Raw genomic sequence first — 56,928 nt, forward strand, 5'->3', positions numbered from 1 at the left:
CGAGACTGTCCGCGATTTAGTGAAACGACTGTCCGGGATTTACCGGAATCGCTGTCCCGTTAATCCGAAATCCGCAGTCAAATCAAAGGAGGAGGTCGATGTGGTCATGAAACAGGCCGAAGACGCCGGCGCGACCATTACCGATCGCCCACACGACCGCTTCTGGGGCGGCTATTCCGGCTACTTCCAGGATCCCGACGGCCACCTTTGGGAGATCGCCTGGAACCCGCAATGGACTGTCGCGGATTAAAAGGCTCGGGTGGCGCCCGCTACGATCAACTAAGCGGCCGGCGGTGTTAGAAAATACAACGGCCCGTCGCAAGACGGGGTCGTTTTCATTTGTGCGATCATCACGAAGCAAATCTGCTGGTAGCTTCCGCTGCCACGCTCCTTCGAAGATGCGGAGGGGCGATCCTCAGTCGCGGGGTCGTGCGGCTTGTGTCGGCTTAGTTGAAAAGGCTTGAAACGCTTTGCTCTCTCGCCGTGCGGGCTAGCGCTTCGCCTATCAACGGCGCGATGGTGATGCGTCTGATGTTTGGGGTCTCACGTTGCTCTTCGGTTTCGTGAATGGAGTCGGTCACGACCAATTCCTTGAGCTGGCTGGCACCAATGCGTTCGCAGGCACCTTCGGAAAGAACGCCATGGGTGATATAGGTCGAAACGTCCTTGGCGCCAGACATCAACAACGCTTCAGCCGCGTTGATCAACGTGCCGCCGCTATCTACGATGTCGTCGACCAGAAGACATCTCTTCCCGGAAACATCGCCAATAATGTTCATCACTTCGGACACGTCAGCACGGGGTCGCCGTTTGTCGACGATCGCAAGATCGGTACCAATGCGCTTGGCGATGGCACGAGCGCGCGCCACGCCGCCCACATCAGGCGAAACGACCATTAAGTTCTCGATGTCGTAGTGCTGCTCAATGTCACGGGTCATCACGGGTGCTGAATAAAGATTATCGGTGGGGATATCGAAAAACCCCTGTATCTGGTCAGTGTGGAGATCGACCGTTATCACGCGGTTGACGCCTGCAGCGGCGATCATGTTGGCTACCAACTTCGCCGAGATCGGTGTACGGCCAGTGGCACGGCGATCCTGACGGGCATAGCCGAAGTAAGGGATAACGGCGGTGATACGGCGAGCGGATGAACGGCGCAGTGTATCGGCCAGGAGAAGCAACTCCATAAGATTGCCGTCGGCGGGGGCACTTGTCGACTGGAGAACATAGACGTCCTCCCCGCGTACATTTTCATGAAGTTGAACGTGGATTTCCTGGTCGGCGAAGCGCTTGACCGTACAATCTGTGAAGGAAAGATCTAAGTGGTTGGCAATGGCTTCGGCAAGGGCGCGGTTGGAGTTACCGGTCACCAGCTTCATTAGCGCGATCCTGTTCAAGGAGCCTTCGGGAGCAGAAGTTTGAGCTTGGGCACATTTAGAGACTTGTGCGTGAAATCACAACCAAGCGCTGTGCATTCTTGCGAGATGATCGGCCTCCGTTGGACCGCGGCCTTGGCCGGCTTGCCGATTGCGGACGACGAACCTATTTACGCCGTCGTCTCCAAACCAGCCGGAGTCAATCCGCCAGCATAGAGCCCTGCAGGAGCTTGATCTCTCAACGCCAATAGACACAGCGCCGACAAAGACCATGCAACCGATTGAAATCTGCGCCTGGCGTCCCGAATGGCCAACTCAGTTCGCCGTCAAGGCAAAGCTCATCCGAAGCGTGTTGGACGCGCACGCTATGCGCATCGACCACATTGGCTCGACGGCGATCCGAGGTCTGGCGGCAAAGCCGATCATCGACATTCAAATTTCGGTGGCCGATCTGCAATCCGTCGAAGTCCTGAGGGAGAGGATGACGGCCATTGGATACGTGTGGCGACCATCGAATGCTGACCTGACCAAGCGCTATTTCCGAGAGGCGCCAGGCAACGAGCGTACGCATGTTCATGTGCGCGGGCGCGGAAGCTGGAGCGAGCAATGGTCCTTGCTGTTCCGGGATTACATGCGTGCCCACGCCCATGAGCACGCGCCCTATGCAGAACTCAAGCGCGCCTTGGCGGCGCGATACCAGAATGATCGAGTGGCCTTACACCGAGGCCAAGTCCGAACACCTCTGGACAATTATCCATCCTGCAGATCGCTGGGCGGCCCAAACCGGCTGGCAGCCGGGCCCGTCCGACGCTTGACCGCACGCGCCACAGCGAGCGCGAGCACTCTGCGGCCAGTGCCAGGTCGGCCGGCCCCCTGCAGGGCCTGCATCCCGTCGCGGCCGGACTTCCAAAACAAAAGGCCCCGGACGAACCGGGGCCTTTTCTTTGGATCTTAATCAGAGCCGGCTTAAGCCGGCAGACGATCAATGTTCCTTGTTGGCGTAGACCGACTTCTTCGTGAGGTAGATGAGGCCGGTGAAGATCAGCAGGAACACCATGACCATGAAGCCGGTGCGCTTGCGGTCTTCGAGGTGCGGCTCGGCCGCCCACATCAGGAACGACGCAACGTCCTTGGCGTACTGGTCGACCGTCTGCGGCGTGCCGTCATCGTAGGTGACCTGATCGTTGGAGATCGGCTGCGCCATCGCCAGAGCGGCAGCGTTCGCGAAGTACGGGTTGTAATGCGTGCCTTCGGCGACTTCGACGCCCTGCGGCGGCTCCTGGTAGCCGGTCAAAAGCGCATGGATGTAGTCCGGGCCGCCTTCCTGGTAGGGCCAGAACATGTCGAAGACGAACTGCGGGAAGCCGCGTTCGATACCGCGTGCCTTGGCGATCAGCGAGAAGTCCGGCGGAGCTGCACCGTTGTTGGATGCCGCAGCCGCTTCCTTGTTCGCGTAAGGCGACGGGAAGTGGTCGGACGGCAGAGCCTTGCGGGTGAACATTTCACCATCGGCATTGGGGCCGTCCTGAACTTCGTAGTTGGCCGCAAACGCCTTCACCTGTGCTTCCGAGTAGCCGAGGCCTTCGAGCGTACGGAAGGGCACCAGGTTCATCGAATGGCAGGCCGAACAGACTTCGGCATAGACCTTCAGGCCGCGCTGAAGCTGGCCCTTGTCATAGTGACCGAAGGGGCCGGCAAAGCTCCATTCCTGCTGTTCCGGCTTGTGGATCGGATAGTGAGGCGTACCGCCGCCGTGCTCCTCGCCGCCCTTCGCCTCTTCGGCGATAGCTGCACCGAGACCGAGACCAGCGACGACAGCGAGTGACAGAATGCCTGTAACAAGCTTTTTCATTGTTGTGGGTTCCTTATCAATCGCTGTTCTGATCAGGCGCGCGCGGCGGCCGGCTGCGCCTTGGCATTCTGCTTTTCCAGCACCGCTTCGGTGATGGAGTTCGGAATGCGCTTCGGCGTTTCGATCAGACCGAGAACCGGCATGACGACGAAGAAGAAGCCGAAGTAGTAGAGCGTGCCGATCTGCGACATCACGACGTAGAGGCCTTCTGCAGGGCGCGAGCCGAGCCAGCCGAGCATGATGGCGTTGACGACGAAGATCCAGAAGAACAGCTTGTACCACGGACGGTAGACGGCCGAACGGACCTTGGACGTATCGAGCCAGGGCAGGAAGAACAGGACGATGATCGAGCCGAACATCACCAGAACGCCGCCGAGCTTGGAGTCGATCGGGCCGATGTTGAAGGTGATGGCGCGCAGCATCGCGTAGAACGGCAGGTAGTACCATTCCGGAACGATGTGAGCGGGCGTCTTCAGCGCGTCAGCCGGGATGTAGTTGTCCGGGTGGCCGAGGAAGTTCGGCATGTAGAAGACGAACCAGGCATAGACGAGCAGGAAGACGGAGACGCCGAGCGCATCCTTCAGCGTCGCATAGGGCGTGAAGGCAACGGTATCGGTCTTGGACTTCACTTCAACGCCGGTCGGGTTGGTCTGGCCGACGACGTGCAGCGCCCAGATGTGCAGCACGACAACGCCGGCGATCATGAAGGGCAGCAGGTAGTGCAGCGAGAAGAAGCGGTTCAGCGTCGGTTGGTCAACGGCAAAGCCGCCAAGCAGGAACTGCTGGATCCACTCACCCACCAGCGGGAAGGCGGTGAAGAAGCCGGTGATAACGGTCGCGCCCCAGAAGGACATCTGACCCCAGGGCAGAACGTAGCCCATGAAGCCGGTCGCCATCATCAGCAGGTAGATGACCACGCCGAGGATCCAGAGGATTTCGCGCGGAGCCTTGTAGGAACCGTAGTAGAGACCACGGGCGATGTGCAGGTAAACGGCGATGAAGAAGAAGGATGCGCCGTTGGCGTGCATGTAGCGCAGCAGCCAACCCTGGTTGACGTCGCGCATGATCTTTTCGACCGAGTTGAACGCAACGGTCGTTTCGGCGGCATAGTGCATCGCCAGAACGATACCGGTGAGGATCTGGACGACCAGCATCACCGAAAGCATGGCACCGAAGGTGTATGCGTAGTTCAGGTTCCGCGGAACCGGATAGGTGATGAAGCTGTCGTGAATCATACGCGGCAACGGCAGACGGGAATCAACCCATTTCTCAATGCCAGTCGTCGGCGTGTAGGTTGAATGTTCAGCACTCATTATCAGTAGTCCCCTCAACCGATCTTGATAACTGTGTCGGAAACGAACGTGAAGGTCGGCACGTGAAGGTTCTCCGGCGCCGGACCCTTACGGATGCGGCCGGCCGTATCGTAGTGCGAACCGTGGCAGGGACAGAACCAGCCACCGAAGTCACCGGCCTGACCAAGCGGCACGCAGCCGAGATGGGTGCAGGAACCGATCATGACGATCCAGTTTTCCTTGCCTTCGCCGGCAGAGCGATCGACGTCGCTTGCCGATGCGTCGGCCGGAAGGTTGGCATTGCGCGCAACCGGATCCTTCAGGTCGTCGAGCTTGACGGCCTTTGCCTCTTCGACTTCCTTCTCAGTACGGTTGCGGATGAAGATCGGCTTGCCGCGCCATTTCGCCGTCAGCGACATGCCGGGCTGCAGGCTCGAAACATCAACCTCGATCGAGGCGAGCGCGAGCGTCGATGCATCCGGACGCATCTGGTCGATGAACGGCCAAGCGACAGCACCGGCGCCGACGACGCCTGCCATACCGGTAGCCAGATAAAGGAAATCGCGGCGAGTGGGCTCGCCCAAGGCCTCGCTTGAAGTGTCGTGTTCGCTCACGGCTAAACCATCCTCTCACGCAATGTTGCGGAAACCGCATCCGCCCCCGGCGAAATTCCTGCCCCTTGCGGTTTGATCCAGGTCAAGGAACCACGCCCTATTCATAGTGCTAACGCCCCCGCCGTTTTGCGCCTGCAAACACGACATCGGCACCAGAATCCGAAAAAATTCTGCGCACCCACGGCACACAGATTCCCCGTCAATCCGGCGCGTTCTATGCTTGATCGCAAATTATGTCCAGCCTTGACAAGGGCATGTGGGCAGATTGTCGCGGGGAAAAGCCCGGCCAATCGGCACAAGGACTTGACGGTCGCCAGTTAGGCTGAATTCGGGCCGGCCGAGCGGGCGTTGAAGCGGTCTTGAACCGCCCTACTCCGCCGCTTCCTCGCGGGCGAGAAATCCGCCCGACTGACGCGACCAGAGCCCGGCGTAAAGCCCGCCGCGGGCGACGAGCTCCGCATGGGTTCCCTCTTCGACGATCCGTCCCTTGTCCATCACCACGAGCCGGTCGAGCGCCGCGATCGTCGACAGCCGGTGCGCGATCGCCAGCACTGTCTTGCCTTGCATCAGGCGGTCGAGATTGGACTGGATCGCCGCTTCGACCTCAGAATCGAGCGCCGAGGTCGCCTCGTCGAGCACGAGGATCGGCGCATCCTTCAGCATCACCCGGGCAATGGCGATGCGCTGGCGCTGACCGCCCGAAAGCTTGACGCCGCGCTCGCCGACATGGGCATCGAAGCTCTTGCGGCCGCGCTGGTCCTGCAGGCCGAGGATGAAGTCGTAGGCTTCGGCCTTGCGCGCGGCGGCAATCAGTTGCTCCTCGCTCGCATCCGGCCGGCCGAAGAGGATGTTATCGCGGATCGAGCGGTGCAGCAGCGAGGTATCCTGGCTGACCATGCCCACCTGGGCGCGTAGCGACTCCTGCGTGACGGACGCGATGTCCTGCCCGTCGATACGGATCCGGCCGCCCTCGAGGTCATAGAAGCGCAGCAGCAGATTGACGAGCGTCGACTTGCCGGCGCCGGAACGGCCGACGATACCCACCTTCTCACCCGGGCGAACGATCAGCGAAAAATCGTCGATGACGCGCTCGCCCTTGCCGTAATGGAAACGGACGTGTTCGAAGCGGATTTCCGGGTGGCTGACGGCGAGCTCTGCGGCATCGGGCCGGTCGACGAGACCGATCGGCTGCGACACGAGTTCGGCCGAGTTCTGGATCGTGCCGATGTTACGCATGATCGAATTGAACTGGGTCATCATGCGGCCGAGCAGCATGTTGAGCCTGAGCACCAGCGCCAGCGTGAAGGCGACGGCGCCGGAACTGATCGCGCCGCCGAGCCAGAGATGGATCGCATAGATGGCGATGGCCGTGATCATCATGCCGGACAGCAGCGCCAGCGAAGCGCGCACCGCCGTCAGAAGCCGCGTGAACGGAATGACCGCGTGCTGGAACCGATCGAAGCCGGAGCGGATATAGCGATCGTTCTCGTCGTCGCGACCGAAGAGCTTCAGCGTCTGGATATTGGAATAGGCATCGACCATGCGGCCATTCAGCATCGAGGCCATTTCGGCCGTGTCGCGGGCATGCTTGCGGATGCGCGGTACGAAGTAGCGGGCGAGCGCCAGGAAGACGACGATCCAGAAGGCGACCATCGCCGCCAGGCGCCAGTCGAGTTGCGCCACCAGCGCCATGGTCGAGGCGGTGTAGATGACGATGAACCAGACGACCTGCAGCAGCGAGACGATCAGATCGCTCGTCGCCTGGGCGCCAGCCCAGACCTTGGTGACGATGCGGCCGGAAAAGTCATTCTGGAAGAAGGTCAGCGACTGGCGAGCCACATGCACATAGGACTGCCAGCGCACCAGATTGAGAAAGCCGGTGATGATCGATTGTTCTTCGACGAGCGCCGCCAGCGACACCGCAATAAAGCGGAACACCATCACCGTCAGCAGCATGAACAAAAGTTCGGGCCCGTTCGCGGCGATGAGACCGTTCCAGCCGGCTTCCGGCTTCACCGTGTCGAGAACGTCGACCAGTCGCCCGACGAAATAGAACAGCCCGGCTTCGAGCATGGCGACGAGACCGCCGAGCACGGCCATCGCGATGAACGGTCCCTTCGCCTGTCTGGCGTAGAACCAGGCGAAACCCCAGAGCGATTTGGGCGGCTGCAGGCGCTCGCGCGGCGCGAACGGCTTGATCCAGTTCTCGAAGAGGCGGACGATGGCGCTGAGCATGGTTCCGATATAGGCGGTTCGGCGGGAACAGCAATCGGTTTCGGCCCGACTGCGGGTTACAAATGCGTAACGTCAAAGAGAGCGGCCCGCCGCTCTCTCGAACGGCGGGCCGACAGCATCTTACTCCGCCGCCTCTTCCTTCTCGACGTCGTCGGCGATGAAACCGCCGGATTGGCGCGACCAGAGGTCGGCATAAAGGCCGCCCTTGGCGACGAGTTCGCCGTGCGAGCCCGTCTCGACGATCCGGCCCGCTTCGAGGATCACCAGCCGGTCCATCTCCGTCAGCGTCGACAGGCGGTGAGCGATCGCGATCACCGTCTTGCCGGACATCAGCGCGAAGAGATTTTCCTGGATCGCCGCTTCGACCTCGGAATCGAGCGCCGAGGTCGCCTCGTCGAGGATCAGGATCGGCGCGTCCTTGAGGAAAACGCGCGCGATCGCGACGCGCTGGCGCTGGCCGCCCGAGAGCTTCACGCCGCGTTCGCCGACCTGGGCATCCAGCGCCTTCCGGCCCTGGTTGTCCTCGAGCCCCTGGATGAAGTCCCAGGCGTTCGCCTTCTTCGCCGCGGTAATGATCGCCTCGTCGTCCGCCTCCGGATGTCCATAGGCGATATTATCGCGAATGGAGCGGTGCAGCAGCGAGGTGTCCTGCGTGACGACGCCGATCTGGGCGCGCAGGCTGTCCTGCGTGACGGTGGAGATATCCTTGCCGTCGATCCGGATTGCGCCGTCCTCAAGATCGTAGAAGCGCAACAGCAGGTTCATCAGCGTCGTCTTGCCGGCGCCTGAGCGACCAACGAGACCGATCTTCTCGCCCGGTTTGATGTCGAGCGACAGGTGATCGATGACGCCCTTGGCCTTGCCGTAGTGGAAGCGGATGTTGTCGAAGGCAATCGCCCCCTTGTCCGCCTTCAGCGCCTTGGCATCCGGTTCATCGACGATATCGTGCGCCTTTGTCATCATGCCGATGCCGTCATAGACCGTGCCGATGTTCTCGAAGAGCGCCGAGACTTCCCACATGATCCACTGCGACATGCCGTTGATGCGCATCGCCAGACCGACCGCAATCGCGATCGCGCCGACCGAGATCGCACTCGTCAGCCAGAGATGGATGCCAAGCGTGGCGATGGCAAAGAGTGCGATGCTGTTGTTGGCATAAACGAGGATATGGAACAGCGTCACCTTGCGCATCTGGCGATGTACGGTGTCGAGGAAACCGTCCATGCCGTCACGCGCATAGCCTTCCTCGCGGCCGGCATGCGAGAACAGCTTGACCGTGCCGATATTGGTGTAGCTGTCGACGATCCGGCCCGTCATCATCGAGCGCGCATCGGCCTGCTCCTTGGAGATCTTCTGCAGGCGCGGCACGAAATAGCTGACGATGCAGATGTAGATCGCGAGCCAGATGGTGAGCGGGATAACGAGGCGCCAGTCGGCGGTCGCCACGACCGCGAGCATGGTGACGAAGTAGCTGACGACATAGACGAAGACGTCGAGGATCTTCATCACCGTTTCGCGCACCGCAAGCGACGTCTGCATCACCTTCGTCGCCACGCGTCCAGCGAACTCGTTGGCAAAGAAGGTCATGCTCTGGCGCAGCAGGTAGCGGTGCATCTGCCAGCGGGCGATCATCGGATAGTTGCCGAGCAGCACCTGGTGCATGATCAGCGAGTCGATCGCCACCAGGCCAGGCAGGCCGATGAGGACGAGCGCGCCCATCCAGAAGAGCCTGCCGCCCTCGGCCTCCAGGAATGTGTCGCGGTTGGCGCTCGACAGCCAGTCGACCATGTTGCCGAGGAACTGGAACAGCGCCACTTCGCCGACGGCGATCAGCATGGTGCAGACCGACATGATGAGCAGCCACGGCACGGCCGGCTTGGAATAATGCCAGCAGAAGCCGAAAAGGCTTTTCGGCGGGAGCGTCGGCTCCTCCGCCGGATAGGGATTGAGGCGGGATTCAAACCAGCCGAACATTGCATTGCTCCTTCAGAGTATTTTGAAGGAAAGCGGGGTTTCCCCGCATTCTTATGATGAAAAGGTCAGTCCGGAAATGCAGCCCGAAAGAGGGCTTCGTCTTCCGGAGTCCCGGAAGCGCGTCGATCTCTTTTAAAAGATAGGTCGCGGAACCGGTCAGGCCAAACGGTGGCCCACTACTCCAGGAAGGCGTGTCAACATCAATACATTCATGTTTGCCTCCGTCGGTTCGCGTTGAAGAGGCCTGATCTCTACCCTTATTCGCGCCGGCATGCCAGATTGTCGCAGGCTGTTTCTTGCACATTTTTTCACCGTTCGGATATCTGTTGCCGTTTCGGCACAGATTAGCGCCGGCAATATCAGCGACCGCAAAAGCACGCAGCGCCGAGCCTTTGGCAGCGGAGAACACGGATGACTGCTTCATCGGATACGCCTCCTGATCTTCAAGGTGTCGGTTTCGTCCTTCGCCGCCCCCGCGACGGTGATGTGGATGCGCGGCTGAGGCTCGGCCGCCATCCGGAAATCTACCGAATGTTCGGTGCGGGCCGGTCCTTTCCCGGCCTCTTCAGTCATGGAGAGGCAGCCGCCTGGGTTGCGCGGATTGCCGGACACCCGGCGGCCTGGATCATCGATCAGCACGGCCTCACCGGCGAAGTGAGGCTCGACAATCTCAATCACGTCGATCGGCGTGCGAGCTTCGCCATCGGCATTTTCGATCCGGAACGCCTCGGCAAGGGGCTTGGCACGGCGGTCACCAAGCGGGTATTGGCCTATGCCTTCGATGAACTTGCCCTTCATCGGGTGTCGCTCAGGGTTCTCGCCTTCAATGAGCGGGCGATTGCCGCCTATCTCAAGTCCGGCTTCTCCATCGAGGGCCGCGAACGTGAGTCGGCTCTGATCGACGGCGAGTGGCATGACGACATCATGATGGGCATCCTGGCCGCGGAGTTTGACGCGCGTCGTGACGCCCCCGGAAACGAGTGACCTGACGTGAGCAATCTGCGCATCGCCCTCTACCAGCCCGACATTCCTGGCAATACCGGCACGATCCTGCGTCTTGCCGCCTGCCTCGGGCTTTGCGTCGACGTGATCGAACCGGCTGGCTTCGACCTCTCCGACCGCAACCTGAAGCGCGCCGGCATGGACTATATCGCCTCGGTGGCACTCACCCGCCATATCAACTGGGAGCACTTCGAAGAGTGGCGCGCGGCGAGCGGGCGAAGGCTTGTGCTTGCCTCCACCAAGGCTGCCCTGCCCTATACCCGCTACGAGTTCCGTCCCGACGACATCCTGCTCTTCGGACGGGAGAGCGCCGGCGTGCCCGACCATGTGCACGACCGTGCCGACGGCCGCATCCTCATTCCAATGGCGGAGGGCCAGCGCTCGCTGAACATCGCGATCTCCGCCGCGATGATCGCCGGCGAAGCGATCCGGCAGGTTTCTCCAGCCTGACAGTGTAAACATTGCTACCTCCTTGGCTGTCGATCGAGGGGCGCCGAAAGCGGAACCGGCCACCGTCAGTGGTCGGCGCGTTACGCCGCCACCTCGTTGTAGGGTGCGCTCTTGCGCGCCTGTTTCAGTACACGCGCCCACCAGGTCAGCCGGTCGATCATCACGAACAGCGGCGCACGCAATTCCTCAGGCTTGTAGAGGTTGCCGGCAGCGTCGAACTTCGACCACGCCTTGGGGAGAGTGATCCCATCGCGCAGCGTCACCGTATGCAACTCCCCGAAAACCTGGCGCAATTGCTCGACGGCGCGAATGCCGCCCGAGGCGCCGCCATAGGAGACGAAGGAGACAGGCTTTGCGTGCCAGGGCTCGTAGACCGAATCGATCAGTTCCTTGAGCGCCGCCGGGTAACCGTGATTGTATTCGGGCGTGACGATGATGAAGGCGTCGGCCTCGGCGATCTTGCGCTCGAGCCACTCGCCCGGATTGACCGCAGCGCCCAGCCCACGTGACGTCCTCAGCCGCGCCGGATCGATGACCGTCAGGGTGAACACATCAGAAGCCGAAAGTTCCCGGATCAGCCAGTTGGCGACCGTATCGCAGAAGCGACCCTGGCGCGCACTGCCATAGATCACGGCAAGGGTCATTTTCTCAGTCATGGGATCAAGCTCCTGTTGTCGACGTTATGGAGCCAATGCTATAGAACCTCAACAATAGTTGAGGTCAATAGCCATCATGACAATTGTGAAAAGCAGCGAATTGCGCCGCGAACTGACGGTCGGCGAAGTGGCGGAGCGAAGCGGCGTCGCCGTCTCCACCCTGCACTTCTACGAGGCCAAGGGGCTGATCCGCAGCAACCGCACCCGCGGCAACCAGCGCCGCTATCCGCGCAGCGTGCTGCGACGGGTCGCCGTCATCAAGGTGGCCCAGCGCACCGGCATCCCTCTGTCGGAGATCCAGGACGCTTTGTCGGTATTGCCGGACGATCGTCCGTTAACCGTCGAAGATTGGGGCAGATTGTCCGAAAAATGGCGCGAACAGCTGAACGAACGCATCGCCAACCTGATGGCTTTGCGCGATCACCTGACGGGCTGCATCGGCTGCGGCTGCCTGTCACTGCGTGAGTGTCCGCTGCGCAACCCGCACGACGTGCTGTCGATGGAAGGTGCCGGGCCGCGGTTGATGGATGACGATGGTCACCCGTGAAGCACACTAGGCTGAAGGTGGCGCAGGCATGGCACCTTGCGGCGACTGCTGGCTCCTGCCCCGTCTATCAAGGTGACCGATGGGCTTTGAAAAGCGGAAGGGTGATCCGGTCAATCCGCACTCGGCAGGCGGCGCATGGTGAATTCGATCTCGTCGCCATCGAGCTGCCGCCAACTCTCGACCTCGGTCCAGTAGGCGGCCTTCGGCCAGGTATCGAACCATTCCCGTGCCTTCGCCCGGGCGGCACTGCGATCGAGCCGAAAGGTTTCCCGCACGAAAAGGCCATCGCCTCGTGTCGGTTTGTCCCGGCGATGCCGGGCGATCTGCCGCCGCAATCCATCGAGCGGCGGGCCTGCAGGTATTCTTGCCATGGGCTATACCTCTGATAACTAAGATAGTGACGGCGCTTGAGCTTTGCCAGAGAATTGTTCTGCGGCAGGCTCGCGCTGCCCATCAGCGCTCTGGTGCGACAGACCGCCCCGAGGTGCTGGACCGGCGTTGCCATCGGCGCGAAAGTGTGAACTGTGGCGACTTCAATCGAATCGGCGGCATTTCATCGGGAAACCCGCCAACAGGACGCAATTTTCCATGGAACGACCGCAGCTCCCCCCGGGCCTCCCCGGAGATATCGAAGTGAAGAAGGCCGAGGCGCGTGCGTGGTTCGAAGGGCTGCGCGACACCATCTGCGCTGCCTTTGAAGGTATCGAGGATGAACTGACCGGTCCCCTCTCCGATCGCGCGCCCGGGCGTTTCGTCGCCAAGGATTGGAGCCGGGACGATGGCAAGGGCGGCGGTGGCCGCATGTCGATGATGGAAGGCCGCGTCTTCGAAAAGGTGGGCGTCCACACCTCGACCGTCTTTGGTGAATTCTCGCCTGAATTCCGCAGCCAGATTCCGGGCGCCGCCGAGGATCCGCGCTTCTGGGCCTCCGGCATTTCGTTGATTGCCCACCCCGTGAACCCCAACGTGCCGGCCGTGCATATGAACACCCGCATGGTGGTGACGACGAGCAACTGGTTCGGCGGCGGCGCCGATCTGACGCCGGTGCTCGATCGTCGTCGCGTCATGACCGATGCGGACACGCAGCTCTTCCATCGCGCTATGGAAATCACCTGCAGCCGCCATGCGGTCGCCGACCACACCAAGTTCAAGACGTGGTGCGATGACTACTTCTTCCTGCCGCACCGCAACGAGCCGCGTGGCACCGGCGGCATCTTCTACGACTGGCTGCGCTCGTCGGAGGAACAGGGTGGCTGGGATGCGGACTTCGCCTTCACCCGCGACGTGGGCAAGGCCTTTGCCCTCGTCTACCCGAAGATCGTCCGCACCAACTTCAACATGCCCTGGACCGAGGAAGACCGGGATGAGCAGCTCGTGCGGCGCGGTCGCTACGTCGAGTTCAACCTGCTCTATGACCGCGGCACGATCTTCGGCCTGAAGACCGGCGGCAACGTGGAGTCGATCCTGTCGTCGCTGCCCCCGGTGGTGCGCTGGCCCTAAGACAAGCACAGAGAGCGTTTCGCCAGGCAAGAACGCTCTCGCCACCTCAACTGCAGATCCGCACCTTCTTAGGGATGACCCGGCCATAGGCGCCGTAGGTCTTGACGGTTTTGACGACGCAGCTCTGCCTGTAGCCATAGCTGTAGTTCCCGGCCTGCGCCGGTATGCCGAAGGCAAGTGCCATCGCTATCGCCAGAGCCATGGCGAAAAAAGAGCCGCGCATCGATATGTCCCCTGCATGCTGATCGTGACCGCGACAGATCCCGTCGCTTGAGGAGACACATGGCACGACTGAGGATTTCCCGCTGTTTCGAATGAAACAGGCGAACAAAGCGTGGCATCCAACGTTTCCTCTGCGTTGAGCGAGGTGGATGCCATGATTTTCAAGAAGCGAACATTCTACGGCGACGAGCCGGAGCGGCAGGCCGCGGATCACCCGGCCGAGCTCGAGCGCCGCGTTGCCCATTTTCTGGCGGTAGCCCCCGGCCTCGATGCCGCCGATCTCACGGTGACTGCCAAGGGCAACACGATCATCCTTGCCGGCTTCGTCGCGACCGCGGCCGAAGTTGCCCGCGCCGAAGAGGCAGCAAGGCACATGCAAGGCGTCGCGGAAGTGGTCAACCGGATCGAAATAGCCGGCGCAAAATAGAAGGCGTCAGATAGAGCCCAGCGTCCAGCTGACGATCTCGGCGGAAACGCTGGCAAAGGCCTGGTCCATCGCCTTGATGAAGGCCGGGTTGCCCGCACCCTTCACGCTGGCCGTGGCGCGAAACGCCTTTTGCACCCGCACCGTGCCATTGCGGTCGTTGAGGATTTTCGCGAAGATTTCGACAACGGCCGTATCTGCACCTTCCGTCGAGATCTCGAAGGCGCGGATTTCGGTGATGAGCTGGTAGTCGATCGCAAGGCCCTGGCCCGGCTTGCCGACGCCGCCGATCTTGCCGGTGTCTTCGAAGGCCTGCACGAGCTTCGATTGCACCAGCTTCGGCAGGCGGTCGCTCCATTGTGCCTTGGAGAGAAATTGCAGCTCGGAACCGGACAGGCGGATGACGACCTGGTCGCTGTCGAGCGCCTTCAGCGCCGTCGGCTCGGGCACCAGGATTTGTTTGCCGGTCGATGCCCGTCCTTCAACGAGAGGTGTAGCCGAAAGGCTGTACGTGTCGTTGACGGCTTTCGTACCGCAGCCGGCAAGTCCGGCTGCCAGCACGAAAATCAGGGCGGAGCGCCATGCTCCTGCTACTCGCACACCCACCAGCCCCGGAAAACTCATACTACCAATACCCTTGTCCCACACACCTTGGCGCGCCCTTGATCGAAAGCACACCGCTTGGCCCCACACCGGTCCTGCCGCCCCGAATCAGCGCCGGGTACGGCCATCATATTGCTTCACCGTCTCGCCGCCAAAGAGAAGACGCTGCGGGTTCTTGTCGAATGTGGAGATGGTGTTCTCCAGGCTCTGGACCGTACGCCGCGTATCGGTGACGAGTGCTTCGACGTCGCGCAGGCCCGAGCCCGAGAAGCGCTTGAGGTTGTCGGCGATCGGGCCGATCTGCGCATTGAGATTGTCGGCCATCTTGCGGAATGACGCGAGCGTCGCGCGGGCGTCAGCCGAAAGCGAAGGCGCATCCGCATCACCAAGGAAACCATCGACCTTGACGAGAATGCTGTCGACCCGGTTGGCAGAGGCGTTCAACTTGCTTGCCAACTGGGTGACATCGGTGATGGTACGGTCGATATCCTGCTGCCGCGCCGTGATCTTTTCGGCAAATGCGGAAATGTTGGCGACCGTCTTTCGGGCGTCTGCGGTCGCTGCTGTGATGTCGTTGACGACGAGCTCGACCTTCTCCTTGTCCACCGAGGCCACCAGCGTATCGACCCGCTCCAGCGTCTTCTGGGCGTTCTTGCCGAACTGGTCATAGGTCTCGACCGTTCGACGCAGCGCAGCAAGCGTCTCCGTCACTCCGCCCGAAGCCGCCTTCAGGTCGTTGCTGATCTGCTCGACGTTCGAAACGATGTGGTCGATCTTCTTCGGATCCACCGACTTCACCAGGGTCTCGGCAGCCTCGAGGGTCGAATCGAGTTTCTTGGAGGCTGCGCTGACCGAACCGGAAAGCTCCGTCACGCTTCTGAGGAAATCGTCAATCGCGCCGGAATTGTTGGCAAGCGCCGTCGAGAACGTCTCCGCATTGCCGATTGTTTTCGTCAGCGGGCCGCGCACATCGGTCACAAAACCCTGGATGTCGGTGATGGCGTCGTTGGCCCGGTCCATGATCTGGTCGGCAGTCGCCAGCAGGCTGGTAACGCTCGACTGATCCGCAAGGATGCGCGCCTGTGTGCCATTTTCGATCGCGGATCTCAGGATGTTCTCGTCGCCCTTGCGGCCGCCGCTGAGCTCGATATAGGCGGCGCCCGTCAGGCCCTGCACTTCCAGCGTCGCCTTGGTCGATTTCAGTACCGGCGCATCGATCGAAACCTCGGTGACGGCAATCGAATAGCGCGGGTCATTGGCGTCGATCGCAAGATTGCGCACCGTGCCGACGGGGATACCGTTGAAGCGCACCGGCGAACCGACGGAAAGACCGTTGGCGGAACCCGGAATATTGACCACCAGCTCGACCATCTCGCCGCTGCGGCCGTATTGCGACATCCAGTAGACGAAGCCGAATGCGGCCGCGATCACGAACACCGTGAAGAAACCGACAATGGCGTAGTTCGCTTTCGTTTCCATTCGTACCGACTACCTTCGTGGCCGCTTCACCGGCTCTTGCTCCGATCTCGACACGTGAGCGTCAAAACCGCCTTCTCGAAATCATTGATCGTTCCGCACGATCGAACGTGCCCGCTTGCCCCTGAAATAGGACTGCACCCAGGGGTCGTCGCAGGCCAGCATGTCCTCCACGGTCCCCTCGACCAGAACCTTCTTCTTGCCGAGAACCGCGATGCGGTCACAGACGGAAAACAGGCTGTCGAGGTCGTGAGTCACCATATACACGGTCAATCCCAGCGTGTCGCGCAGCTTGGCAATCAACTCGTCGAACTCGGCAGCCCCGATCGGATCGAGGCCCGAGGTCGGCTCGTCCAGGAAGACCAGGTCGGGATCGAGCGCCAGTGCGCGTGCGAGAGCCGCGCGCTTGATCATGCCACCCGAAAGCTCCGACGGGTATTTTTCCGCCGCTTCCGGCTCCAGGCCGACCAGCTCGATCTTCACCCGCGCCAGTTCGTCCATCAGGCTCTGCGGCAGGTCGAGATATTCCCGCATCGGCACCTGGATGTTCTCGCGCACCGTCAGCGCCGAAAAGAGCGCGCCATGCTGGAAGAGAACGCCGAGGCGCATGTCGAGCGCGATGCGCTCGGCTTCGGTGATCTTGTCGTAGTCGGCGCCCAAGATCTCGATCTTGCCGGAACGCTTCGCCAGCAACCTCAGCACAGTGCGCATCAGCACCGACTTGCCCGTGCCGGAAGCGCCGACGAAACCAAGGATCTCGCCGCGGTAGATTTCGAGGTTCAGCTTGTCGAGCACGATGTTGGAGCCGAAGCCCACCGTCAGGTCACGAACGGAAAGAACGGACTCCCGCCGGTTCGCCTCGGTCGCCTGGTACGCATCGTGCCGTTTTTCCAATGGGTTCACGCTGTTCTCCGCCTCAAAAATCGATTGACGCGTAAAACATGGCGAAGAGCCCGTCGATCAGGATCACCACGAAGATCGACTTGACCACCGAGGACGTCACGTGACGGCCAAGCGATTCCGCGCTGCCGCCGACCTTCAACCCCTCGACGGCCGCCACCACCCCGATGATCAGCGCCATGAACGGCGCCTTGATCATGCCGGCCGCGACGGACGAAAAATCGACCGCTTCCTGCAGACGGGCAAGGAAGGTAGGAATCGTAATGCCGGAATAGCCCCAGGCAACCAGGGCTGCACCGGTCAAGGCCGCGAAGTTCGCAATGATCGTCAGCAGCGGCAGAGCAACGGTGAGCGCGACGAGGCGCGGAAAGACGAGAACGCCGATCGGGCTCAGTCCCATTACCTTCAGTGCGTCGACTTCCTCGCGCATCTTCATCGAACCGATTTCGGCGGTAATGGCACTGCCGGAACGGCCGGCGATCATGATCGCCGTCAGGAGAACGCCGATTTCGCGCAATTGCAGGATGCCGACGAGATCGACAACGAAGACTTCCGCGCCGAAGTAACGGAGCTGGAACGCGCCCTGCTGCGCAATGATCGCACCGATCAGGAACGACATCAGCATGATGATCGGCACTGCCATCACGCCCATCCGGTCGATCTGGTGAACGATCGCCGCCGGCGAGACACCGCTGTGCCGCCCAAGCTTCAGCTGGGCGCCGCGCACCGCAGAGCCAAGAATATACATGGCAGCGACGATATCTTCCCAGGTCGCGATCATGACCTCGCCGACCGGCGCGAATATGCGCTGGAACAGCGGCACCCGCTCCTTGCCTTCATCGGGCGAACGCAGTTCTGCCGGCAAGGCGTCGATCAGCTCGACATAGCGCTGCCCGCCGTCGGCGAAGTGAACGTCATCTCTGGACGGCCCGACGACACGGGTCACGAAGCGGCGGATGATCCAGGCCCCGGCCGTATCCATCGCGGTCACGCCGGAGAGGTCGAACTGAGCGGCGCTGTCACCCTTGCGCGCGAGCTGGTCCAGCTTCGCCGCCATCGCCTCGGCTGTTTCATGCCGCCAGACGCCGGTGAAGACATAGCTTCGCTCGCCACCACTTTCGGCCAGCGCGACATCAGCGGTCATCTTGCGGGCAGGTTGCGACACGTGGCTTCTGTTTTCCCGAATTTCGACTGCATAATTCCCTGGATCGGGGTCGGTCTCAGGACAAATTTATGCAGCGGGCCTAAAGTGTTACAGCGAACTTTGCGCATCTCAACGCGCGCCGCCGTAAAGATTCGTAAATCCTTACACCGTCATAACCGCTCGTATCGTTGCTGTCACCCGAACCTTCGACCGGTGGCGATACCAGCCCTTCAGAATGCAGGCCGGAGACGTTTTCATGTCACTTTCTCTCGATGCAGCGGTGGAACATTTCCCGATCGCAGGCACCTTTACGATCTCGCGCGGCTCCAAGACGACGGCGAGCGTCGTTACTTGCCGAATCAGTGACGGCACCCACACCGGTTCCGGCGAGTGCGTGCCCTACGGCCGCTACGGTGAAACGATCGATTCAGTGTTGGCCGAGATCGCTTCCATTCGCCCGCGCATCGAGGCTGGCCTGACCCGTGTCGAACTGCAGCGCCAGATGAAACCAGGCGCCGCACGAAATGCCGTCGATTGCGCATTGTGGGACCTGGAGGCCAAACAGAAAAACAAGCCTGTTCATGCGCTTGCGGGCATAGCCTCACCCGACGCACTGACCACCGCCTACACGTTATCGCTCGCCGAGCCAGACACCATGCGCGAACAGGCGGCGAAATATGCCCACCGCGCACTCCTCAAGATCAAGGTCGGCACACCGGACGATGCCGCGCGTATCCGCGCCGTGCGGGCGGGCGCGCCCGAGAGCCGCATCATCCTCGATGCCAATGAGGGTTGGACGCCCGAAACCCTCGCCTATCATTTCGCAATCTGCGCCGAGGAACGGATCGACCTGATCGAACAGCCGCTGCCCGCCGGGCGCGACGAGGCGCTGGCGACGATCGCCCGCCCCGTGCCGATCTGCGCGGATGAAAGCGTGCACGCGACCGAGGACCTTGCCGCGCTCGTCGGCCGTTATGACGCGGTCAATATCAAGCTCGACAAGACCGGCGGCCTCACCGAGGCGTTGCGCATGCGTGATGACGCCGTATCCCTCGGCCTCAAGATCATGGTCGGCTGCATGGTCGGCAGTTCGCTAGCGATGGCCCCGGCGATCCTGGTTGCCCAGGGCGCCGATTTCGTCGATCTCGACGGGCCGCTGCTGCTCGCCGAAGACCGCACACCGGGCCTGCGCTACGAGGCTTCGCTCGTCTTCCCGCCGGAGCCGCGTCTCTGGGGCTGAAGATACCAGGCGGCAATCGCGAAGCAGCAGCCGGCAAAGGCGACGACCGACATCGAATAGAAGCCGTTCACGCCGTACCAGGCGTAGAAGTAGCCTGATAGGAACGTCAAGATCGCGGTGAAGATGCCGGTATAGAAGAAGTAGAGCCCCTGGGCGGACGCTTCCTGGGATTCCACCACCCGCTCGACCAACTTGTGCTGCATGCCGGTGTGCATGATCGCATAGGTGAAGGCGTGGAAGCACTGGAGCACGAAGTAGCCGCTGAAACCGAGATCCATCGGGAAGATGATCCAGCGCACCACGGCGAGCGAACAGCCCGACAGGATCATCACCCAGACGCTGAAACGGCGGCTGATCGCCTTGGCGAAGATGAACATCGTCACTTCGGCGGCCACGCCCGCGCTCCAGAGCAGGCCGATCTCGGTGCCGCTGTAGCCGATGTGCTGCCAGTAGATCGCCGAGAAGGCGAAAAGCATCGCGTGGCTGGCATTGACCAGCGTCACCCCGATCAGGAGCAGCTGCAGGTCGAGCTGCTTGAGCGACTTCGGCGGCGGCTCGGTGAGCGCGGTGATCGGCGACGGCCGGCGCGGCTTGCCGACGCGCGGCGCCGCATAGGCCATGGCAATCGTCAGGCCGAAACCGATCGCCATCGCCGGCAGCACCATGTCGCTGCCGAATATGCCGACCATCCAGCCACCGAGCATGGTTGCGCCGATGAAGGCGACCGAGCCCCAGAGCCGCATGTGGGCGTAGTCGAAGCCCCAGCGGCGGACGCCAGAAAGCGCGATCGCCTCGACGATCGGCACATAGGGCGAATAGACCGCCGATTGCAGCGTGTAGATGACCAGCACCGGCCAGAAGTCGCGGAAATAGAACAACACCAGAGCGGTTGCGAGCGACAGGAAGCCAGACCAGATCAGCACGATCGTCCGCTCGCCGAGGCGGTCGGCGATGACGCCGGCGATCGGCGCGGTGATGACGCGCACGAACATCGGCAGCGCCAGCACGACGCCGATCTCGAAGTCGCTCATCGAGAGCGTGCTGAGCCACATCGGAAAATACGGCATCGCGAAGCCGTTCACGATCAACGGCGCGCAAAAGAGCAAGGCTATGCGAAGCGCGAAATGGCGCGGCGGAGGGCCCACGGATGCGGGCGCTGAGGAGGGAATCATCGGCTGACCTGATGGCTGTGCTCAATCTCTAGCACAGCCCTGGCATGCCTCGCCATAACCTAGTTTTCGCGACAGAGCCGGTCTGTCGCCCTGGAGGTTCAGGCTGCGCGCTGGGTCAGCAATTGGGCAAGCAGCTTGTCGGCTTCACCAGAGGCGTCGCCCTCAAGGGCGCCACCGCGCATCTGATGCCAGGTGATGAGTTCCATCGTGCCATCGTGATGCTCGGCAATCGCCGTGCAGCTTTCCACCCAGTCACCGGTATTGATGTAGCGGATATCGCCGATGTCCTCGATGACGGCATGGTGGATGTGGCCGCAGATCACCCCTTGAGCGTCGTGGCGACGGGCTTCCTCGGCAACCACCTTCTGGAACTCGCCGATGAAGTTGACGGCATGCTTCACCTGGAGCTTGGCCCAGGAGGAGAACGACCAATAGGGCATGCCGAGGCGCCGGCGAATGGCGGCCAGGCCGATATTGATGGCGATCGCCGTGTCATAGGCCCAGTCGCCGAGATAGGCGAGCACACGGGCATTGCGCACCACCACGTCGAATTCGTCGCCATGCAGCACCAGATAGTTGCGGCCGTCCGCACCCTCATGCATGTAGCGCTGCGCCACCTCGATGCCGCCGAAGTGCACGCCGGGAAAATCGCGCAGGAACTCGTCGTGATTGCCGGGGATATAGACGATGCGGGTGCCCTTGCGGGCCTTGCGCAGAAGCTTCTGGACGACGTCGTTGCAGTTCTGCGGCCAGTACCAGCTGCGCTTCAGCCTCCAGCCGTCGACGATGTCGCCGACCAGCACAATCGTCTCCGCTTCGTGATGCCGCAGGAAATCGAGCAGGAAGTCCGTCTTGGCGGCCTTCGACCCGAGATGGACGTCGGAGATGAACAACGTCCTGAGCTTTCGTACGGACTTGTCTTGCTGCGCCGTCATGCCAGCCTCGTCTTTAATTACGCTTCCTGCCCCCGTGAAAACCAGACTCGTGTTTCAGGAAGATGACATGAGCGCCTTGCCGCCGGTCTGGCTGCTGAAATCAGCACGGCAAAACTGTACCTCGCTCCGAATTCATGCCAAAAGGCACGACCACGAATGAGGAATGTGAGAGCATGAACACGGGCGACAAGACGAAATCCCACATCGGTCCGGCCAGCGGCGACATCGACCAGCAGGCCCTTTTCTTCCACCGTTACCCGCGCCCGGGAAAGCTCGAAATCCAGCCCACCAAGCCGCTCGGCAACCAGCGCGATCTGGCACTCGCCTATTCGCCCGGCGTGGCCGCGCCATGCATCGCCATCCGCGACAACCCGGAAACGGCCGCCGACTACACGGCGCGCGCCAACCTGGTCGCCGTCATCTCCAACGGCACGGCCGTGCTCGGTCTCGGCAATATCGGGCCGCTCGCCTCCAAGCCGGTGATGGAAGGCAAGGCCGTCCTTTTCAAGAAGTTCGCCGGCATCGACGTCTTCGACATCGAGATCGACGCCTCGAGCATCGAGCGCATGGTCGACGTGATCTCGGCGCTGGAGCCGACCTTCGGCGGCATCAACCTTGAAGACATCAAGGCACCGGAATGTTTCGAGGTTGAGCGCCAGCTGCGTGAAAAGATGCAGATCCCGGTCTTCCATGACGACCAGCACGGAACGGCGATCATCGTTGCCGCCGCCATCCTCAACGGCCTGGAACTCGCCGGCAAGGATATCGCCAAGGCGAAGATCGTGACGTCGGGCGCCGGTGCGGCGGCACTCGCCTGCCTCAATCTGCTCGTCATCCTCGGCGCCAAGCGCGAGAACATCTGGGTCCACGACCTCGAGGGCCTCGTCTACAAGGGCCGCGAAGTGCTGATGGACGAGTGGAAGTCCATCTACGCCCAGGAGAGCGACAACCGCGTGCTCGCCGACAGCATCGGCGGCGCAGACGTCTTCCTCGGCCTTTCCGCTGCCGGCGTCCTGAAGCCGGAACTGCTGGTGCAGATGGCCGAAAAGCCGCTGATCATGGCGCTTGCCAACCCGACGCCGGAAATCATGCCGGAAGAGGCCCGTGCCGCCCGCCCGGATGCGATGATCTGCACCGGCCGCTCGGACTTCCCGAACCAGGTCAACAACGTTCTGTGCTTCCCGCACATCTTCCGCGGCGCGCTCGATTGCGGCGCAAGCACGATCAACGAAGAAATGAAGATGGCGGCGGTCCGCGCCATTGCCGGTCTTGCCCGCGAGGAGCCGTCCGACGTTGCCGCCCGCGCCTATTCCGGCGAAACCCCGGTCTTCGGCCCCGACTACCTGATCCCCTCGCCCTTCGATCAGCGTCTCATCCTGCGCATCGCGCCGGCCGTCGCCAAGGCGGCCGAGGAAAGCGGCGTCGCCACCCGTCCTATCCAGGATTATGACGCCTATCTCGACAAGCTGAACCGCTTCGTATTCCGCTCGGGCTTCATCATGAAGCCGGTGTTTGCCGCCGCGAAGAACGCCCAGAAAAACCGCGTGATCTTTGCCGAGGGCGAAGACGAGCGCGTGCTGCGCGCCGCCCAGGTGCTGCTGGAAGAAAGCACGGCCCGGCCGATCCTGATCGGGCGTCCGCAAATTATCGAGACGCGCCTGCGCCGTTATGGCCTGCGCATCCGTCCGGATGTCGATTTCGAAGTGGTGAACCCCGAAGGCGATCCGCGCTACCGCGACTATGTCGAGGATTACTTCGCCCTTGTCGGACGCCTCGGCGTCATCCCGGAAGCGGCCCGTACGATCGTGCGCACCAATACGACGGTGATCGGTGCGCTTGCAGTCAAGCGCGGCGAAGCCGATGCGCTGATCTGCGGCGTCGAAGGCCGGTACTCCAGGCACATGCGCGACGTTTCGCAGATCATCGGCAAGCGTGAAGGCGTGCTCGACTTCTCGGCGCTCAGCCTGCTGATCTCGCAGCGCGGCGCGACCTTCTTCACCGACACCTATGTCAGCTACTGCCCGAGCGCCGAGGAGATCGCGCAGACAACCGTCATGGCCGCGCAGGAAATCCGCCGCTTCGGCATCACCCCGCGTGCAGCGCTCGTCTCGCATTCGAACTTCGGTTCGCGCGATTCGGAAAGCGCCACCAAGATGCGCAAGGCGCTTCAGCTCGTGCGCGAACTCGCACCCGATCTCGAAGTCGACGGCGAAATGCACGGCGATGCGGCGATCTCGGAAGCGCTGCGCCAACGCGTCATGCCGGACAGCAGCCTGCCGGGCGAAGCCAACCTCCTGGTCTTCCCCAATCTCGATGCCGCCAACATCACGCTCGGCGTCGTCAAGACCATGACCGACAGCCTGCATGTCGGTCCGATCCTGCTGGGTTCGGCGCTTCCCGCGCACATCCTTTCGCCTTCGGTCACATCGCGGGGTGTCGTCAACATGGCGGCCCTCGCGGTCGTCGAAGCCAGCCATCCGGGCTGACATGATACCGCGGAGATCGCCTTCGATCTTCGCAGATATCAGGCGCCAGACCGGCGCCCCCAATGCCATATCCAGACGTCGCGCAATTGTTGAGCGCGACGCTCTATCGCCCGAGAATCACAGCGGAATCATCCTCTGCTGCCCGCTCGCGCGATCCGGTCGCAAGAACCGGCAATCGAAAATTGCAAAATTGGCATCACACACCAAACGGGTAAGTTTGCGCTGGACAAAAGGTGAACCTCTAACCATGCTGTGGCTTCGGACGAGATTCGGTGTTGTGGCATGACTGAGCAGCAGGCTGTCCTCGACATGCTGGAAATCCTGGAAGGCGGGGGCTGTGTCGAGCCCGCTCATTTCTTTACGCTGATGCGCCGCACGTTCCGCATTGCCCATCTCCTGTACCTCGAAGCCGAGCCCTATGCGGACGAGCTCAAGATCTGCCGCCTGCATCACACCTTCGGCGCCTATGCCGCCGAGATCTACCGTTCGCGCGGCCTTCACCGAATCGATCCGATCCTGAAGCTCGCGCTTGGCGGCGTGCGCCCGGTGGAATGGACGATGGCGCGACATCGGTTCCCGGAATGCGAGCCTTTGTTCCAGGCCGCGCAGGAAATCGGCATTTCCACCGAGGGCGTTGCCTTGCCGCTGCCATCGCCCGCAGGTCGGACGGCGCTGCTGGCAATCAACGTCAACATGCCGGCCGACGAATGGACGGCCTATCGGCGCCAACATCTGCGCGATTTCCAGCTCGCCGCGAATCTCTTCCATGCGGCCATGCTGGAACATGGCGCAATGGCCGGCGGCCTTTCGGCGCGTGACATGCGCCTCACCGGTCGCGAAACCGAGGTTTTGACCTGGGCCGCCGCCGGCAAGAGCTATTGGGAAATCGCCACTATCCTCGGCATTTCCGAACGCACCGTGCGCTTCTTCATGACCAATGCGAGGCGCAAGCTGAATGTCGTCTCCAACACGCAAGCCGTCGCCCAAGCCGTCCGCCATGCACTGATCCCCACCGTTTGACGCAGCTCGCGCCAAGGCCCTCCCAAAACCCCTCGAAATCTAGTGGGAAATATCGCTGATTTAAACTGTCACTACCGACAGTTACGCGACCGCCGCCAGCCTGACAGCATCCGCCCATCCCAAGACAAGGATGGAGAAAAAGATGATCAGGATCCTGAACGGAAAGACCCGAGCACAGCACCCGCGGGCCGTCGACGACATGTTCCGGCTGCGCAAGCGGGTCTTCCACGATTTCCTGAAATGGGACGTTCAGACGGACGGCGCATGGGAAATCGACAACTACGACACGGCGAACCCGCTCTACGTGCTGTCCTACGCTCCCGACGGCCGGCTGCGTGGCTCGCTGAGGCTGCTGCCGACGCTCGGTCCCAACATGCTGGACGATACCTTCCCGATCCTGCTCGGCGACAATCCGGAAATCCGCAGCGCCTCGGTGTGGGAATCGAGCCGCTTCTGCATTGAGCCTGAGATTTCGCAGGACCGCGCCTCCAATCAGGTGACGATCGCCGCCGCCGAGTTGATGTGCGGTGTCGGCGAACTCGGTCTCGCCTCCGGCATCAGCCACATCGTCACGGTCACCGACGTGTTCCTGGAGCGCATGTTCCGCCGCATGGGATGCCCGGGCGAGCGCATTGCCGAACCCCATCGCATCGGCTCGGTCTTCGCCGTTGCCGTCGCCTGGGAAGTGACTAACGACCTGCTTCAGCGCATGAAGGCCATTGCCGCCATCGAAGGCACCGTTCTCGAACGCCCGATGTCGCTCGAAACCGCCCGCGCCGCTTGAGTGCCTCGGCCGGCCGGAGCCGTTAACGCAAACCGCCGCTTGTCGTTGCACGATCACCGACAAGTTCTATGATGGAGGTGAAACAGGAATTGCCGCTGGCAGCCGCCCATATCAGAAGGCCGGCATCATGCGGCAGCAGGAAGAGACTTCGCCCGTGTTCCCGCGCTTGAAACACGTCGCTGCGGTGCTTGTGCCGCTGGCCCTGGTCGGTGCCGATCCTTCGCTGGCATCGACCGTGTGCGACCGGCTGAATACCCGGCTTGCGCAACTGCCCGACATGGTCGCCACCACTGCGGATGCCCGGGACTATGCCAGCGCCATCTCACGACAGAATATCGAGCTGCGCCGGGCGAAGAACGACCGCCGCCGCGCGGGCTGCGGTGGCGGCAGCGTCGTCACCTTCGATGGCGGCGACCCCGACAGCTGCGGGGAGCTCGACAGCCTCATCGCCGAGATGGAAGACAATCTGCGCATGCTGAAGTCGGAGCGCGAGCAGATCGTCGCCGGCGGCAGCGAAGACAGCCGCCGCCGCATCCTTGCCGCGCTTGAAATCAACGGCTGCTACAGCGACAGCGAGGAGTTCGCCAGCGTCGAGCCCGAAGAGCCCGAAACGCACCGCAACATCATTGCCGACCTGCCACCTGAGGACGCCTACGGGCCGATGCTCGGGCATAACGAAGACAGTTATGCGCCGCAGGATGGCTATTACCGCGGAACGTTGCGGACCATGTGCGTGCGCACCTGCGACGGCGCCTTCTTTCCGATCTCCTCGGATGCGACGCCGGCCGACTTCCCGCGTGACGAACAGGCCTGCCGGGCGCGCTGCCCTGGCGCCGAAACGGAACTCTACTTCCACGATATCAACACGGAAGAGAGCGAACAGATGGTCTCGGCCGTGACCGGGCTACCCTATACCGAAATGCCCAATGCGTTTGCCTATCGCACCCGCGGCATCAGCAAGCCTGGCATGTGCGGCTGCCAGATGCCGCAGACTGCCGCAACCTCGCCGAAGACGACCGGCACCAAGATCGGCGACGATCAGTCGTCCATCGTCGTGATCGAAACCAAGAAACCGGCGGACACCACGACCGCCAAGGCGCCGGCCGAGGAGCGGCCCTACGACCCGTCCAAGAACAAGGTGCGCGTCGTCGGCCCGACCTTCCTGCCGCAGGAAGAAACCTCGATCGACCTGAAGCACCCGAAGGGACCGGCCTATCAACCGGTCCAGAACTGATCCTGGCGCCGCCTTAAAGCGCGTCGCGATCTTTTAGATTCGCTCATTGCACTTTAAGTTTTTGATACTTCGCACGTCGTTATCGCAAAACCGCTGCGCACTTTTGCGAGACGGGTTTTAGGAACTCTCGCCGCAGTTCCCCCAGCCTTCCTCAAACACCAGCTCTTCCAGCGGCAGGCGTTGCCGCCATCCCTTCACCGCCAGTTCGGGCTGCTGGTAAAGGCGATCGACATAACCGAGGCAGAGCCAGGCGACGATCTCGATATGATCGGGAATGCCGAGGATCGCCTTGATCTCGGCCTCGTGAAAGATGCTGACCCAGCCGACGCCAACTCCTTCGGCGCGGGCCGCAAGCCACAGGTTTTGCACGGCGCAAACCGTCGAATAGACATCCATCTGCGGATTGTGCGTGCGGCCGAGAACGACGGCGCCGCCGCGCGTGCGGTCACAGGTGACGCAAATGCTGAGCGGTGCTTTGCGAATGCCTTCGAGTTTTAGCGAGCGGTATTTGGTCTGCTGCTCTGCCTCGAACATCAGCGCCGCCTCATCATTGGCGCGGCGAAACGCCTGCCAGACGCGCTCGCGCGTTTCTGCCCCCCGCACCAGTACGAAATTCCAGGGCTGCATGAAGCCAACCGACGGCGCACTGTGCGCCGCCGTAAGCAGGCGTTTCACCAGATCGTCGGGAAGAGGCTCTGCCAAGAATTCGTCGCGCACGTCGCGGCGTGTTTCGATAGCGCGGTAGACAGCCTCCCGCTCATCCAGCGAGAAGGCACCGGCAGCCGCAAGGCCGCCCTTCGGTTCAGTCAGCATCGTTCGATCCCCAACAATGCGAAAACCTCCCGCCGTCCGCGCGGGGTTCGGTCTATCTCGCCAGGCCGGTCTTCTGACTTCGGTTCAACCGGTCGCCTCACCTTCCCAGATCGATTTAAGATCCAGTGGCAAAACCTTGAATCAATTCAAGGCACTTGTAGAGGCGACCGTCCCCGTCACAGCGTTGGGCACGTTCCGGAATGACACCGGATTCCCGATTCTCCCGCTTGCGCGGGCACCTGACGGCGTCATAAGGGCACAGCCACTAGCGAAAGACAAGCGCCCGTCAGAGCGGGATGAGGAAAAGTGCACGCAGTTTTCCGCCCGCATTCCGCTCTAACTTCTAAGGACCGATCACGTTTATGATTTTGGATCGATCCGACCCAAAATCATCGTGATCTAGAGCGGCGCCACCGGATGGGGCGAACCGTCATAGCCGCCCCAGACCGATTGGTCGAAGCAGATCACCGATCCGGTCATCAGCCCGGATTCCGCCGAAGACAGGTAGGCGCAGGCTCGCGCCACCTCGGCCGGATCGACGAGCCTGCCGAAGGGTTGGCTGGCGGCCGCCTTTTCGAGCCAATCCGCGGCAGCGCCGTGAAATTCGCGCTGGATGCGGTCCTCGCCTTCGGAAGCCATCCAGCCGATATTCAGGCCGTTGACGCGGATGCGGTTGCGCAGAAGCGCATAGGCAGTGTTCTTGGTCAGCGTCTCCAGAGCGCCTTTCGACGAGCAATAGGCCGCAATGAAGGGCTGCCCGGCCATTGCCGACATCGAGCCGATATTGACGATGGTGCCTTCCGTTCGCTCGCGCCGCATCACCTTCACCGTCTCCTGCATCAGGAAGAACGGCGCCCGCACATTGATGGCGAACATCCGGTCGAAGAGTTCCGGTGTCGTGTCCAGGATCGTGCCGCGATCGGTGATGGCGGCGGCATTGACCAGCGCATCGACCCGACCGAATTCCGCATCGCAGGCGGCAACGACCTTGCGCGCGTCGTCCACCTTTTCAAGATCGGCCTCGACATAGACCACTTTCGCGGCGCTGGCCTTGCCGATTTGCTCGGCCTTCGCCCGCCCCTTGGCGGCGTTGCGCCCACAAATGACGATGCCTGCCGCACCGCGTTCGGCGAATAGGCCGGCGATCGTTGCGCCCAGCCCTTGCGTGCCGCCGGTGACGATGGCGATCTTGCCTTGCATCTGTCCGTTCATCGAGTTCCTCCCTCGCAAATGATGATGTGAAACAGCTACGGCTCAGGAGCGAAATGCGCCGGGAGCCTGTCAATTGTGAGACTGACCCGTCAACTCAGCTTGCGCTTCGCCTGCGCGTCGAGTGAGGCCCGAAAATCCTGCTCGCTTGCTCCCGCGGCAAGCGCCTCGCGCATCAACTGCGCCTGGGTCTTTGGCGCCAGCCCGCCAAGCGGCGGATCGCGGTCGAGATTGGTTGGGAAGGAATAGCCCTCGGCGCAGGACGCGATGGCATTGGCCGCTTCTGCATTGGTCAGTTTGCCCCCGCCAAGCAAAACCTTCAACGCCGGATAGAGCGTCGCGCTCATCGTCAGCCGATCGACCGTTTCCATCGCCCGGCCAAAGGCCGAGGACACCTGCAGCAGGTTCGCCACGCGACGGATGTCGGTGGAGCGGTTGTTGCCGGCGGCGTGGAAGAGCGCCGGATTGAAGAAGACCACATCGCCCTTCTCGAGCGGAAGCTGGACATGATGCTCGTCGAAATAGGCTCGGAACTCGGGCCGATTGAGCGCCAGATAACCCGGCACATAGGTCTGGCTATAGGGCAGGAACAGGGTCGGCCCGCTTTCAAGCGGCATGTCGCAATGGGCGACCGCGCCCTGCAGCGTCAGCACCGGCGAGAGCTTGTGGACATGCGCTGGATAGCGCTCGATCACCGCGGCGGTCTGGAAGCCGAGATGGTAGTCCCGGTGCGCCGATTGTGCCGCGCCGCCCGGATTGACGCGGTTCACCTGCGCCGTCATCTGGTAATTCGGCCCAAGCCAGGCTTCGCTGACAAGCGCAATGATGGCATTGCCGTAGTAGGCGGCAAAATTCGCCGGCGCCTTCAGGCAGTGCTTTTCCAGCGAGTTCCAGATGCGATCATTGGCGCCAGGCTTGGCGAAGTGGTCGCCGCCGCCGCTGTTGCTGCGATGCTGCTCCTCGATGATCTCGTCGAAGACGGTGCTCGCGACATCCACCGCGGCGGTATCGGCAAAGGCGCGCTTGAACACCGCCACACCCGGGCCGGTCGCCAGCGCCTCACAGATTTCGGCAAGCACCGCCCGCCGCGTTTCTGCATCGCCGCAGGCGGCAATCAGCTCGTCGCTGTTGTAGATCAACACGTTCTGGTCGCAGCTCGAAGCATAGGGATAGTCGGCCAGGCTGGTCCGGCGCTCGACCTCCGCCCGGAACGCCTCGATATCGCAGGCCGCTTCGGTGAGCCAGATGCGCTCGATCCGCTGCCTCGCCCTGTTGTCGGTCTTCATCGCGTTTCCTCCTCCGGAACATCTTGATGGGCACGACTATAGGCGGCGGCAAAACATGATATAGAGCAGGAATCCATCAAAAATCCATCAGGAGAGCAGCGGCGGTGGCCCATCCCTTTCTGGTCAAGGACATCGCCTTTCAGGCCGGTCTCAGCACCGCGACGGTCGATCGCGTACTCAACGAGCGCCCGGGTGTCCGCCGCCAGACCGTCGCCAGGGTTCGCGCAGCCATCGAGGAACTGGAGAAGCAGCAGGCGGGACTCGACATTCAAGGCCGCAAGTTCGCGATCGATATCGTCATGGAGGCGCCGGAGCGCTTTACCGATGCGGTACGACGGGCCTTTGAAAGCGAAGCCATGACACTGGCGCCGACGAGCTTTCGCTGCCGTTTTCACTTCGCCGAGACCATGCGGCCGCAGGACATCGTGCAACTGCTCGGCCGCATCCGCCTGCGCGGAACCGACGGGCTGGTATTGAAGGCGCCGGATGTGCCCGAGATCGTTGGCGCCGTCGCACGCTTCGAGACAGGCGGCATTCCCGTCGTGACGCTGGTGACCGACCTTCCCAACTCCCAGCGCACCGCCTATGCGGGCGCCGACAACCGGGCGGCCGGAGAAACGGCTGCCTATCTGATTGGCGAACGCTTTGCAGGTGCCGCGGCCACGGTCCTCGTGACGCTATCCAGCGGCCGCTTCCGCGGCGAGGAAGAGCGGGAGATCGGCTTTCGCCGAGTGCTGCGTCAGCACTATCCGACAATCAGGATCGTCGAGATCAGCGAGGGGCATGGTCGCGATAGCGAAACCGGCGCGCTGGCGGACGCAGCGCTCGCCGCCAACCCCGACATCAATGCCGCCTATTCGATCGGCGGCGGCAACCGCTCGGTGCTGGCAGCCTTCGATCGTCTCAACCGCAACTGCGCGCTCTACATCGCCCATGATCTCGACAATGACAATCTGGCGCTGCTGCGCGCGCGGCGCATTCATTTCGTCCTGCATCACGACCTGAAGACCGACGCGCGCACGGCCTTCCGCACCATCATGCTTTACGGCCGCGTGCCGTCCGCCGCAGTCGGCCCTCAGCTTTCGGCCGTGGTGGTCATCACGCCCTATAACGTACCGGAGTAGAAAAATCGCCCAGGCCGCTTGGCCCGGCGGTTGGCTGCTCGCCGGTGGTTTCACCCGGCAGCACCGTATCGTCAGCGGTATCGACGCGGTTACGGCCACGTCGCTTGGCAAGATAGAGCGCCTCATCTGCCGCCAGCAGCAAGGCACGCGCGGTCAAACCATGGCGCGGCGCGAAGGCGATGCCGGCGCTGCCGCCGACGACCAGCAGCTGGCCGTTGAACCCAACCGGTGTCTGCGCATCGGCGACAAGACCGGCCGCAAGCCCACGGGCTTCGGCCTCGCTGCAATCGCCGAGGATGATTGCGAACTCGTCGCCGCCGAGCCGTGCCACAGTACCCTTGGGTCCGGCGCGGTTTCGGAAACGCTCGGCCATAGCGACAAGAACAGCGTCGCCTGCCGCATGACCATAGCGGTCGTTGACCGCCTTGAACGCGTCGAGGTCGGCATAGACGAGCGTGAACGGGTGCGTCTTTGCCTTCAACAGCGCCGCTGCCAGCATGTCGTCGAAACCGCTGCGATTGAGCAGCCCCGTCAGCCGATCGTGCTTGGCGAGATGCCGGTTGAGCGCCTCGCTCTGCTGCAAGGCGGCAAAGAGCGTCGAGAAGCGGAAGGCAACGAACGCCATCAGTAGCGCTGCGACGATTGCCATCACGATGACGCTCGGTAGCAACTCGGCGCGCACGAACCCGCCAGGAGATTGCGGCATCCAAGCCGCCACCAGACAGGAGGCGTCGGAACAGCGGCCGACCGATGTGTAAACGCTGCCCTCCGGCCGCTCGGTCAATGGCACGAAAGCAAGCCCCCGGACGCCCAAACGCGCCGCGATCTCTCGCGTCATCTTGGCCGTCACCGGTCGCACCGAAACCATGAGCACCGGTGCCCGGCGCTCCGCTGGAACGACCAGCGTTTCCGGGATGACCGCCTGCACCACCGCGACGCTCATGCGCCCGTCGATCTCACGCAAGTCCATGGCGTGGATCCCGGGTACGGACGGCATCAGCGATTGCGGGTCGGGCGTCACGACATCCAGCACGTAGGAGCCGTGGTTGTTTCTGAGCACATTATCGTAACGGCGTTTGGCCTCGTCGAGCAGGTCATCGACCTCTTCGAGCGGGACACGGGCCGTCTCGCTCGGCACGGCAACACCGTCCTTCAACACAGTCGACGTGCTGTGATCCACGTCCGTCATGATCAGCCAGGAGAAGCCGTAGTCTTCCCACAGCCAGCCCGACAGCTCGTCCGCAACGAATGCGTCGCTGAAGTGCCCCTTGGCCAGTTCTTCGTAGGTCTTGTCCCAGAAGGAAAGCTGCGCCTGAAACTGAACGACGGCATCCATCTGGTGGCGCAGTTCGGTTGCCACCAGCCGGCGCTCCGCCGAAAGGCCGAAGCGATCCGCCTCGGCGACGGACCGATCCAGAACGAAAATGAGGCTCGCGATGATCAGAACCGCGACCAGCGTGCAGGCGGCATGGATCGCCCAAACCGTTCTGCTCCGCTTCGCCAGCCGCAAAGTCTTGTCCATGATGCGATCGCCCCCTCGTCCGGCCGGCTGTCGCGCGCATTCTCGCGCCTCTCCAAGCGCGATACGCAGCCACGGCGGCCAACTTGGGCAGCACCGTAGCGATCAAAATCAAAGTTTGGCTTAAATAAGCTGGTGTTGAAATACTTAACGATTTCAACCGGCTGAATCCGCCAGCAATCAGCAGTCGCAGGCGGATTACAGGGAGCGCAAACCAATGTCAGCGCTCCCCATTTGGACGGAGCGTTCTATTTCGGAACGGCTGCCGGGCGCAGCAATGCGATGACCTCCTCATTGCCCTTGTCACGCGCCAGATCTCGTATCGAGGGGCCCGCGACACCGTCACGTATGCCGGCGTTTGCGCCTCGATCGAGAAGCAGCCGCACAGCGGCCGGCTGCCCGTTGACCACGGCGAACGCCAGTGGCGTCATCCAATCCTGTTGCGGTTCCGGACGGCCGCGCCCCCGGTACCTTCCGAACGGCGTTTCGAGCAACTCTGGCTCCCGATCGAGGATTTCGGCAACCCATTCGACCATGCCGAAGGCCGCGGCCGCGAAGATATCCAGCGGCTGCTCCTTCAGGAAGCGCACCATCTCGGCCTTGCCGTTGTACTCGGCCCAGCCGATCGGCGGCGCATGGTGGTAGGGATCACGGGCCGTTGAATTGGCACCGTGATCGAGCAACAGCTTCGCCATATCAACATTGCCGTGCAGTGCCGCCTCGTGCAGCGGCGTGCGCGATGTCATGCGGTTGACGTCGAAGCCGAGCGACAACATGAGCGTGGCTTCGGCGCGCCTGTCGTCACCCGCCGCCTCGTGCAGAAGCGCCGGATGCGCGGTCTGCGCGCGTGTGGTCAGCGTCGGATCCGCATTAACGAGCGCCCTCGCCTCATCGGCCTTCATTTCTGAGATAGCCCGGGCCAGCCGGTCGACATCGTCGAGCGGCGCTTGCGTTGCCCCGCGCGAAACAAGAAACGCAGCCAGCGCCGCATCACCGCCGAGCTCTGCCCATTGATAGGGCGTCCGGCCCTTGATGGGACGATTGACGTCGGCACCATGCTCGACCAGCAGGCGCACGCGCTCGCCCATGCGTTTTTCAAGCGCCCAGGCGAGCTGGTAGTCGAAAACGCGTTCGCCGTTTTCAAGGAAGCCGCCATCGTTGCGAACCAGCCAATTGTTCCGATCGTTGGCGCCAAGGCCATAGTCGAGCAAAAGCTTGAGGCACGTGTTGTCCGGCTCGAACATCCGGTTGTAGAGCGCCTGGCTGTCATTGGCCCGGGCACCGGCATCCAGCAATAGTCGCGCGAAAGCGACGCAATCCGGATGTTGCGGCTGCCGCTCGGGGCCGGCCTCGCCTTCGCCGAAGACGCCCGTCAGCGCCGTGAAACGGTACTGGCCGTCGTCGAGCCAATGCGCATCGGGATTGGCACCCCGTTCGATCAGGCGTCGGCCGGCGGGCAGAGAGGAGTGGCCGGGAACCCGGGCATAGGCAGCGTAGAGCAACGGCTCCCAGTCATACGGCCCGCCGCGTTTGCCCACGAGTTTCGGATCGCGATCGAGCCAGCGGTCAATTGCCTCTGCGTCGCCGAGCGCGGCTGCAACGTGGATGCTGTCGCCGGCGATTTCGGGATGTTCATCCAGCAGTGCAAGCGCCTGGGTGAACCGCTCGGGATCAGCGGCTATGTCACCGAAGTAGGAGACGGTCGCCAGAGACAGAAAGCGGTTTGCAAGCTGCTCGGTTGCAGGTGCATTGATCCCGGATTTCTCAAGATGCCGCTTCAGCCGTGTCCAGCTCGAAAAGCCGAACTCGCGGGCGAGCACCAGTTGCGCATCCTGGAGCCCCATTGCAGCGGGATCGGAAAAATAGGGAAGCGCCCGCTGCCTTGCACTGGCATCGCCAGCCTTCACGGCTTTCAGAAAAGCCTTGGCCTGCTTGCGGATCGTTTCGAGGGTAAGGTTCGCGGGAAGATCGCGCGCGCGCATGAAAGACCTCCTTTCATTCACGTCCGGTATCCGCGCCCACAGACTGAAAAGAGGTGTGGCAACCAAGTTCAGTGAGACAGGTGGGCCTTGCCCTTCCCGCGGATCGGATGCGCCCTGCGAACGAGGTCATCGCTAGCACGACGCCCTTATACTTGTCCAGCGCGCTCAGCTTTCAGGCTGATACCGAACGAAGGCGAAGCGATCGCCTGACGGCGACCAGTTGGGAACGTTGATGGTTCCCTGCCCGCCGAAAAGTTCGAACAGGATGCGCGGGTTGCCGCCGTCCATATCCATCAGCCGCAGGCGGACATCGAGATCCCTCGGATGATCGAAAACATCACCGTCATAGGAGAGCACCAGCAGATGCTTCCCATCCGGCGACGGATGCGGAAACCAATCGCCATAGGGGCTGTCGGTGATGCGCGTGACGTCACTGCCATCCGGCCGCACGCGCCAGATCTGCATGCGTCCGGTGCGGCTGGAGTTGAAATAGATCCATTCGCCATCCGCCGACCAGTCGGGCCCGTCGTTGCGACCTTCTCCGTGGGTCAGCCGCTGCTCCTCGCCGCCGTCAACCGAAATCGTGTAGATGTCGAAGACTTGGTCACGGATGCCGCAATAGGTCACCCTTCGGCCATCCGGCGACCAGCCGTGCCAATAGGACGGCAGATTGCGGGTGACGAGTCGCGGCGTGCCGCCTCTAGCCGGCAGCAGGTAGATCGCCGACTTGCCGAACTCGGTCTTGTCGCTGATCGCGATGGTGCCGCCATCCGGCGATATTCCATGATCGTTGTTGCAGAGCGTGGCAAATCCGGTGTCGATCTCCACCGGCTCCGAACCGTCGAAGCCGAGGCGATAGAGACGGCCATCGCCGTTGATGACCAGATGCGTGCCGTCCCGCGACCAGTTCGGCGCCTCGACCAGCCTGTCGGTCTGCCAGACGACGCGCGTTTCACCGGTAACGATGTCATAGGTCTCTATGGAACTGCGCATCCCTTTCTCCCGCCACAACCAAGGCAGCTATTTGCGTTCTTCGCCTCTCGGCAGCGTCGCCGAGACCTTGGCGCAGATCGACTGCATCAAATTGGAATTGCGTTGGTCTCGCCAGGTCGAGACGACGCCCCAGGCCAACAGCAGAAGGATGCAGACGAAGGCCACGCCGACGATGGCGCTACTGCCGCTTGCAAGACCATAGATGCCGAAGACCGCCGGCGTCGCGAAATAGGCGATCTGCGCCGAGAGCTGCCGGCCAGCAGAAACGTCGCTCAGCGACCACAGCCGGATCAGCCGGATTTCCTCGTCCGTGAACTCCGGACAGCTTTCCTTGCCGTCCCGCCCTTGGCCGAACGCGCTCATCGGCTACCCTCGATCGCGGAAGCGGTTGGTGATCGGGTACCGCCGGTCGCGGCCGAAATTCTTCTTGGTGATCTTGACGCCCGGCGCCGATTGCCGCCGCTTGTATTCGGCAATGTAGAGCAGGTGTTCGACCCGGTGAACCGTCGCCTCGTCATGGCCACGGGCGACGATCTCGTCCGTCCCCATTTCCTTTTCCACCAGGCATTCGAGAATGTCGTCGAGTACCGGATAGGGCGGCAACGAATCCTGGTCCGTCTGGTTGGGACGCAATTCAGCCGAAGGCGCTTTGTCGATAATATTTGGGGGAATGACGACGCCAGAGGGGCCAAGCGCGCCCGGCGGAACCGTGGTGTTGCGCCAGCGCGAAATCGCATAGACCTCCATCTTGTAGAGATCCTTGATCGGATTGAAGCCGCCGTTCATGTCGCCATAGAGCGTGGCATAGCCGACCGACATTTCCGACTTGTTGCCCGTCGTCACCACCATCGAGCCGAACTTGTTGGAGATCGCCATCAGGATGGTGCCGCGGGTACGGCTCTGCAGGTTCTCCTCGGTGATGCCGGATTCGGTCCCCTCGAACATGTCGGAGAGCGCGCTTAAGAACCCTTCGACCGGCTCGGAGATCGGCACGATATCGTAGCGGCAGCCGAGCGCTGCGGCACATTCCTTGGCGTCCTTCAGCGATTCCTGCGAGGTGTAGCGATAGGGCAGCATGACGGTGCGCACCCGCTCCTCGCCGAGCGCATCGACCGCCAGCGCCGCGCAGATCGCGGAATCGATACCGCCGGAAAGGCCGAGTACGACGTTCTTGAAGCCGTTTTTGTTCACATAGTCACGGAAGCCGAGCATGCAGGCGCGGTAGTCCGCCTCCTCGCGCTCCGGCAGGCGCGACTGCAGCCCGCTTTCGCAATGCCAGCCGCTTTCGCCCTTCTTCCATTCGACGATCGAAATCGCCTCTTCGAACTGGCTCATCTGGAAGGCGAGAGACTTGTCGGTGTTGAAGGCGAAGCTTGCGCCGTCGAACACCAGTTCGTCCTGGCCGCCGAGCTGGTTGGCATAGATCATCGGCAGGCCGGTCTCGAGCACCTGCTTGAGGACCACCTGGTGGCGCACATCCACCTTGCCACGAAAATAGGGCGAACCGTTCGGCGACAGCAGGATTTCCGCGCCGCTTTCCGCTAGTGTCTCGCAAACGCCGAGATCGCCCCAGATGTCCTCGCAGATCGGAATGCCGATGCGCACGCCGCGGAAATTCACCGGGCCCGGCATCTCGCCCTGGTCGAAGACGCGCTTCTCGTCGAACTCGCCATAGTTCGGCAGATCGACCTTGTCGCGGAACGCGATCACCTTGCCATCGTCAAGCACGGCCACCGAATTGTGCCGGCCGGTCTTGGCCTGGCGCGGGAAGCCGATGATGACGCCCGGGCCGCCGTCCGCCGTTTCGCTCGCGAGCTTCTCGACCGCCTGGAGGCAGGCCTTCAGGAATGCCGGCTTCAGCACGAGATCTTCGGGCGGATAGCCGGAAATGAACAGCTCCGTCAAAAGCAGGAGATCGGCGCCCTGGCGCGCCGCATCGGCACGCGCCTCACGCGCCTTGGCCAGGTTTCCGGCGATGTCGCCCACCGTCGGATTGAGCTGGGCGATTGCGATGCGCAGGAGCGAGGGGGCGATCTTGTGAGCGGTCATGAGCGGGCCTGTCGGTCTGTTCTGAGCGATTGCGTCTGACTTTCGCAATGTTCTTTAGCGCAATCCGCCGGAAAATACCCACAGGCAATCGCCGCTCCGCGAAAAAAACCGAAAAATTCTGTCTTTCCCGGTTCTTATGAAGGGCCGTTGCAGCGCCCTCACGCGACGAAAAGCTGTTCCCAAACCCCGTTAAGAAACCATTCATCCCCTGTTCAAAATGACGGGCGTATGACAGTTACACGACACATTTATGAAACTGGAGAACATGTTGGCTAGTATCGATTCCGCTGTCGCGAGAGGTTCGCGCGTCTATGTCGATAGACCCGGCTTCACCGCACGGCACGCCAAGACGCTTGCGGCCACCCGCAGCGCATTGTTCTCCCTTTTTGTCGCAGCCGCTCTCGTCTTCGCCGTCGAGCTGATCGTGCGCCAGTCGATGGCCGATACGCTCGCCTATATGCTCGACCCGACGCGCCCGGCGCTGACGACTGTCGGTGCATTCTTCCTGATGCTGCTGGCCGTCGACGGCATTTTCGGTCGCGAACATAAGTCGGCCGTGGTGATTGCGCCGCTCGCCATCATACCCGCCGTCGTCTGCCAGCAGAAGCAGGTCTTCCTGTCCGATCCGCTTTATCCGACCGATTTCCTGTTCGGCCGCCAGATCATGGAATTGATGCCGGTGCTGGTGAAGGACCGCCCCTGGACCGCCGTCGGCATCGTCGTCGGCCTCATCGCCGCCGTTGCCGCCATCGGCCTCTTGCTGCGCTACGCCTGGCGCAATTTCCCCAAGCTGACGCGCCGCGAGCGCATCGCTCGTGCGGCCTTTGCGCTGCCGCTGCTCTTCGCCTTCTGGCACATCATGGATTACAACCAGTTCTCCTGGATCCGTGATCGCCTGAAGGTCATCCCCATCATGTGGGACCAGACCGAGAACTATAAGCACAACGGCTTTGCGCTTGCCTTCGCCATCAACCTGCCGATGGCCAATGTCAGCGCGCCCGCTGGCTACATGGCCGACGCCATCGATCGCATTCCGGTGAAGCCGCTTCCGGCTGGCACCTCGCACCGCGGCAAGCCCGACGTCATCGTGCTGATGAGCGAATCCTTCTGGGATCCGACCCGCCTGCCCAACGTCAAGCTCTCGCCCGATCCGATGCCGACGATCCGCGAGATGCAGTCGGGCAACGTCTTCTCGCCGGAATTCGGCGGCATGACCGCCAATGTCGAGTTCGAGGCGCTGACCGGCTTCTCCAACGCCTTCCTGCCCTATGGCAGCATTCCGTACCAGCAGTACATCCGCAACCCGATCCCGTCGCTCGCTACCTTCTTCCGTGGCGAAGGCTATGTCTCGCGCGCCATCCATCCCTTCCAGAGCTGGTTCTGGAACCGTACCGCCGTCTACAAGGCCTTCGGTTTCGACACCTTCAAGTCGGAAGAGAACATGCCGCCGATGCAGAAGCGCGGCATCTTTGCCTCGGACGAGTCGCTGACGCATGAGATCATCCGCCAGGCCGACGCCATGGACGATCCGTTCTTCTTCTTTGCGGTGACACTGCAGGGCCATGGCCCCTATGAGGCAAACCGCTATGCCAAGAACACCATCAAGGTCGAAGGCAACCTGCCCGAAAGCGACCGGCAGGTGCTGGAAACCTATGCTCAAGGCATCAAGGAAGCCGACGAGAGCCTGAAGAAGCTGATGGACTGGGCAAAGAAGCGCGATCGCGAAACGATCATCGTGCTGTTCGGCGACCACCTGCCGCCGCTCAACACGGTCTATACCAGCACCGGCTTCATGAAGGGCGTCACGGCGGAGCGCAAGGGCTCGAAGGACCAGATGAAGGCGCAGCACGAAACGCCGCTCGTCGTCTGGTCGAACAAAACAGGCCCGAGAAAGAACGTCGGCACGATCAGCCCGGCCTTCCTCTCCTACCAGATCCTCAAGCAGTCCGGCTACGAGCACCCCTATTACACCGGGTTCCTCGGCAAGGTTCATGACCAATACCGGGTCGTCGACCGCTACATGCTGATCCGCAGGAACGGCAAGGAAGTCGCCGAGTGGTCGCGCCAGCCGAAGGTGCCGGCTCTCTTGCGTGACTATCGCTTCCTGCAGCACGACATGATGTTTGGAGACCGCTTCTCGACCGACCGGTTCTTCAAGTCCCACGCCGACCTCTTCGCAAGCGCGGCCGAGACCCACTGAACCACGAGCGCCGGACCGGCCACACCCGGTCCGGCTCTTCATGCTCTCGGTCGGCCAGATTTTTCCGCGACGCAAAACCGCCACGCACATTTGCTGGAAATGCTCTAGATTTTCTCCGGTCAACCCCGGAGATCGCCATGCCGCATTTCAACAACATCTCGCACCAGTTCTTCGGCAAGCCGCTCAGCGAACTCGGCGAGATCGAGCGCCGCATCCTCGCCTACGCCCGCGAGCGGCGCACGCTGACCACCGATACCAATGCGGCCTTCGCTGCCGAGCAAACCTTAGGCGACAGGCTCGCCGACAACATTGCCCGCGTTGGCGGCTCCTGGAGCTTCATCGTCACCTTCTGCAGTTTTCTCGTCTGCTGGGTCATCGTGAACTCGGTGCTGTTGGTGACCGGAGCGTTCGACCCCTACCCCTACATCTTTCTCAACCTCGTGCTTTCCATGCTTGCCGCACTGCAGGCCCCAATCATCATGATGTCGCAGAACCGTCAGGCCGAACGCGACCGCTTCGCAGCGTCCAAGGACTACGAGGTCAATCTCAAGTCGGAAGTCGAACTGATCGCCCTGCATCACAAGGTCGACGACGTGTTGCTGCGTGAGATTTCGGAACTGCGTGCCGACCTCGCAACGCTCAACCGCCAGCTCGAGCACTACCGTCCAGCACCCGGGCAGGACTGACCGAACACCCACGACACGCAGGATCAGATCCCGCGGTGCCGCGGCGTAGCGCGGGCGCCCACACCCCCGCTTCGCTGCCATCGGCAACTTATTGGAGTATGAAAAAATTAATATTTGAGGACCATCTTATGGGTGCAGGGACATTCGAAAAAAAATACAGCAACGTGGGTACGCGGAGATGCTGCAATGTCCAACTTCAAGCGCCTTTTCGGCGGCCGAGACGGCGCCGCTGCAATCGAATTCGCAATCATAGCGCCGCTCTTCTTCCTTTGCGTGCTGACCTTGATCGCCTACGGCGTCTATCTCAGCACAGCGCATTCCATACAGCAGATCGCCGCCGATGCCGCGCGCACAGCCATCGCTGGACTATCCCAAGGCGAGCGTGAACGCCTCGCGACCGACTACATCCGCCGCACCACGATGGATCAGGCCTTCATCAAATCCTCGCGTATGACCGTGACCGTCAAAGACGACGCCAGCAACGCCAACCAGTTCACCGTTCGGATCAAATACGACGCCGCCGACCTCCCGATTTTTAACCTTTTCACGTTCGCGATGCCGAGCAGCCAGATCGAGCGCTTTGCAACCATACGCGTGGGAGGGGTCTGACATGGCGTGGAAATCAACGCGACTGCGCACGCTGCTCCGATCACAAGACGCCAATATCGGCATCTCTGCCGCACTGGTCATGCCACTGGTCATCGCCTCAATGGGGCTCGGCATCGACTACGGCTATCTCACCGTGCAGAAACGTGAGATGCAGTCGGCGGTCGACCTTGCCGCGATCGCAGCGGCCGCCAATATCACGTCGGCCGAGAAGGCCGTGCTCAACCATTTCTCCAACAATGGCCTCAACTACGCCGTGGCCACGCCGACCGGGCTGATGACGGTCGATGGCAAGGTGCTGCCGCTGAGCGATGTCGGCACGGGCAAGGTGGATGGCGTGGCCACGCTGGCGCGCGGCCGCTATATCCCCGACCCGTCCGTCGAGGCCGGACAGCGCTTCATCAAGGACGCAACGCCGACCGATGCCGTTCAGGTTCTGCTGGAAAAGAAAGGCCAGATCTTCCTTGCCTCCATGTTCAGCGCGCCGCCGGATTTAAGCGTCATCGGCACGGCCGCCAGCTCCAAGATTGCCGCCTTCTCTGTCGGCTCGCGTCTCGCCAGCCTGAACGACGGATTGTTGAATTCGATCCTCGGGCAAATGCTCGGCACGACCATCTCCCTCAAGGTGATGGATTATCAGGCTCTCATCGACGCCGACATCGACGTCCAGCCGTTCCTGAAGATCGTCGCGACAAAGCTGAACCTGACCGCCGCCTCCTATGAGGACGTGCTGAAGGCCAATCTGACCATGCCGCAGTTGCTCTCCTCGATGCGGCTCGTCCAGGGTCTTTCAGGCACAGTGACAGCCGCGCTGAAGAGCATCGAGCTTTCGACCGCAAACAACAAGAAGACCGTCACACTGGCCCAGATCCTCAACCTCGATCCGAAAAAGAGCCTGCAGATCGATGCCGGTTCCGATTGGGCGATGAAGATCAGCGCGCTGCAGATCGTCTCCGCGGCCGCCGCAATTGCCAATGGCGAACACCAGATCGCGCTCAACGCCGTGACCGGGCTTCCCGGCATCGCTTCTGCCAAGGTCAAGCTCGCGATCGGCGAGCCGCCGGTCCAGACGCCCAGCCACCGCCTCGGAACCCCGGGGGCGGCCGTGCGCACCGCCCAGACCCGCCTCGCCGTCGAAGTCAACGTCGATGGCCTTGCGGCCCTTGCCGGCATCCGCATCAGACTGCCGATCTACGTCGAACTTGCCTATGCCGAGGCGAAACTTGCCGACATCCGCTGCTACGGCGGTACTCCGGAAAACGCGGCGGTCAGCGTCGACGCGGTGCCGGGCATTGCCGAGATCGCGATCGGCGACGTCGACCCGACAGTGCTCTCGAACTTCTCGTCGGATGCCCGCGTGCAAAGGGCCCGCCTCGTCGATGCCCTCGTCGTCAAGATCGATGCGCTCGCTCATGTCGAAGCACAGAACCTCAAGGTCTCGCGCCTGAGCTTCAGCCCATCCGAGATTGCGACTCGATCGATCAAGAGCGTCTCCACGAAGGATATTCTCACCTCCACGACCCAAACCCTGCTCAACAACCTCGACGTCAACATCCAGGTTCTGTTCCTCACGCTCGGCAGCCCGACGATCGTCCAGCAGGCTCTGGCCCAGACCTTGGGTTCCGTCACCAAGCCGGTCGATGGTCTCCTTTACAACCTGCTCCTGCTCGTCGGCGTCCGGGTCGGCGAGGCCGATGTGCGCGTCACCGGCGTCAAATGCCAGCCGCCTGTGCTGGTGCAATGATCGAGATCCAGCAATCGAACGGGGCGCCTGACGGCTGAACGTCAGGTGCCCCGTTTGAACAAAATCGGTTGTTCGCACGTTATGGGCAAGCTACTCCTACTAAAAGGGGTTAGGCTGAGTGGCGGCTGGCGACCGGGCATCTTGAAATTCAAGCATCCGGCACGCCGCGCAAGCTTCGGGGGGTGTGCGCAGCAAATGCGTGTCGTGGCAGAGCATGAGGGCGTTGCGCCAGTTGGTGCGCTTGCCTTCACCGCAGAAGATTTTCGCAATCATCCGAACTTCCGGGCGATCCTTCAGGCGAGCGCCCGCGATCTGATGTCGGTGTTTGATGTCTTCCCTCGAGTTGCCCGCCTCGTCGCCTCCCATCAGAAATGGACGCTGAGCCAAGCCGTCTACACACTTCACCTCGAGCGCGATCCAGCGAATCCGGAGACGGGTATCACCACCGCGCGCCTGCTAAAGTTCATGCATGAGATGGGCGGCGCCAGCCGCAATACCGCTGCCGCCTTCATTGCCGAACTGCTGACCTACAAGCTGCTGCGCGATACCAATGGCGGTCGTGCCAGAAAGAAAGTGCGGCCCCTGGAGCCGACCGAAATCAGCGAAGGGGCGATGTTGCGCTGGTTCATGAGCCAGATGGGCACGCTCGACCGTTTCGACGGCAAGGGCCGCCTTCAGCGCGTCGAAGCCGATCGGACGATCTTTGAGCGCGCCCAACCGATCGCCACCCGCCTGCTGCTCGCCGACCGGCGGTGGAACGAGCCGCCGGAAGCTGTGGCCGCCTTCGTCTGGACCGAATGCGGCGGCCTGCTGCTCGACGATCTCATGTCGCGGCCGCAAAGCCTCGATCCCGTCGACGGCAAAGTCTGGCTCGAAGCGAGCCTCTCGGAACTCGCCACGCACTACATGATCTCCAACACGCATATCAGGCGCATTTTCACCCGCGCCCAGGATGCGGGCCTCATCGGCCGCGCCGGCGAAGGCCAGCGCGGGCTGTTCTGGCTAGGCGAACGCCTGCTCGACGAATATTGTCAGTGGCAATCGGTCAAGATGGCCGGCCTTGCCAATGGCTATGAGCAGGCGGTTCGGCAGGCAACAAGCACGCCGGAGTGATCGCTCAGCTGCGTCCGGCCGCATATTTCGGCAAGTCGTCGGTGATTTCGTAGAAGTCGCCCTGGTCTTCGCAGAAGATGTGATAGCCACCCTTCAGCACGGTCGGCTTCTCGAAGGCCCCAGCCATGATCGAGATGTAATCCTGCCCGTCGCCCTTCCAGAACAGGGCCGAGCCGCAGATCCGGCAAAAGCCACGGCTGGCGCTGTCGCTTGCCCGATACCAAGTGACATGCTCCATTCCCTCGACCTCAAGGCCGTCGTTCCGGACATTCGTCGCGGCGTAGTAGAGCCCGGTCTGCTTCCGGCATTGGCTGCAATGGCAGTAGATCAGCTCGCGCAGCTCGCCCTGTGCGGCAAAGCGCACTGCCCCGCAAAGACAGCTTCCCTTGTGAACGTCCGGCATTGTTCCCCCAAAGCGAAATCGTGATGCATCACCCTGTCATGCGGTGGATAAGGCGGCACGATTGCGCGCGCCGCTTCCTGCTCCAGACACGAAAATGCCGGACCAGCTTCCAGAGCGGGCCCGGCATTGTCAAATTCAAAACTCCCAAGCGACGTTCAGAAAGCCTGAACGATGCCAGGGGATTAGATCAGCCGTTGACGACCATCTTCTTCTCGTCGCGGCCGCCCTTCATGCGCTCGGCCAGCAGGAACGCGAGTTCCAGCGCCTGGTCCGCATTGAGGCGCGGATCGCAATGGGTGTGGTAGCGGTCGGCAAGATCGTCGCCGGAAAGCGCGCGCGCACCGCCGGTGCATTCCGTCACGTCGTTGCCGGTCATCTCGATATGGATGCCGCCCGGATGCGTGCCCTCTGCCCGGTGAATCTGGAAGAAGCTCTCGACTTCCGACAGGATCCGCTCGAACGGGCGGGTCTTGTAGTTGTTGAGCGTGATCGTGTTGCCGTGCATCGGATCGCAGGACCAGACGACCTTCTTGCCTTCGCGCTCGACCGCACGGATGAGGCGCGGCAGATGCTCCGCCACCTTGTCATGGCCGAAGCGGCAGATCAGCGTCAGGCGGCCGGCTTCGTTGGCCGGGTTCAGAAGATCGATCAGCTCCAGGAGACCATCGGCCGTCAGCGACGGGCCGCACTTGAGACCGAGCGGGTTCTTGATACCGCGGCAGTATTCGATGTGCGCATGGTCGGGCTGGCGGGTACGGTCGCCGATCCAGATCATGTGGCCGGAGGTGGCGTACCAGTCGCCCGAGGTCGAGTCGACACGCGTCAGCGCCTGCTCGTAACCGAGCAGCAGCGCCTCGTGGCTCGTGAAGAAATCGGTCTCGCGCAGGCTCGGATGGTTTTCCGAGGTGATGCCGATCGCCTTCATGAAGTCCATGGTCTCGGAGATGCGGTCGGCGAGCTTGCGGTAGCGCTCTGCCTGCGGGCTATCCTTGACGAAGCCGAGCATCCACTGGTGCACGTTGTCGAGGTTGGCATAGCCGCCCATGGCGAAGGCGCGCAGAAGGTTCAGCGTTGCAGCCGACTGACGGTAGGCCATGATCTGGCGTTCCGGGTTCGGGATACGCGCTTCCTCGGTGAACTCGATGCCGTTGATGATGTCGCCACGGTAGGACGGCAGCGTCACGTCGCCCTGCTTCTCGACGCCCGAAGAACGGGGCTTGGCGAACTGGCCGGCTATGCGGCCGACCTTCACCACCGGCTGCTGCGCGCCGAAGGTCAAGACGACGGCCATCTGCAGGAAGGCGCGGAAGAAGTCGCGGATCGTGTCGGCGCCATGCTCGGCGAAACTTTCAGCGCAGTCGCCGCCCTGCAGCAGGAAGCCGCGGCCTTCGGCAACATTGGCAAGGGCACTCTTCAGACGGCGCGCTTCGCCTGCAAACACAAGCGGCGGATACTTCGCGAGGCTCGCTTCGGTCGCCTCAAGCGCTGCCAGGTCCGGATAGTCCGGCACCTGCTGGATGGGTTTCTGCCGCCAGCTGTTTGGAGTCCAAGTCTGTGCCATTTCGATCACCTGTTGTCTGCCGCGGATCTATCCGCGCGGGTCGCGCCCTGACGGCCGAAGGTGGCCGCCCGGTATTCGGAAATTTCACTCATGTCCGCGTGCCCTGCCCCAACGCAAGATTATTGCGCCAAGCTCGCCCGAAGCCGGTGACTTCGCGGATGCGGGCTTATAGACGTTAAGCGAAGGCTTGGAAAGACATCCTACCAGAATTCATCGGCTCCGGCGCCTGCAAAGCAAGGCACCGGCTGCCGGGGCCTCAGACCCGCTCGCCCTTGCGGATGCGGTAGGACGGCGAATACATCGTCACCAGTTCTTCCGCCGCCGTCGGGTGCACCGCCATCGTCCGGTCGAAATCGTCCTTGGTGCAGCCGGCCTTCAGCGAGATGCCGAGCAGCTGGGCCATCTCGCCCGCATCATGGCCGAGGATGTGGGCACCGAGCACCTTGCGGTCGGCAGCGTTGACGATCAGCTTCATGATCATCTTTTCCTTGCGGCCCGAAAGCGTCGCCTTCATCGGCCGGAATTCGGCGCGATAAACGTCCAGCTCGTCGAAGCGGCGCGTCGCCTCTTCTTCCGTCAGACCGACGGTGCCGATCTCCGGCTGCGAGAAGACGGCGGTGGGGATCAGGTCGTGATCCGGCGACACCGGATTGTTCTTGTACTCGGTCTCGATGAAGCACATGGCCTCGTGGATCGCGACCGGCGTCAGTTGCACGCGGTCGGTGACATCGCCAAGCGCATAGATGCCCGGCGCACTGGTGCGCGAGAACGCATCGACGATGATGGCGCCGCGCTCATCGGTCTTGACGCCAGCCGCTTCGAGGCCGAGCCCCGTGGTGTTCGGCACGCGGCCAAGCGCCAGCATCACCTGATCGACGGCGATGTCGCCGTGCTTCATCGTGCGTGCGACACGCTTCCCAGCATCATCGAGGGCGACCGACTGGATAAGGTCCTCGCACAGGATACGGATGCCCTTCTCTTCCATGGCCACATGCAGCCCGCGGCGCAGGTCTTGATCGAATCGCGAGAGAATTTCCTTGCCGCGATAGATCAGCGTCGTCTCGACGCCGAGGCCGTGGAAGATGTTGGCGAATTCGACGGCGATGTAGCCGCCGCCGGCAATTAGGATCGACTTCGGCAGGTCTGCGAGATCGAAAGCCTCGTTCGAGGAAATGCAGTGCTCGTGTCCCGGCAGCGCGTCATGCGGCGTCGGATGACCACCGACGGCGATCACGATCCGCTCGGCCGTCACCGTTTTGCCGCTGTCGAGCAGACGAACCGTATTGGGACCGACCAGCTCGGCGCGCGTATGCAGGATTTCGGCGCCGGCATTGTTGAGGCCCTTCTGATAGAGACCTTCAAGACGGGTAATTTCCTGCTCCTTGGCGGCGACCAGTTTCTGCCAGTCGAACCGGCTTTCGCCGACCGACCAGCCAAAGCCGGCTGCGTCCTCGAAATGTTCGGAAAACTGCGACGCGTAGACATAGAGCTTCTTCGGCACGCAGCCGCGAATGACGCAGGTGCCGCCGTAGCGAAACTCCTCCGCAATCGCCACCTTCTTGCCGAGGCTCGCTGCCAGGCGCCCGCTCCTGACGCCGCCGGATCCGCCACCGATCACGAAGAGGTCATAGTCGAAAGCGGGCATGGGCAGTCTCCTGAAAGCAAGCGGGCCGAAATGGCGAAATGGAAAGCGCGCCGAACAATCTCGCGTTCGGCAGCCGGTGCGGCCAGCCGAAGGCCGCGCCGCAGGGCACATATAGTGGTGCCTCCAGCCAAAAGAAAAGCCCGGATCTCTCCGGGCTCCTCGAAACGTGATGAACCGTGGGCGGCGACGGTTATTGTGCCGGCGCCTGGACGGCGCCCTCGGCAGCCGGCTGCGTGCTGCCAACCTTTTCGTCGAGCGACTTGGTGGCTTCCTGGGTCAGATCGCGGGAAACGCCTGCGGCCCAGATGTCGGCGGCCTTCAGCAGTTCGCGCGAAGCGATCGGGCCGTTATCCAGGAGCTTCTTGCCGGCGGACGAGCCGTAAAATTCGGTGATCGCGTTCAGTTCTTCGAGCGAGAAGGTCTTGGCGTAGATCGTCGCCGCTTCGTTCTCGAGATCGGCACGGCGCGCGGCAAGGCTAAGTGCCTTCTCGTCGACGGTTGCCGTGATCAGTTCCTGATGGTTCGGCGATGACTGGATCAGCGTGTTCTTCAGCCGCTCGGCAAGGTTCGGCAGAATGTTGTCGAAGCTGTTGGTCACGCCAAGCGCTGCGATCGTCGCGCGCGCCGCCTTGATCTGCTCTTCGGAGACGTCCTGGGCCTGCACCGCCGGAATCGATGCGGAAAGCAGAATCGCGGTGGCAGCGAATGTGCGGACAAGACCTGCGAGTTTGTTCATTTTTACCCTTGCTCCTGTGTTTGTCGCATGCTGCCCGGGCGATTTCCGCCGCCAGGCCCGCATGTGTGGAAACCTGTTGTCTTTACCGCTCCCAGCCCATTGCGGGCTGTCGGGAGCCAGCTCAGGACGCAGTCAGAATGCGTGCCTGCTCCGGCCCTGCAATGATTGCCAGCGACGCGATGTCGATGAAAAGCCCGTGCTCGACGACGCCGGGAATGGCATTCAGCTCCCCCGCGAGCGCATCTGCATCAGGAATACGGCCAAAAGATGCATCGAGAATGAGGTGTCCACCGTCGGTCTTGAAGGCGCCGTCGTGCGATTGACGCACGGCGATTTCGCCGGAAAGGCCGAGCCGCGAAGCGACTTTCTCGATCGCGATCCGCGTTGCCACCTGACCGAAGGGATTGACCTCGATCGGCAGCTTGAAGGCACCGAGGACCTCGACCACCTTCGATTCGTCGGCGATCACGATCATTCGCTTCGACGTGCTCGCGACGATCTTTTCGCGCAGCAATGCGCCGCCGCCGCCCTTGATCAGCCGCAGCCGGCCATCGACCTCGTCGGCGCCGTCGATCGTCAGGTCCAGTTCCGGCAGCTCATCGAGCGATTTCAACGGCACACCGAGTTCGAGGCAGAGCCGCGCCGTGCGCTCCGAAGTGGGAACGCCTTCGATACGGAAGCCGGAGGCGACCTTCTCGGCCAGCAGCCGGACAAATTCCTCAGCCGTGGAGCCCGTACCGATGCCGAGGCGCATGCCGTCTTCGACATATTCCAGAGCCGCAGCCGCGGCTTTGATTTTCATTTCGCGGGCGTCCATGCGCCAGTCGCTCCCTTGTAATTCCGACGGACGGCTTTGCTGCAAGCAGCGAACGGCCGGCCCGTTTTCCGCTGAGACACTTACACGCCCGGCGACGCAAACAAAAGTCAAAATGAAATTGCCGCCAAGGATTCCGCAGGACTTGGGACATGTACTCCCCATTGCATTCTGCTGTCACTTCGCCTACCCGAACGGCAACGTTTCCGGTGCCATGAGGTTTTTCGGTGTCATCTCCCATAGTCGTCTTCGATCTCGATGGAACGCTTGTCGATACCGCGCCGGACCTGGTCGCGAGCCTCAACCATGCGGTGACCCAGGCCGGCATCGCACCGGTCGGCTATGCGGATCTCACCCATCTTGTCGGGCACGGCGCACGCGCCATGATCGAGCGCACCTTCGCGCTCCGGCAAAAGCCGCTCGCTGAAGACGTGCTGGAATGGCAGCTCAAGGAGTTCGTCGATTTCTACCACGGCTCGATGCCCGGCGATTCGCTGCCCTATCCGGGCCTCATCGACGCGCTCGACCGGCTCTCCGGCGCCGGCTTCAAGCTGGCGGTCTGCACCAACAAGCCGGAAAAGCTGGCAACGCGCCTGCTCGAACGCCTGGGGCTGATCGAACGCTTCGCCGCGATTTCGGGTGGCGACACTTTCGAAGTGCGCAAGCCGAATGCCGAGCACCTCCTGAGAACCGTCACCAATGCCGGCGGCTCGGCCGAACGCTCGGTGATGGTCGGCGACAGCCTCAACGACTTCCTCGTCGCGCGCAATGCAGCGGTGCCGTCGATTGCGGTTCCTTTCGGCTACTCGGACGTCCCCGTCGAAAGCCTCGAACCGACGAAAATCATCAGCCACTTCGACGAGCTGACACCGGAACTGGTCTCGGCGCTGCTCGAAGCCCGATGATCGAATAGAAAAAAAGGCCGCTCGAAGCGGCCTTTTCTTATTCTTGTGTCTTATCCTTCGGCCCTGCGGGCGCCGCGCGTCGCGTCAAAGGCGCGGTTCATGTACATGTCACGCTCATAGACGTCGTCGAAATACTCGACGACACCATCCTTGTTCGGCCAGGCCGTGAAGTAGGCGACATAAACCGGCACCTTCACCGGAACCTGCAGCGCCTTGTTGCCGCCGCCGGCAATCTCCTTGCCGACGTCCTCGACGCTCGTACCGAGCACGGCCGCCGCCATCAGGCGCGGATCGGCAAGCCGCACGCAACCGTGGCTGAGTGCCCGGTTGTCGCGCTTGAAGAAGCTCTTCGACGGAGTGTCGTGCATGTAGATCGCATGCGCGTTGGGGAACAGGATTTTCAGCTCGCCGAGCGCGTTGTCGCTGCTCGGCGGCTGGCGTACTGCGACCGAAGCGGTCGAGCCGTTCCAGTTGACCGACGCCGACGGAACCGGCCGGCCGCCGACTTCGACCTGGTAGCCCATGCGATCGAGATAGTTCGGGTCGCTGCGGAGCTTCGGCAGCATCTCGTTGACGATGATCGACTGCGGCACGCCCCAGTACGGATTGACCTCGACGGTCTGGATCTCGTCCTGGAAGAAATAGGTCTGGTTCGTTTTCGAGCCGACGACCACGCGCATCGAGAACTGCTCGGCGCCCTGGTCGGTATAGGTTGCGGTGAAGGCCGGCTGGTTGATGAAGACGTAGCGGCCGCCGAGGCCATCCGGCAGCCAGCGCGCCTGCTCCATGGCGATCTCGAGCTTGTTGATCTTGTTCGCCACGCTGTCGCCACCGGTCAGGATGCGCACCGACGCCTGGCCGACGACCCCATCAGCCTTCAGCCCGTGTTCCTTCTGGAAGGCCTCCACCACGGTTACCAGTTCCGGCGTGTATTCCGGCGCTCCCTGGTAAGCGGCAAGAACCGCCGCATGTTCGGTCTTCAACGCTTCCGAGCCCTTGAGGCGAATACCGGCAATGATGTTGGCGAGCTCGGGATTGCTCTGACCCGGCTTCAGCAGCGTGCCCGGCGCGATCTCGACGCGCTGCTCGGCGCCCGTTTCCGCCCTCAGCTTCTCCAGTTCGACGGAGAGTGCCGCAAATTGCGCGCTCTTCGGGTTCTGGTCGTTGAGAAGCGTGGCGACGTCGTTGCTCGCAGACAGCTTGTCGAGAAGCGGGGCGAGTTCGACAGTCTTGCGCTTGAAGTCGTGGTAGCCGGAGATCTTGTTCGGATCGATGCGGCCGCGCACGGTGTCCTGCGCATAGGTGAGCGTTGCCGCCGACAGCGCGATTTCGAACTGCAGCAGTTCCTTTTCGCGCGCGATCATATCGCCGCGGTCGAAAGTGTCTGCCGGTACGTTGACGGCATAGTCCTGCGGGTCGAGGCCGACCTTGGCTGCATCGGCGAGAACGTCGACCGCTGCCTTTGCCTTGGCGTTCACGCCTTCGGCGCCGATCCAGATGTAATCCATGCGGGTCCCGTAATGGGCTTCGACCGCCTTGGCGACGTCGCCGGACGCGCGAACGTTGATATCCGGCAGGAACTGCCGCGCGTCGGCAAGCGGCGTGCGCAGCATCGGCGGCAGCGCATCGTTGCGCACGGAGCCGGTAACGACCGGGTCGAGCAGCTTGTCGGTCGAGATGCGACGCAGCGGCTCCGCCTTGTAGGTGTAATATTTGGGGCCCGTGACCTTCGGCAGCGGCTTGGCCGCCTGCTGCGGGTCGACCATCGTGCCCATGCCCGGCAGCGGCTGGTTCGGCTGAACCTGCTGAGCCTCGGTCTTCTTCCGGCCTGCCCGGATGAAATCGCCAAATGTGAAGGCCGAAGCCGGCCGCGCATCCATGGTCGCGATCGCACAGCCGCTCATGAGCGCCACGACCGCTGCCGTCTTAATTACTCTCATATGAAACTACGTCCCCGTATCGCGTTGTCGCCGAATTCGACTGAAGCCAGATTCTCGCCACGCCCTCGTGCACTGAAAGTTATAGAAAAGGATGGTGAATGAAAAGGAAACGCGCCCGCGAACATCGACCTTGAATCTCCTTCCTCGCCCCGGCAATCGCCTCGATTCCATAACGTTCGAAGGGGGATAAAAATTTGATCCATATGGATTTTATTTCAGCGGGAGGTCATGGGCCGGTTGCAGCCGCCGATCGGCGCCTAAAAAGAACGCCGCGCCTGTGACCGAAACATCACAACGGCGCCCGCGGCCCGCAAGCGACCGAATCACCATCGTTCCGGGCCGGCCTTGTTGCACGTCAACGTTTCAAACGATTGTAGCATGGCAAGCCGAGCCACGCCCCTTTACAAGCTCCGGCAGGCGGGGCAGAGAGAGGCCCGGCACCCTGGGGAGATGCGCCACCCGGCCGCTCGCCCAGGCTTCATGAACCGCATGATCCAAGGCAGGTATCACGATGACATCGACGCGCACGGAAACAGACACGTTCGGCCCCATCGAAGTGGCAAGCGACCGCTATTGGGGCGCCCAGGCCCAGCGCTCGCTCGGCAATTTCAAGATCGGTTGGGAAAAGCAGCCGGCCTCGATCGTCCGGGCGCTCGGCATCGTCAAGCAGGCAGCCGCCCGGACCAACCAGGCGCTCGGCCGTCTGGATTCCACCGTAGCCGATGCCATCGTCAAGGCATCGCAGGAAGTGATCGACGGCAAGCTCAACGACCATTTCCCGCTCGTCGTCTGGCAGACCGGTTCGGGCACCCAGTCGAACATGAATGCCAACGAGGTGATTTCGAACCGCGCCATCGAACTGCTCGGCGGCGTCATGGGCTCGAAGAAGCCGGTGCATCCGAACGATCACGTCAACATGAGCCAGTCGTCGAACGACACCTATCCGACGGCGATGCACATCGCCTGCGCGGAACGGGTGATCCATGACCTGCTGCCGGCATTGAAGCACCTGCACAAGGCGCTGGAAGCCAAGGTCAAGGCATTCGATCACATCATCAAGATCGGCCGCACCCACACCCAGGATGCAACCCCGCTGACGCTTGGCCAGGAATTCTCCGGCTATGCCGCGCAGGTCGCTTCCTCGATCAAGCGCATCGAGATGACGCTTCCCGGCCTTTGCGAACTCGCCCAGGGCGGCACGGCCGTCGGTACCGGCCTCAATGCGCCGGTCGGATTTGCTGAAAAGGTTGCCGACGAGATCGCCAAGATCACCGGCATTGCCTTCACCTCGGCGCCGAACAAGTTCGAGGCGCTCGCCGCCCATGATTCCATGGTCTTCAGCCATGGCGCGATTAACGCGACGGCCGCCGCCCTCTTCAAGATCGCCAACGACATCCGCTTCCTCGGCTCCGGCCCACGCTCCGGTCTCGGCGAACTGTCGCTGCCTGAAAACGAGCCTGGCTCGTCCATCATGCCCGGCAAGGTCAACCCGACCCAGTGCGAAGCACTGACCCAGGTCTGCGCCCAGGTCTTCGGCAACCATGCCGCTCTCACCTTTGCCGGCAGCCAGGGCCACTTCGAGCTCAACGTCTTCAACCCGCTGATGGCCTACAACTTCCTGCAGTCGGTGCAGCTGCTTTCCGATGCGGCCGTGTCCTTCACCGACAATTGCGTCGTCGGCATCGAGGCACGCGAAGACAACATCAAGGCGGCACTTGACCGCTCGCTGATGCTGGTCACCGCACTCGCTCCGAAGATCGGTTACGACAACGCCGCCAAGATCGCCAAGACCGCGCACAAGAACGGCACGACGCTGCGCGAAGAAGCCGTCGGCGGCGGCTACGTGACGAACGAAGAGTTCGACGCGATCGTGCGCCCGGAAACGATGATCGGCCCGGCCTGATCCATTTTGACACACCACGGCGCCTCGATGGCGCCGTGGTCTTCAAGCCGCAAACGCAGGAATAGATCGGCGGGAAGGCCGCAGTCGATCGAATTGCGGTTCGCGGCGGCGGCAAATATTAAGACTTCGCAAATCATTTGCCCCTAAAAATCATAACCCGTAAGCAGTGAATAATATTAGGGGGTTTGCACATGCAAACGGCAAATTCGGGCAAGACACAGACGCCCGATATCGCAGCGCAAGTGACCCATGCCATGCGCATGATGGGTGTCGCGCCTATCCCCCGCAACTACGAGCTCTATTACGAAGCCTATCTCGGTTCCAACCCGCAGCTCTCGAAGGAGCTCGCGGCACTCGGCAGCCGCGCGACCCAGGAAGAATTGGATGCGATCGGCGCGCAGTACTTCAGCCACATTCACCGCTCGAACGGCATCGAGCGCGCCCACACCACCCTTGCAGCCAAGCTTGCCGAGCTCGTTACCCTGTTGCGCGACGAGCAATACGCGCTTGAGAACTACAACAAGGTTCTCGATGAGGCCTATGTCAACATCGTCAGCAAGAGTGCATCGAGCGCGGATATCCTGCGCCACGCGATCGGCATCCTGACCGAGGCGACCGCCGAGACGATGAGCCAGGGCAAGGAGCGCGTGCAGACGGTCGTGCAGAAATCCTTCGAGATGGAAGTCATCCGGCAGGAGCTCGACGAGTACAAGCGCATCGCCAACACGGATTCGCTGACGCGCCTCGCCAACCGCCGTGCCTTCGACGACAATCTGGCCGCCGTCTACAACAATGAGCATCTGAGAAACTTCACCGGCCTGCTCGTTGCCGACATCGACCATTTCAAGAAGGTCAACGACACGTTCGGCCATCCGGTCGGCGACAAGATCCTCGCGACCGTCGGCGGCGTCCTTCGCGCCAACCTGCGCCGCGAGGCCTTCGTTGCCCGCACCGGCGGCGAGGAATTTGCCATCATCCTTGGCGACAGCACCCAGGAAGAATGCCTGCAGATCGCCGATCGCATCCGCACGGTTCTTGCGGCAACGCCCTTCCGCAATTCGAAGACCGGTGTCAACTACGGCCCGATCACGCTTTCCGTTGGCGTCTGCATGGCGACCGCAGCAGAAGACCCTGTCGATCTCTACAACAAGGCGGATATCGCGCTCTATTCGGCCAAGAATGGCGGGCGCAACAAGACCGTTCTCTTTGAAGACGGCATGCGCAAGGAATCCGGCCGCAACTGGCTGATCTATCGACGCTGACCTACGGCGCTCTGCGATCGAACTGACAATCGGCGCTCTTCATGGGCGCTTTTTGTTTGCCGGTGCTCGGGCATACGTGAAGGCACCGCCCGCTCTGAACGCTGCGAGGCAGCCGACTAGTGGCCGCAGGCATCCGCGCCCGCCGCCCGCGCGATCGCGATCAGCTCCGGCCGGTACTCGAAATGCATCGTATCGAAGTGGTACCAGCGGCCACCCCAGATGAAGCCGTGCTTCTCGAAAATCTCGACGATATCCAGCGGATAGCGGTTGCGATAGCCGTGCACCCCCTTCCCGGACCAGCGCCAGTAATCCGCAAAGCCCGTATTGAGATCGATCGCCGCGCCGAAGCTATGGACCGACAGCGTGGCAGCACCGGCAATCGGCCGCCAGTTGAAGGTGCCGGCGCTTGGGCTGAGATAGCGTTTGAGTTCGGCATGTCGCGAAAGATCAGCGGCGATCGCCTTCAGCGCCGCGGCCGTTCCGTGCTTCCGCGTCACCTGCAGCCGCTCGCCGAACCAGTCCACAGTGACGAGATCCCGCCTGACAGCCGTAGCACTGCTGCCATAGAGCCGCTTCAACAGCGCTTCGCTGCGGATGCGACCCGGATCGAAATCGACGGCCGGCGCTTTCGCACACGCGCCCAGCGGATAGATCTGTGACAGGCTGTCCTCGATATCCGCCGCGGCCAGCTTCTCTGCATGGCTCTTCTTCCTGCCGTCGTCGATGGAGAGCGGCCCCCCACCATCCCGCAGAACCAGGACATTGCCGTCGATCCGCTCGATGGCATCGGGGTAGGCCGTGGCCAGCAGGCGGAGCTTCTCGGATAGACTTGGCTCGCCGGCTGTCGCCTTGCCGGCCAAGAGCGCGAGCAGGAGTGCTGATGCACCTGTCAGAGCTTGCCGCCGCACCCTTGCCTCCACCCGCGCGCTTCGCTGAGATGGGTGACCGTACCGGTCAGTCCCCGCAGCAGCCTACCACATGGTCTTGGCTGCGCGCTCCGGCCATTCGCGGTCATAGGTTTCGCGGTCGAAATCCGTCTTGGCAGCCTTCAGCAACGTGCCGGGCGTCGGCAGCGATGCCGGATCGAGGAAGCGTTCCGGGTTCCAAAGCTGCGCGCGCATCACCGCACGGGCGCACTGAAAATAGACTTCACCGATGGTCACGACAATCACGCTGCGCGGGTGCTTGCCGTCGACCTCGAAGCTATCGGTAAGCTCCGGATCGATACTGAGGACGGCTGTGCCGTTGATGCGCATCGTCGTGTTCGAGCCGGGGATCAGGAACATCAGCGCCACGC

General features: G+C 62.2%; 52 protein-coding genes, 1 pseudogene and 1 riboswitch (1 of these 54 only partly in view). Of the genes and pseudogenes, 21 read left to right on the forward strand and 32 right to left on the reverse strand.

Going from position 1 to position 56,928, the window contains the following annotated elements:
- Nucleotides 1-250, forward strand: a 250-nt coding sequence (locus AC070A_RS29310; protein ID WP_494773618.1) for a VOC family protein, incomplete at its 5' end; no start/stop codon positions are given.
- A gap of 196 nt (nt 251-446) precedes the next feature.
- On the opposite strand, the gene AC070A_RS29315 is transcribed toward AC070A_RS29310, so the two are convergent.
- On the reverse strand, nt 447-1,379 hold the full coding sequence (locus AC070A_RS29315; protein WP_113737238.1) for a ribose-phosphate pyrophosphokinase: 933 nt from the start codon (nt 1,377-1,379) through the stop codon (nt 447-449).
- A 268-nt stretch (nt 1,380-1,647) separates the two neighbouring features.
- Between AC070A_RS29315 and AC070A_RS29320 the strand changes: the two genes are divergently transcribed.
- Nucleotides 1,648-2,331 (forward strand): GrpB family protein, encoded by a 684-nt coding sequence (locus AC070A_RS29320; protein WP_218374226.1) that lies wholly within the window; start codon nt 1,648-1,650, stop codon nt 2,329-2,331.
- A gap of 27 nt (nt 2,332-2,358) precedes the next feature.
- Here the strand turns inward: AC070A_RS29320 and AC070A_RS29325 are convergent, their stop codons facing one another.
- The 6 genes from AC070A_RS29325 to AC070A_RS29350 form a co-directional block, all read right to left on the reverse strand.
- On the reverse strand, nt 2,359-3,228 hold the full coding sequence (locus AC070A_RS29325; protein WP_110878678.1) for a cytochrome c1: 870 nt from the start codon (nt 3,226-3,228) through the stop codon (nt 2,359-2,361).
- 32 nt (nt 3,229-3,260) lie between these two features.
- Complete coding sequence (locus AC070A_RS29330; protein ID WP_058324095.1) at nt 3,261-4,541, reverse strand: cytochrome b; 1,281 nt, start codon at nt 4,539-4,541, stop codon at nt 3,261-3,263.
- Between the two features lie 14 nt (nt 4,542-4,555).
- Entirely contained in the window at nt 4,556-5,134 is a 579-nt protein-coding gene (gene petA, locus AC070A_RS29335; protein WP_057248898.1) for a ubiquinol-cytochrome c reductase iron-sulfur subunit, read from the reverse strand.
- A gap of 369 nt (nt 5,135-5,503) precedes the next feature.
- Nucleotides 5,504-7,369, reverse strand: a complete 1,866-nt coding sequence (locus AC070A_RS29340) for an ABC transporter ATP-binding protein (RefSeq protein WP_113737239.1) — start codon at nt 7,367-7,369, stop codon at nt 5,504-5,506.
- A 120-nt stretch (nt 7,370-7,489) separates the two neighbouring features.
- Complete coding sequence (locus tag AC070A_RS29345; protein ID WP_057248896.1) at nt 7,490-9,343, reverse strand: ABC transporter ATP-binding protein; 1,854 nt, start codon at nt 9,341-9,343, stop codon at nt 7,490-7,492.
- Nucleotides 9,327-9,767 (reverse strand): hypothetical protein, encoded by a 441-nt coding sequence (locus tag AC070A_RS29350; protein WP_162770954.1) that lies wholly within the window; start codon nt 9,765-9,767, stop codon nt 9,327-9,329. Before AC070A_RS29350 ends, AC070A_RS29345 begins: the two co-directional genes overlap by 17 nt.
- Here AC070A_RS29350 and AC070A_RS29355 point away from each other — a divergent pair.
- Together AC070A_RS29355 and AC070A_RS29360 are read left to right on the forward strand one after the other, a co-directional pair.
- Nucleotides 9,755-10,327 (forward strand): GNAT family N-acetyltransferase, encoded by a 573-nt coding sequence (locus AC070A_RS29355; protein WP_113737240.1) that lies wholly within the window; start codon nt 9,755-9,757, stop codon nt 10,325-10,327. The two genes, AC070A_RS29350 and AC070A_RS29355, sit on opposite strands and share 13 nt — an antisense overlap.
- A gap of 6 nt (nt 10,328-10,333) precedes the next feature.
- Nucleotides 10,334-10,795 carry a tRNA (cytidine(34)-2'-O)-methyltransferase gene (locus tag AC070A_RS29360; RefSeq protein ID WP_113737241.1) on the forward strand — a complete coding sequence of 154 codons (462 nt, stop codon included), beginning with the start codon at nt 10,334-10,336 and terminating at the stop codon, nt 10,793-10,795.
- A gap of 80 nt (nt 10,796-10,875) precedes the next feature.
- Here the strand turns inward: AC070A_RS29360 and AC070A_RS29365 are convergent, their stop codons facing one another.
- The gene (locus AC070A_RS29365; protein ID WP_113737242.1) at nt 10,876-11,451 is read right to left on the reverse strand and encodes an NADPH-dependent FMN reductase; all 576 of its coding nucleotides are present in this window, start codon (nt 11,449-11,451) and stop codon (nt 10,876-10,878) included.
- 76 nt (nt 11,452-11,527) lie between these two features.
- Here AC070A_RS29365 and soxR point away from each other — a divergent pair, with 76 nt between their 5' ends.
- Nucleotides 11,528-11,998, forward strand: coding sequence for a redox-sensitive transcriptional activator SoxR (gene soxR / locus AC070A_RS29370; RefSeq protein ID WP_113737243.1), 471 nt, complete (start codon nt 11,528-11,530; stop codon nt 11,996-11,998).
- A gap of 110 nt (nt 11,999-12,108) precedes the next feature.
- Here the strand turns inward: soxR and AC070A_RS29375 are convergent, their stop codons facing one another.
- Nucleotides 12,109-12,369, reverse strand: coding sequence for a hypothetical protein (locus AC070A_RS29375; protein WP_057248891.1), 261 nt, complete (start codon nt 12,367-12,369; stop codon nt 12,109-12,111).
- A 217-nt stretch (nt 12,370-12,586) separates the two neighbouring features.
- Between AC070A_RS29375 and hemF the strand changes: the two genes are divergently transcribed.
- Nucleotides 12,587-13,498: an oxygen-dependent coproporphyrinogen oxidase gene (hemF, locus tag AC070A_RS29380; RefSeq protein WP_113737244.1), complete on the forward strand. Its 912-nt coding sequence runs from the start codon at nt 12,587-12,589 to the stop codon at nt 13,496-13,498.
- 46 nt (nt 13,499-13,544) lie between these two features.
- On the opposite strand, the gene AC070A_RS29385 is transcribed toward hemF, so the two are convergent.
- The gene (locus AC070A_RS29385; protein ID WP_156433193.1) at nt 13,545-13,721 is read right to left on the reverse strand and encodes a hypothetical protein; all 177 of its coding nucleotides are present in this window, start codon (nt 13,719-13,721) and stop codon (nt 13,545-13,547) included.
- 153 nt (nt 13,722-13,874) lie between these two features.
- Here AC070A_RS29385 and AC070A_RS29390 point away from each other — a divergent pair, with 153 nt between their 5' ends.
- Nucleotides 13,875-14,147, forward strand: a complete 273-nt coding sequence (locus tag AC070A_RS29390) for a BON domain-containing protein (protein ID WP_058324195.1) — start codon at nt 13,875-13,877, stop codon at nt 14,145-14,147.
- Nucleotides 14,148-14,153: 6 nt separating this feature from the next.
- On the opposite strand, the gene AC070A_RS29395 is transcribed toward AC070A_RS29390, so the two are convergent.
- The 4 genes from AC070A_RS29395 to AC070A_RS29410 all read right to left on the reverse strand — a co-directional run bounded on the left by AC070A_RS29395 (nt 14,154) and on the right by AC070A_RS29410 (nt 18,267).
- Nucleotides 14,154-14,768, reverse strand: coding sequence for an ABC-type transport auxiliary lipoprotein family protein (locus AC070A_RS29395; RefSeq protein ID WP_058324090.1), 615 nt, complete (start codon nt 14,766-14,768; stop codon nt 14,154-14,156).
- 87 nt (nt 14,769-14,855) lie between these two features.
- Nucleotides 14,856-16,226: an MlaD family protein gene (locus AC070A_RS29400; protein WP_057248888.1), complete on the reverse strand. Its 1,371-nt coding sequence runs from the start codon at nt 16,224-16,226 to the stop codon at nt 14,856-14,858.
- A gap of 81 nt (nt 16,227-16,307) precedes the next feature.
- Complete coding sequence (locus tag AC070A_RS29405) at nt 16,308-17,117, reverse strand: ABC transporter ATP-binding protein (protein ID WP_113737245.1); 810 nt, start codon at nt 17,115-17,117, stop codon at nt 16,308-16,310.
- A gap of 22 nt (nt 17,118-17,139) precedes the next feature.
- Nucleotides 17,140-18,267: an ABC transporter permease gene (locus AC070A_RS29410; protein ID WP_082641105.1), complete on the reverse strand. Its 1,128-nt coding sequence runs from the start codon at nt 18,265-18,267 to the stop codon at nt 17,140-17,142.
- Nucleotides 18,268-18,523: 256 nt separating this feature from the next.
- Between AC070A_RS29410 and dgcA the strand changes: the two genes are divergently transcribed.
- Nucleotides 18,524-19,507: an N-acetyl-D-Glu racemase DgcA gene (dgcA, locus tag AC070A_RS29415; protein WP_113737246.1), complete on the forward strand. Its 984-nt coding sequence runs from the start codon at nt 18,524-18,526 to the stop codon at nt 19,505-19,507.
- On the opposite strand, the gene AC070A_RS29420 is transcribed toward dgcA, so the two are convergent.
- Together AC070A_RS29420 and AC070A_RS29425 are read right to left on the reverse strand one after the other, a co-directional pair.
- On the reverse strand, nt 19,459-20,679 hold the full coding sequence (locus tag AC070A_RS29420; RefSeq protein WP_113737247.1) for an MFS transporter: 1,221 nt from the start codon (nt 20,677-20,679) through the stop codon (nt 19,459-19,461). The genes dgcA and AC070A_RS29420 overlap by 49 nt on opposite strands.
- 98 nt (nt 20,680-20,777) lie before the next feature.
- Nucleotides 20,778-21,614 (reverse strand): UDP-2,3-diacylglucosamine diphosphatase, encoded by an 837-nt coding sequence (locus AC070A_RS29425; protein ID WP_113737248.1) that lies wholly within the window; start codon nt 21,612-21,614, stop codon nt 20,778-20,780.
- Nucleotides 21,615-21,787: 173 nt separating this feature from the next.
- On the opposite strand from AC070A_RS29425, the gene AC070A_RS29430 reads away from it, so the two are divergent.
- From AC070A_RS29430 to AC070A_RS29445, 4 genes are all read left to right on the forward strand, one after another.
- Nucleotides 21,788-24,100, forward strand: a complete 2,313-nt coding sequence (locus tag AC070A_RS29430) for an NADP-dependent malic enzyme (RefSeq protein ID WP_057248882.1) — start codon at nt 21,788-21,790, stop codon at nt 24,098-24,100.
- 282 nt (nt 24,101-24,382) lie between these two features.
- Nucleotides 24,383-25,120 (forward strand): helix-turn-helix transcriptional regulator, encoded by a 738-nt coding sequence (locus tag AC070A_RS29435; protein WP_057248881.1) that lies wholly within the window; start codon nt 24,383-24,385, stop codon nt 25,118-25,120.
- A gap of 142 nt (nt 25,121-25,262) precedes the next feature.
- On the forward strand, nt 25,263-25,904 hold the full coding sequence (locus tag AC070A_RS29440) for an acyl-homoserine-lactone synthase (RefSeq protein ID WP_058328281.1): 642 nt from the start codon (nt 25,263-25,265) through the stop codon (nt 25,902-25,904).
- A gap of 127 nt (nt 25,905-26,031) precedes the next feature.
- On the forward strand, nt 26,032-27,138 hold the full coding sequence (locus AC070A_RS29445; protein ID WP_113737249.1) for a DUF2865 domain-containing protein: 1,107 nt from the start codon (nt 26,032-26,034) through the stop codon (nt 27,136-27,138).
- Between the two features lie 117 nt (nt 27,139-27,255).
- Here the strand turns inward: AC070A_RS29445 and bluB are convergent, their stop codons facing one another.
- From bluB to AC070A_RS29460, 3 genes are all read right to left on the reverse strand, one after another.
- Nucleotides 27,256-27,951, reverse strand: coding sequence for a 5,6-dimethylbenzimidazole synthase (bluB, locus tag AC070A_RS29450; RefSeq protein WP_112996095.1), 696 nt, complete (start codon nt 27,949-27,951; stop codon nt 27,256-27,258).
- Nucleotides 27,952-27,997: 46 nt separating this feature from the next.
- Nucleotides 27,998-28,209, reverse strand: a riboswitch (cobalamin riboswitch).
- A 141-nt stretch (nt 28,210-28,350) separates the two neighbouring features.
- On the reverse strand, nt 28,351-29,163 hold the full coding sequence (locus tag AC070A_RS29455) for an SDR family oxidoreductase (protein WP_113737250.1): 813 nt from the start codon (nt 29,161-29,163) through the stop codon (nt 28,351-28,353).
- A gap of 89 nt (nt 29,164-29,252) precedes the next feature.
- Complete coding sequence (locus AC070A_RS29460; RefSeq protein WP_113737251.1) at nt 29,253-30,446, reverse strand: phytanoyl-CoA dioxygenase family protein; 1,194 nt, start codon at nt 30,444-30,446, stop codon at nt 29,253-29,255.
- A 104-nt stretch (nt 30,447-30,550) separates the two neighbouring features.
- Between AC070A_RS29460 and AC070A_RS29465 the strand changes: the two genes are divergently transcribed.
- Nucleotides 30,551-31,570: a LacI family DNA-binding transcriptional regulator gene (locus AC070A_RS29465; protein WP_113737252.1), complete on the forward strand. Its 1,020-nt coding sequence runs from the start codon at nt 30,551-30,553 to the stop codon at nt 31,568-31,570.
- Here the strand turns inward: AC070A_RS29465 and AC070A_RS29470 are convergent.
- From AC070A_RS29470 to AC070A_RS29490, 5 genes are all read right to left on the reverse strand, one after another.
- Nucleotides 31,545-33,092, reverse strand: coding sequence for a sensor domain-containing diguanylate cyclase (locus tag AC070A_RS29470; protein WP_492384624.1), 1,548 nt, complete (start codon nt 33,090-33,092; stop codon nt 31,545-31,547). The genes AC070A_RS29465 and AC070A_RS29470 overlap by 26 nt on opposite strands.
- A 245-nt stretch (nt 33,093-33,337) precedes the next feature.
- Nucleotides 33,338-35,071, reverse strand: a complete 1,734-nt coding sequence (locus AC070A_RS29475; RefSeq protein ID WP_492384625.1) for an ankyrin repeat domain-containing protein — start codon at nt 35,069-35,071, stop codon at nt 33,338-33,340.
- A 165-nt stretch (nt 35,072-35,236) separates the two neighbouring features.
- Entirely contained in the window at nt 35,237-36,064 is an 828-nt protein-coding gene (locus tag AC070A_RS29480) for a TolB family protein (protein WP_113737255.1), read from the reverse strand.
- A gap of 27 nt (nt 36,065-36,091) precedes the next feature.
- Nucleotides 36,092-36,427 (reverse strand): hypothetical protein, encoded by a 336-nt coding sequence (locus AC070A_RS29485; RefSeq protein WP_113737256.1) that lies wholly within the window; start codon nt 36,425-36,427, stop codon nt 36,092-36,094.
- Between the two features lie 3 nt (nt 36,428-36,430).
- Nucleotides 36,431-38,113: an NAD+ synthase gene (locus AC070A_RS29490; protein ID WP_113737257.1), complete on the reverse strand. Its 1,683-nt coding sequence runs from the start codon at nt 38,111-38,113 to the stop codon at nt 36,431-36,433.
- Nucleotides 38,114-38,381: 268 nt separating this feature from the next.
- On the opposite strand from AC070A_RS29490, the gene AC070A_RS29495 reads away from it, so the two are divergent.
- From AC070A_RS29495 to AC070A_RS29515, 5 genes are all read left to right on the forward strand, one after another.
- Nucleotides 38,382-40,313 carry an LTA synthase family protein gene (locus tag AC070A_RS29495; protein WP_082615755.1) on the forward strand — a complete coding sequence of 644 codons (1,932 nt, stop codon included), beginning with the start codon at nt 38,382-38,384 and terminating at the stop codon, nt 40,311-40,313.
- Between the two features lie 137 nt (nt 40,314-40,450).
- Nucleotides 40,451-40,999: a DUF1003 domain-containing protein gene (locus AC070A_RS29500; protein ID WP_057248868.1), complete on the forward strand. Its 549-nt coding sequence runs from the start codon at nt 40,451-40,453 to the stop codon at nt 40,997-40,999.
- A gap of 186 nt (nt 41,000-41,185) precedes the next feature.
- Nucleotides 41,186-41,608: a TadE/TadG family type IV pilus assembly protein gene (locus AC070A_RS29505; RefSeq protein WP_058324072.1), complete on the forward strand. Its 423-nt coding sequence runs from the start codon at nt 41,186-41,188 to the stop codon at nt 41,606-41,608.
- Nucleotide 41,609: 1 nt separating this feature from the next.
- Nucleotides 41,610-43,349: a pilus assembly protein TadG-related protein gene (locus tag AC070A_RS29510; RefSeq protein WP_492384627.1), complete on the forward strand. Its 1,740-nt coding sequence runs from the start codon at nt 41,610-41,612 to the stop codon at nt 43,347-43,349.
- Between the two features lie 195 nt (nt 43,350-43,544).
- Complete coding sequence (locus AC070A_RS29515; protein ID WP_057248865.1) at nt 43,545-44,462, forward strand: helix-turn-helix domain-containing protein; 918 nt, start codon at nt 43,545-43,547, stop codon at nt 44,460-44,462.
- A 4-nt stretch (nt 44,463-44,466) separates the two neighbouring features.
- On the opposite strand, the gene AC070A_RS29520 is transcribed toward AC070A_RS29515, so the two are convergent.
- The 5 genes from AC070A_RS29520 to rpiA all read right to left on the reverse strand — a co-directional run bounded on the left by AC070A_RS29520 (nt 44,467) and on the right by rpiA (nt 49,624).
- Entirely contained in the window at nt 44,467-44,865 is a 399-nt protein-coding gene (locus tag AC070A_RS29520; protein ID WP_057248864.1) for a GFA family protein, read from the reverse strand.
- A gap of 187 nt (nt 44,866-45,052) precedes the next feature.
- Complete coding sequence (locus tag AC070A_RS29525; protein ID WP_058324194.1) at nt 45,053-46,426, reverse strand: class II 3-deoxy-7-phosphoheptulonate synthase; 1,374 nt, start codon at nt 46,424-46,426, stop codon at nt 45,053-45,055.
- Between the two features lie 256 nt (nt 46,427-46,682).
- Nucleotides 46,683-48,071, reverse strand: a complete 1,389-nt coding sequence (gene gor, locus AC070A_RS29530; RefSeq protein ID WP_113737259.1) for a glutathione-disulfide reductase — start codon at nt 48,069-48,071, stop codon at nt 46,683-46,685.
- A 190-nt stretch (nt 48,072-48,261) separates the two neighbouring features.
- On the reverse strand, nt 48,262-48,807 hold the full coding sequence (locus tag AC070A_RS29535; protein ID WP_058328291.1) for a DUF2059 domain-containing protein: 546 nt from the start codon (nt 48,805-48,807) through the stop codon (nt 48,262-48,264).
- Nucleotides 48,808-48,928: 121 nt separating this feature from the next.
- A complete protein-coding gene (gene rpiA, locus AC070A_RS29540; protein ID WP_057248861.1) occupies nt 48,929-49,624 on the reverse strand; it encodes a ribose-5-phosphate isomerase RpiA in 696 nt (231 codons plus the stop codon).
- Between the two features lie 224 nt (nt 49,625-49,848).
- Here rpiA and AC070A_RS29545 point away from each other — a divergent pair, with 224 nt between their 5' ends.
- The gene (locus AC070A_RS29545) at nt 49,849-50,526 is read left to right on the forward strand and encodes an HAD family hydrolase (protein WP_058328292.1); all 678 of its coding nucleotides are present in this window, start codon (nt 49,849-49,851) and stop codon (nt 50,524-50,526) included.
- Between the two features lie 50 nt (nt 50,527-50,576).
- Here AC070A_RS29545 and AC070A_RS29550 read toward each other — a convergent pair whose 3' ends face one another.
- Nucleotides 50,577-52,466 carry a L,D-transpeptidase family protein gene (locus AC070A_RS29550; protein WP_113737260.1) on the reverse strand — a complete coding sequence of 630 codons (1,890 nt, stop codon included), beginning with the start codon at nt 52,464-52,466 and terminating at the stop codon, nt 50,577-50,579.
- A 450-nt stretch (nt 52,467-52,916) separates the two neighbouring features.
- On the opposite strand from AC070A_RS29550, the pseudogene fumC reads away from it, so the two are divergent.
- A pseudogene (fumC, locus tag AC070A_RS29555) lies at nt 52,917-54,369 on the forward strand (class II fumarate hydratase).
- A gap of 191 nt (nt 54,370-54,560) precedes the next feature.
- Nucleotides 54,561-55,631, forward strand: coding sequence for a GGDEF domain-containing protein (locus AC070A_RS29560; protein ID WP_113737262.1), 1,071 nt, complete (start codon nt 54,561-54,563; stop codon nt 55,629-55,631).
- 116 nt (nt 55,632-55,747) lie between these two features.
- On the opposite strand, the gene AC070A_RS29565 is transcribed toward AC070A_RS29560, so the two are convergent.
- Nucleotides 55,748-56,539, reverse strand: coding sequence for a M15 family metallopeptidase (locus tag AC070A_RS29565; protein WP_309239081.1), 792 nt, complete (start codon nt 56,537-56,539; stop codon nt 55,748-55,750).
- Between the two features lie 63 nt (nt 56,540-56,602).
- Nucleotides 56,603-56,928, reverse strand: partial view of a pyridoxamine 5'-phosphate oxidase family protein gene (locus AC070A_RS29570; protein ID WP_058328295.1) — the 3' portion only. 283 nt of this gene lie beyond the right edge of the window; only the last 326 of its 609 coding nucleotides appear in the window; its start codon lies off the right edge, out of view; it ends in the stop codon at nt 56,603-56,605.

The organism is Ensifer sp. GW101-20A05 (genome assembly GCF_059424735.1).

What these genes read in the sequence shown, in the direction of transcription:
- AC070A_RS29315 (WP_113737238.1), bottom strand. Translation starts at nt 1,379, where the DNA reads ATGAAGCTGGTGACCGGTAACTCCAACCGCGCCCTTGCCGAAGCCATT.
- AC070A_RS29320 (WP_218374226.1), top strand. Translation starts at nt 1,648, where the DNA reads ATGCAACCGATTGAAATCTGCGCCTGGCGTCCCGAATGGCCAACTCAG.
- AC070A_RS29325 (WP_110878678.1), bottom strand. Translation starts at nt 3,228, where the DNA reads ATGAAAAAGCTTGTTACAGGCATTCTGTCACTCGCTGTCGTCGCTGGT.
- AC070A_RS29330 (WP_058324095.1), bottom strand. Translation starts at nt 4,541, where the DNA reads ATGAGTGCTGAACATTCAACCTACACGCCGACGACTGGCATTGAGAAA.
- AC070A_RS29340 (WP_113737239.1), bottom strand. Translation starts at nt 7,369, where the DNA reads ATGCTCAGCGCCATCGTCCGCCTCTTCGAGAACTGGATCAAGCCGTTC.
- AC070A_RS29345 (WP_057248896.1), bottom strand. Translation starts at nt 9,343, where the DNA reads ATGTTCGGCTGGTTTGAATCCCGCCTCAATCCCTATCCGGCGGAGGAG.
- AC070A_RS29355 (WP_113737240.1), top strand. Translation starts at nt 9,755, where the DNA reads ATGACTGCTTCATCGGATACGCCTCCTGATCTTCAAGGTGTCGGTTTC.
- AC070A_RS29350 (WP_162770954.1), bottom strand. Translation starts at nt 9,767, where the DNA reads ATGAAGCAGTCATCCGTGTTCTCCGCTGCCAAAGGCTCGGCGCTGCGT.
- AC070A_RS29365 (WP_113737242.1), bottom strand. Translation starts at nt 11,451, where the DNA reads ATGACTGAGAAAATGACCCTTGCCGTGATCTATGGCAGTGCGCGCCAG.
- soxR (WP_113737243.1), top strand. Translation starts at nt 11,528, where the DNA reads ATGACAATTGTGAAAAGCAGCGAATTGCGCCGCGAACTGACGGTCGGC.
- AC070A_RS29375 (WP_057248891.1), bottom strand. Translation starts at nt 12,369, where the DNA reads ATGGCAAGAATACCTGCAGGCCCGCCGCTCGATGGATTGCGGCGGCAG.
- hemF (WP_113737244.1), top strand. Translation starts at nt 12,587, where the DNA reads ATGGAACGACCGCAGCTCCCCCCGGGCCTCCCCGGAGATATCGAAGTG.
- AC070A_RS29385 (WP_156433193.1), bottom strand. Translation starts at nt 13,721, where the DNA reads ATGCGCGGCTCTTTTTTCGCCATGGCTCTGGCGATAGCGATGGCACTT.
- AC070A_RS29390 (WP_058324195.1), top strand. Translation starts at nt 13,875, where the DNA reads ATGATTTTCAAGAAGCGAACATTCTACGGCGACGAGCCGGAGCGGCAG.
- AC070A_RS29395 (WP_058324090.1), bottom strand. Translation starts at nt 14,768, where the DNA reads ATGAGTTTTCCGGGGCTGGTGGGTGTGCGAGTAGCAGGAGCATGGCGC.
- AC070A_RS29400 (WP_057248888.1), bottom strand. Translation starts at nt 16,226, where the DNA reads ATGGAAACGAAAGCGAACTACGCCATTGTCGGTTTCTTCACGGTGTTC.
- AC070A_RS29410 (WP_082641105.1), bottom strand. Translation starts at nt 18,267, where the DNA reads ATGACCGCTGATGTCGCGCTGGCCGAAAGTGGTGGCGAGCGAAGCTAT.
- dgcA (WP_113737246.1), top strand. Translation starts at nt 18,524, where the DNA reads ATGTCACTTTCTCTCGATGCAGCGGTGGAACATTTCCCGATCGCAGGC.
- AC070A_RS29420 (WP_113737247.1), bottom strand. Translation starts at nt 20,679, where the DNA reads ATGATTCCCTCCTCAGCGCCCGCATCCGTGGGCCCTCCGCCGCGCCAT.
- AC070A_RS29425 (WP_113737248.1), bottom strand. Translation starts at nt 21,614, where the DNA reads ATGACGGCGCAGCAAGACAAGTCCGTACGAAAGCTCAGGACGTTGTTC.
- AC070A_RS29430 (WP_057248882.1), top strand. Translation starts at nt 21,788, where the DNA reads ATGAACACGGGCGACAAGACGAAATCCCACATCGGTCCGGCCAGCGGC.
- AC070A_RS29435 (WP_057248881.1), top strand. Translation starts at nt 24,383, where the DNA reads ATGACTGAGCAGCAGGCTGTCCTCGACATGCTGGAAATCCTGGAAGGC.
- AC070A_RS29440 (WP_058328281.1), top strand. Translation starts at nt 25,263, where the DNA reads ATGATCAGGATCCTGAACGGAAAGACCCGAGCACAGCACCCGCGGGCC.
- AC070A_RS29445 (WP_113737249.1), top strand. Translation starts at nt 26,032, where the DNA reads ATGCGGCAGCAGGAAGAGACTTCGCCCGTGTTCCCGCGCTTGAAACAC.
- bluB (WP_112996095.1), bottom strand. Translation starts at nt 27,951, where the DNA reads ATGCTGACTGAACCGAAGGGCGGCCTTGCGGCTGCCGGTGCCTTCTCG.
- AC070A_RS29455 (WP_113737250.1), bottom strand. Translation starts at nt 29,163, where the DNA reads ATGAACGGACAGATGCAAGGCAAGATCGCCATCGTCACCGGCGGCACG.
- AC070A_RS29460 (WP_113737251.1), bottom strand. Translation starts at nt 30,446, where the DNA reads ATGAAGACCGACAACAGGGCGAGGCAGCGGATCGAGCGCATCTGGCTC.
- AC070A_RS29470 (WP_492384624.1), bottom strand. Translation starts at nt 33,092, where the DNA reads ATGGACAAGACTTTGCGGCTGGCGAAGCGGAGCAGAACGGTTTGGGCG.
- AC070A_RS29475 (WP_492384625.1), bottom strand. Translation starts at nt 35,071, where the DNA reads ATGCGCGCGCGCGATCTTCCCGCGAACCTTACCCTCGAAACGATCCGC.
- AC070A_RS29480 (WP_113737255.1), bottom strand. Translation starts at nt 36,064, where the DNA reads ATGCGCAGTTCCATAGAGACCTATGACATCGTTACCGGTGAAACGCGC.
- AC070A_RS29485 (WP_113737256.1), bottom strand. Translation starts at nt 36,427, where the DNA reads ATGAGCGCGTTCGGCCAAGGGCGGGACGGCAAGGAAAGCTGTCCGGAG.
- AC070A_RS29490 (WP_113737257.1), bottom strand. Translation starts at nt 38,113, where the DNA reads ATGACCGCTCACAAGATCGCCCCCTCGCTCCTGCGCATCGCAATCGCC.
- AC070A_RS29500 (WP_057248868.1), top strand. Translation starts at nt 40,451, where the DNA reads ATGCCGCATTTCAACAACATCTCGCACCAGTTCTTCGGCAAGCCGCTC.
- AC070A_RS29505 (WP_058324072.1), top strand. Translation starts at nt 41,186, where the DNA reads ATGTCCAACTTCAAGCGCCTTTTCGGCGGCCGAGACGGCGCCGCTGCA.
- AC070A_RS29510 (WP_492384627.1), top strand. Translation starts at nt 41,610, where the DNA reads ATGGCGTGGAAATCAACGCGACTGCGCACGCTGCTCCGATCACAAGAC.
- AC070A_RS29515 (WP_057248865.1), top strand. Translation starts at nt 43,545, where the DNA reads ATGCGTGTCGTGGCAGAGCATGAGGGCGTTGCGCCAGTTGGTGCGCTT.
- AC070A_RS29520 (WP_057248864.1), bottom strand. Translation starts at nt 44,865, where the DNA reads ATGCCGGACGTTCACAAGGGAAGCTGTCTTTGCGGGGCAGTGCGCTTT.
- AC070A_RS29525 (WP_058324194.1), bottom strand. Translation starts at nt 46,426, where the DNA reads ATGGCACAGACTTGGACTCCAAACAGCTGGCGGCAGAAACCCATCCAG.
- gor (WP_113737259.1), bottom strand. Translation starts at nt 48,071, where the DNA reads ATGCCCGCTTTCGACTATGACCTCTTCGTGATCGGTGGCGGATCCGGC.
- AC070A_RS29535 (WP_058328291.1), bottom strand. Translation starts at nt 48,807, where the DNA reads ATGAACAAACTCGCAGGTCTTGTCCGCACATTCGCTGCCACCGCGATT.
- rpiA (WP_057248861.1), bottom strand. Translation starts at nt 49,624, where the DNA reads ATGGACGCCCGCGAAATGAAAATCAAAGCCGCGGCTGCGGCTCTGGAA.
- AC070A_RS29550 (WP_113737260.1), bottom strand. Translation starts at nt 52,466, where the DNA reads ATGAGAGTAATTAAGACGGCAGCGGTCGTGGCGCTCATGAGCGGCTGT.
- AC070A_RS29560 (WP_113737262.1), top strand. Translation starts at nt 54,561, where the DNA reads ATGCAAACGGCAAATTCGGGCAAGACACAGACGCCCGATATCGCAGCG.